Annotated in this window: 41 protein-coding genes; 26 read left to right on the top strand and 15 right to left on the bottom strand. The window is 56.1% G+C overall.

Annotation, left to right across the window (positions count from 1 at the left end; translation table 11 throughout):
• A partial coding sequence (locus ACIQ47_RS03720) for a flagellin (RefSeq protein WP_396436904.1) occupies positions 1–801 on the top strand: 801 nt, incomplete at its 5' end.
• Between the two features lie 189 nt (positions 802–990).
• A complete protein-coding gene (locus ACIQ47_RS03725) occupies positions 991–1,695 on the top strand; it encodes a glycosyltransferase (RefSeq protein WP_396436905.1) in 705 nt (234 codons plus the stop codon).
• Between the two features lie 182 nt (positions 1,696–1,877).
• On the opposite strand, the gene ACIQ47_RS03730 is transcribed toward ACIQ47_RS03725, so the two are convergent.
• The 5 genes from ACIQ47_RS03730 to ACIQ47_RS03750 all read right to left on the bottom strand — a co-directional run bounded on the left by ACIQ47_RS03730 (position 1,878) and on the right by ACIQ47_RS03750 (position 9,195).
• Entirely contained in the window at positions 1,878–3,119 is a 1,242-nt protein-coding gene (locus tag ACIQ47_RS03730) for a class I SAM-dependent methyltransferase (RefSeq protein ID WP_396436906.1), read from the bottom strand.
• On the bottom strand, positions 3,112–4,098 hold the full coding sequence (locus ACIQ47_RS03735) for a GDP-mannose 4,6-dehydratase (RefSeq protein WP_396436907.1): 987 nt from the start codon (positions 4,096–4,098) through the stop codon (positions 3,112–3,114). The genes ACIQ47_RS03730 and ACIQ47_RS03735 overlap by 8 nt, the downstream gene beginning before the upstream one ends.
• Positions 4,099–4,355: 257 nt before the next feature.
• On the bottom strand, positions 4,356–5,441 hold the full coding sequence (gene gmd, locus ACIQ47_RS03740; protein ID WP_396436908.1) for a GDP-mannose 4,6-dehydratase: 1,086 nt from the start codon (positions 5,439–5,441) through the stop codon (positions 4,356–4,358).
• 205 nt (positions 5,442–5,646) lie between these two features.
• Complete coding sequence (locus tag ACIQ47_RS03745) at positions 5,647–7,245, bottom strand: hypothetical protein (RefSeq protein WP_396436909.1); 1,599 nt, start codon at positions 7,243–7,245, stop codon at positions 5,647–5,649.
• A 45-nt stretch (positions 7,246–7,290) separates the two neighbouring features.
• A complete protein-coding gene (locus ACIQ47_RS03750; RefSeq protein ID WP_396436910.1) occupies positions 7,291–9,195 on the bottom strand; it encodes a motility associated factor glycosyltransferase family protein in 1,905 nt (634 codons plus the stop codon).
• 263 nt (positions 9,196–9,458) lie between these two features.
• On the opposite strand from ACIQ47_RS03750, the gene ACIQ47_RS03755 reads away from it, so the two are divergent.
• The 19 genes from ACIQ47_RS03755 to ACIQ47_RS03845 all read left to right on the top strand — a co-directional run bounded on the left by ACIQ47_RS03755 (position 9,459) and on the right by ACIQ47_RS03845 (position 28,569).
• The gene (locus ACIQ47_RS03755) at positions 9,459–9,920 is read left to right on the top strand and encodes a hypothetical protein (RefSeq protein ID WP_396436911.1); all 462 of its coding nucleotides are present in this window, start codon (positions 9,459–9,461) and stop codon (positions 9,918–9,920) included.
• Between the two features lie 40 nt (positions 9,921–9,960).
• Positions 9,961–10,437: a hypothetical protein gene (locus tag ACIQ47_RS03760; protein ID WP_396436912.1), complete on the top strand. Its 477-nt coding sequence runs from the start codon at positions 9,961–9,963 to the stop codon at positions 10,435–10,437.
• 72 nt (positions 10,438–10,509) lie between these two features.
• A complete protein-coding gene (locus ACIQ47_RS03765; protein WP_396436913.1) occupies positions 10,510–10,971 on the top strand; it encodes a hypothetical protein in 462 nt (153 codons plus the stop codon).
• Entirely contained in the window at positions 10,968–11,888 is a 921-nt protein-coding gene (locus ACIQ47_RS03770) for a flagellin (protein WP_396436914.1), read from the top strand. Before ACIQ47_RS03765 ends, ACIQ47_RS03770 begins: the two co-directional genes overlap by 4 nt.
• Before the next feature lie 107 nt (positions 11,889–11,995).
• Positions 11,996–12,943: a flagellin gene (locus ACIQ47_RS03775; protein WP_396436915.1), complete on the top strand. Its 948-nt coding sequence runs from the start codon at positions 11,996–11,998 to the stop codon at positions 12,941–12,943.
• Positions 12,944–13,423: 480 nt separating this feature from the next.
• A complete protein-coding gene (locus tag ACIQ47_RS03780; protein ID WP_396436916.1) occupies positions 13,424–14,908 on the top strand; it encodes a sigma-54 interaction domain-containing protein in 1,485 nt (494 codons plus the stop codon).
• Positions 14,909–14,919: 11 nt separating this feature from the next.
• Entirely contained in the window at positions 14,920–15,267 is a 348-nt protein-coding gene (gene fliE, locus ACIQ47_RS03785) for a flagellar hook-basal body complex protein FliE (protein ID WP_396436917.1), read from the top strand.
• Positions 15,268–15,288: 21 nt separating this feature from the next.
• Positions 15,289–17,148, top strand: coding sequence for a flagellar basal-body MS-ring/collar protein FliF (gene fliF, locus ACIQ47_RS03790; RefSeq protein WP_396436918.1), 1,860 nt, complete (start codon positions 15,289–15,291; stop codon positions 17,146–17,148).
• Positions 17,149–17,167: 19 nt separating this feature from the next.
• Positions 17,168–18,313: a flagellar motor switch protein FliG gene (gene fliG / locus ACIQ47_RS03795; protein WP_396436919.1), complete on the top strand. Its 1,146-nt coding sequence runs from the start codon at positions 17,168–17,170 to the stop codon at positions 18,311–18,313.
• Positions 18,300–19,235: a FliH/SctL family protein gene (locus ACIQ47_RS03800; RefSeq protein ID WP_396436920.1), complete on the top strand. Its 936-nt coding sequence runs from the start codon at positions 18,300–18,302 to the stop codon at positions 19,233–19,235. The genes fliG and ACIQ47_RS03800 overlap by 14 nt, the downstream gene beginning before the upstream one ends.
• Positions 19,232–20,551 carry a FliI/YscN family ATPase gene (locus ACIQ47_RS03805; RefSeq protein WP_396436921.1) on the top strand — a complete coding sequence of 440 codons (1,320 nt, stop codon included), beginning with the start codon at positions 19,232–19,234 and terminating at the stop codon, positions 20,549–20,551. Before ACIQ47_RS03800 ends, ACIQ47_RS03805 begins: the two co-directional genes overlap by 4 nt.
• A 19-nt stretch (positions 20,552–20,570) precedes the next feature.
• Positions 20,571–21,020: a flagellar FliJ family protein gene (locus tag ACIQ47_RS03810; RefSeq protein WP_396436922.1), complete on the top strand. Its 450-nt coding sequence runs from the start codon at positions 20,571–20,573 to the stop codon at positions 21,018–21,020.
• Between the two features lie 74 nt (positions 21,021–21,094).
• Entirely contained in the window at positions 21,095–22,114 is a 1,020-nt protein-coding gene (locus ACIQ47_RS03815) for a hypothetical protein (protein WP_396436923.1), read from the top strand.
• A gap of 97 nt (positions 22,115–22,211) precedes the next feature.
• Entirely contained in the window at positions 22,212–23,039 is an 828-nt protein-coding gene (locus tag ACIQ47_RS03820) for an SDR family oxidoreductase (RefSeq protein WP_396436924.1), read from the top strand.
• Complete coding sequence (locus ACIQ47_RS03825; RefSeq protein WP_396436925.1) at positions 23,036–24,349, top strand: flavin-containing monooxygenase; 1,314 nt, start codon at positions 23,036–23,038, stop codon at positions 24,347–24,349. The genes ACIQ47_RS03820 and ACIQ47_RS03825 overlap by 4 nt, the downstream gene beginning before the upstream one ends.
• Positions 24,350–24,373: 24 nt before the next feature.
• Positions 24,374–25,306: a bile acid:sodium symporter family protein gene (locus ACIQ47_RS03830; RefSeq protein ID WP_396436926.1), complete on the top strand. Its 933-nt coding sequence runs from the start codon at positions 24,374–24,376 to the stop codon at positions 25,304–25,306.
• On the top strand, positions 25,303–26,322 hold the full coding sequence (locus ACIQ47_RS03835) for an SDR family oxidoreductase (protein WP_396436927.1): 1,020 nt from the start codon (positions 25,303–25,305) through the stop codon (positions 26,320–26,322). The genes ACIQ47_RS03830 and ACIQ47_RS03835 overlap by 4 nt, the downstream gene beginning before the upstream one ends.
• 67 nt (positions 26,323–26,389) lie before the next feature.
• Entirely contained in the window at positions 26,390–27,361 is a 972-nt protein-coding gene (locus tag ACIQ47_RS03840; protein WP_396436928.1) for a Bug family tripartite tricarboxylate transporter substrate binding protein, read from the top strand.
• Between the two features lie 14 nt (positions 27,362–27,375).
• Positions 27,376–28,569 (top strand): Rieske 2Fe-2S domain-containing protein, encoded by a 1,194-nt coding sequence (locus ACIQ47_RS03845; RefSeq protein ID WP_396436929.1) that lies wholly within the window; start codon positions 27,376–27,378, stop codon positions 28,567–28,569.
• 1 nt (position 28,570) lies between these two features.
• On the opposite strand, the gene ACIQ47_RS03850 is transcribed toward ACIQ47_RS03845, so the two are convergent.
• On the bottom strand, positions 28,571–29,341 hold the full coding sequence (locus ACIQ47_RS03850) for an IclR family transcriptional regulator C-terminal domain-containing protein (protein WP_396436930.1): 771 nt from the start codon (positions 29,339–29,341) through the stop codon (positions 28,571–28,573).
• A gap of 191 nt (positions 29,342–29,532) precedes the next feature.
• Between ACIQ47_RS03850 and pobA the strand changes: the two genes are divergently transcribed.
• Positions 29,533–30,726: a 4-hydroxybenzoate 3-monooxygenase gene (gene pobA / locus ACIQ47_RS03855; RefSeq protein WP_396436931.1), complete on the top strand. Its 1,194-nt coding sequence runs from the start codon at positions 29,533–29,535 to the stop codon at positions 30,724–30,726.
• An 11-nt stretch (positions 30,727–30,737) separates the two neighbouring features.
• Here the strand turns inward: pobA and ACIQ47_RS03860 are convergent, their stop codons facing one another.
• Complete coding sequence (locus ACIQ47_RS03860) at positions 30,738–31,379, bottom strand: DedA family protein (RefSeq protein ID WP_396436932.1); 642 nt, start codon at positions 31,377–31,379, stop codon at positions 30,738–30,740.
• Between the two features lie 37 nt (positions 31,380–31,416).
• On the opposite strand from ACIQ47_RS03860, the gene mutL reads away from it, so the two are divergent.
• Genes mutL through miaA form a run of 4 tightly spaced genes read left to right on the top strand, consistent with a single transcriptional unit; the run spans position 31,417 to position 35,773 of the window.
• Positions 31,417–33,432 carry a DNA mismatch repair endonuclease MutL gene (gene mutL / locus ACIQ47_RS03865; RefSeq protein WP_396436933.1) on the top strand — a complete coding sequence of 672 codons (2,016 nt, stop codon included), beginning with the start codon at positions 31,417–31,419 and terminating at the stop codon, positions 33,430–33,432.
• Positions 33,432–33,572 (top strand): hypothetical protein, encoded by a 141-nt coding sequence (locus ACIQ47_RS03870; protein WP_396436934.1) that lies wholly within the window; start codon positions 33,432–33,434, stop codon positions 33,570–33,572. Before mutL ends, ACIQ47_RS03870 begins: the two co-directional genes overlap by 1 nt.
• A gap of 5 nt (positions 33,573–33,577) precedes the next feature.
• Positions 33,578–34,792 (top strand): Bcr/CflA family efflux MFS transporter, encoded by a 1,215-nt coding sequence (locus ACIQ47_RS03875; RefSeq protein ID WP_396436935.1) that lies wholly within the window; start codon positions 33,578–33,580, stop codon positions 34,790–34,792.
• Between the two features lie 9 nt (positions 34,793–34,801).
• Entirely contained in the window at positions 34,802–35,773 is a 972-nt protein-coding gene (gene miaA, locus ACIQ47_RS03880) for a tRNA (adenosine(37)-N6)-dimethylallyltransferase MiaA (RefSeq protein WP_396436936.1), read from the top strand.
• Here miaA and arfB read toward each other — a convergent pair.
• The 8 genes from arfB to ACIQ47_RS03920 form a co-directional block, all read right to left on the bottom strand.
• Positions 35,770–36,177 (bottom strand): alternative ribosome rescue aminoacyl-tRNA hydrolase ArfB, encoded by a 408-nt coding sequence (arfB, locus tag ACIQ47_RS03885; protein WP_296292194.1) that lies wholly within the window; start codon positions 36,175–36,177, stop codon positions 35,770–35,772. The genes miaA and arfB overlap by 4 nt on opposite strands.
• Entirely contained in the window at positions 36,174–37,451 is a 1,278-nt protein-coding gene (locus ACIQ47_RS03890) for a type II toxin-antitoxin system HipA family toxin (protein WP_396436937.1), read from the bottom strand. Before ACIQ47_RS03890 ends, arfB begins: the two co-directional genes overlap by 4 nt.
• Positions 37,441–37,779, bottom strand: coding sequence for a helix-turn-helix transcriptional regulator (locus tag ACIQ47_RS03895; RefSeq protein ID WP_296292196.1), 339 nt, complete (start codon positions 37,777–37,779; stop codon positions 37,441–37,443). Before ACIQ47_RS03895 ends, ACIQ47_RS03890 begins: the two co-directional genes overlap by 11 nt.
• 197 nt (positions 37,780–37,976) lie before the next feature.
• On the bottom strand, positions 37,977–38,504 hold the full coding sequence (locus tag ACIQ47_RS03900; protein ID WP_396436938.1) for a DUF1178 family protein: 528 nt from the start codon (positions 38,502–38,504) through the stop codon (positions 37,977–37,979).
• Positions 38,505–38,513: 9 nt separating this feature from the next.
• Positions 38,514–39,098: an NUDIX domain-containing protein gene (locus ACIQ47_RS03905; protein WP_296292198.1), complete on the bottom strand. Its 585-nt coding sequence runs from the start codon at positions 39,096–39,098 to the stop codon at positions 38,514–38,516.
• A gap of 28 nt (positions 39,099–39,126) precedes the next feature.
• The gene (locus ACIQ47_RS03910; protein WP_296292199.1) at positions 39,127–39,429 is read right to left on the bottom strand and encodes a DUF2818 family protein; all 303 of its coding nucleotides are present in this window, start codon (positions 39,427–39,429) and stop codon (positions 39,127–39,129) included.
• A gap of 18 nt (positions 39,430–39,447) precedes the next feature.
• On the bottom strand, positions 39,448–40,935 hold the full coding sequence (gene nuoN, locus ACIQ47_RS03915) for an NADH-quinone oxidoreductase subunit NuoN (RefSeq protein ID WP_296292200.1): 1,488 nt from the start codon (positions 40,933–40,935) through the stop codon (positions 39,448–39,450).
• A 51-nt stretch (positions 40,936–40,986) separates the two neighbouring features.
• Entirely contained in the window at positions 40,987–42,462 is a 1,476-nt protein-coding gene (locus ACIQ47_RS03920) for an NADH-quinone oxidoreductase subunit M (protein WP_396436939.1), read from the bottom strand.
• Positions 42,463–42,661: the final 199 nt, after the last annotated feature.

A 42,661-nucleotide genomic window follows, 5' to 3' on the forward strand; every position in this document is an offset into this window, starting at 1 on the left:
ATCAGAGCACTCATTGCCAGTCAGGCCTTGAAACTGAGCGAAAGAAGTCTCGGTACGGCCATGGAGCGCCTTTCTACTGGCAAGCGCATCAACAGTGCCGCCGACGACGCGGCAGGCTTGGCCATAGGCAACAAAATGGCAACGCAAATTCGCAGCCTGAACCAAGCTGTGCGCAACGCCAACGATGCCATCAGCATGATTCAGACTGCCGACGGTGCCGCCGATGGCATCACGAACTTGCTCATTCGCATGCGTGAGCTTGTTGTTCAAGCCACCAATGGCACCAACTCGACCAGTGACAAAACAGCACTTCAAACTGAGTTTTCCAGCCTTCAAACAGAAATCACCCGAATATCTGACAAAACCACTTGGAACGGTGTGGCCTTGATTGGGGCTGACGCAGGCTCTGTGGCCTACCAGATCGGCATAGACGGGACTACAGACTCTCAGGTCACTGTCACGTTCAAAGATCTCAATTCTGGTACCAGTTTTGCAACGGCTGTTGCCACCACCACGAGTGCCACAGCCACGACCAGCATCACGCACCTTGACGACGCGATATCGGCCCTGGACGCCTTCAGGTCAGACCTGGGCGCCAAGATCAACCGGCTCAACTATGCGGCCGATAACCTGACCAACATTGCGACCAACACGGCGGCATCACGCAGCAGAATTGTGGACACGGACTATGCCCAGACCACCTCAGAGCTGGCCCGAGCGCAGATCATTCGTCAAGCGGGTACGGCCATGCTGGCTCAGGCCAATCAACAACCCGCATTCGTCCTCGCCCTGCTGCGGTAAATTTTGATTCATCTCATCCGCCAAGCCTTTCCAGGGATACGCAACACCGTACTTTGTGTGGCAACTTTTCTCCCCATATCACGATAAAACGGCAAGTTTTGGCCTGAACAACAGTTACTGAGCACGCAAATCCTGATACAAATCTTCGGCACAGTTTTTGCTGCTCTATTGCAACCCATAGGAGCACTCATGAAACTGCAAGTATTTGTTGGTTGGGATCCCCGCGAAGACATCGCATGGGAAGTCTGCCGTCATTCCATTCTGAGCCGCACCAACTCAAGACAGGTTCAGGTCACCCCACTGGTTCAGTCTGACCTGAGGGCGAAAGGCCTCTATACACGACCCGTTGACACACTGGCCGCCACCGAATTCAGTCTGACCCGATTTTTGACACCTCACCTAGCGGGCCATCAAGGTTATGCGGTTTTTGTAGACTGCGACTTTTTGTTTTTGACCGATATTCGGGATGTGCTCAAAGACATTGACCCCAGTCAAGCCATCTCTGTGGTTCAACACGACTATCGCCCACAGCCAGGCATGAAGATGGACGGGGCCATTCAGCATCCCTACCCGCGAAAAAACTGGTCATCCTTCATCGTCTTCAACTGCGCTCACCCTGCAGTGCAAGCCCTGACCCCCGATGTGGTCAATCAAGCCACCCCAGCGTTCTTGCACCGCTTTGAATGGCTGAAAGATCAAGATATTGGCTCACTGGACAAAGGCTGGAATTATCTGGAAGGTTGGTATCAAGCAGAATATGATAATTTAAAAGCTATTCACTTCACATTAGGTGGTCCATGGTTTGAAAACAAGAAAAATTGTGATTTTTCCAAATTATGGATAGAAGAAGAATTTAAATTAAATAATTTTATAAATCTTAAAGCTGCAGCATAATAAATGTCAGCCCTTAAAATCACTGACACAAAAACTATTTATTATTAAAAATATTAAATTCAAATAGATTAACCGAGTAATTTTCTGATAACCAAGTCTTTTTCTAAGGCTGGTTACAATAACTTTTTCCCCGAACCAAATGATCGTATAAATATCAATTAGCCAAGAAATTTAAAGAGTCATCAAATAACTTTGATGACTTCAAGTTCTGGCAACGGAAAAACCAGATTGAAACCAGCAAATTTACTGTTCGAAATAAAAAACTTTCGGAAATGCCATGGAAGTACGATCAAGTAATCCGGTTGCATTGATAAAAGTTTCTGTTCAGCAATGATAGGTATCCAAGTGCCAGGCGTGAAACAGCCGAATTTCTCCTCATTGACCTCACCCATGTATTCGATCTCTTTGGAAGTCAGTCCGCAGTACTGTAAAAGAACATTTCCTTTAGTCGATGCTCCAATTGCTGATATAGTTTTTCCATCTGAATGAGCTTTTTCAATGAATTCTAATAAGTTTTTCCTCGCCTGCAATACACGGCCTGAGAAATCTTTATATGGCTGCAAACTATCCAGACCTTTCGCTCGTTCACCATCCAATATGCTCTGAACCGCAGGAATAGCGCCAATATCACCACGAACTTTTTTGACCATCACTGAAAAACTACCTCCATTGATATCATTGAATTCTACGTCAACGATCTTAAAACCCACACGATCAGTCATCCATTTAATTTGACGAAGTGCGTAAAACTCTATGTGCTCATGGCATACAGTGTCGTAAGAATTCGTATCCAACATGGTTGGCATATAGCTCTGTTCAAAAACCCATATTCCTTCTTCCTCCAGAACATCATATACTTGACGCATAAAATCCATGGGATCTTCTAAATCATAAAACATGGAGAAAGAAGTTACAATTTTCGCCTTCTTCCCTTGAAAGTGCTCGTTCAGGGAAGATGCCGAGAAAAAATCAGGTATCAATTGAATATGTGAAGGGTAGTAACCGTGGAACTTGATCCCAGTCGGATCAAAACCAACCAGCAATGGGCCATTAGATGGAAATGCCTGTAATGTGGTACTGTCGTTACTACCAATATCAACAACCAGATCACCATTTTGCAATTTCACCTTATCCATGATACGGTTTACCTTGGAATTAAGGTGTGTAACCATACTGGCGTTCAGACCAGATCGATAACCATAATTTTCACCGTACATTTCTCTCAAATCGTAGGAGTACTCCATTTGTAATAATCCACAGACATCATCATCGCCAATACACTTTACAAGACGCAAAGGACCCGTTGTAACCTTCGCCCCTTTTTCACTTGGAAATACACCAGTCAGCATCTGCTCTCCCAAATCAAGCACTGGCGCTAAATTTGTATTACCGCAAATCCTGCATTTATTAATAATTTTATTCATTTGACATGCTTTCTAAATTTAATTTCTTCAATTCAAAAAGATCTGAATCTACCATCATTTGCACCAATTGTTGAAAATTTATTTGTGGCTTCCAATTTAACTTAGCATATGCATTTTTAGCAGACCCGATCAAAGTTAATTCATCTCCCGGACGAAATGCCAGAGGATCTTCAAAGACATGGTCGCGATAGTTAAGTCCCAAACGGCTAAAAGCCAACTCACAAACCTCACGAACCGTATGGAGTTCACCCGTTGCCAAAACAAAATCCTCTGCATTTTGTTGCTGCAACATCAACCACATAGCATGCACATAATCACCTGCAAAGCCCCAGTCTCGCCTCGCATCCAAATTACCTAAATGCAGTTTTTTTGATAATCCAAGTTTAATTCGGGCTGCCTCGTGAGTTATCTTTCTTGTAACGAAACCCAAGCCCCGACGAGGACTTTCGTGATTGAAAAGAATGGCTGAACAGGCAAACAACTGATAGTGTTGGCGATAAATCCGCACCATCGAATCAGCATAAGATTTTGCAGCACCGTAGGGACTACGGGGATTAGAAAATGTAGATTCTGTTTGTGGACTTTCAACAGCGGCACCAAAGACCTCGCTACTAGATGCCTGGCAAAATCTAATTTTGCAATCGACTTCCCGAATCGCTTCAAGAATTCGTGTTACAGCTAAACCATTTACTTCAGCCAGACCAACAGGATCAACGAACATGCCCGCACCAGACGAACAAGCTGCTAAGTTGTAGATTTCAGCTGGACGATATTCATCGAGTATTGAAGCGATGTTTCGTTGATCAAACATATCAAAATAAATAAATTCGACTTTGTCTTGCAGCGGATCCATAGAAAGATTTAATGTATGAATCTTCTCTCGAAAGGTGCCAATGACATGATAACCTTTATCAAGAAGTAGTTTGGCAAGATAAAAGCCATCTTGTCCGGTTATACCAGTTACAAGTGCAGTCCTCATTTTTTACTCCCAGGCGATAGATCTATTGGCTGCATGCAAAATGAATAGTTTAAATAGAATAAATATTTGACAAATTCATTCCATGCGAAAAAAATCAAATAAATTGTTTCTTTGAAAATTGCAAATGATTTAAGCATATAAATATTGTATTACAATAAAATATAAAAATTTTATTTAAAATTAAAACAGTCGAATCGTATTTTAAATTTAAAATGCTTTTTTGCGAAATTATATTGACCTATCATGACTCGAATTCATCACTCATGAAAATAGTTCGTTGAATAACCATGACTCTTGACCAGTTCATCTCTTTTGGCAATTTTAAGATCTTCTCTTACCATTTCAATGACCAGTTCAGAAAAGCTGGTTTTCGGCTTCCAACCTAATTTACCCAAGGCCTTTGTAGAATCACCTAACAATGTTTCTACTTCAGTAGGGCGGAAATAACGGGAATCCACTGAAATAATGCAATTGCCATTTTTATCAAAACCCTTTTCATCAATCCCATTACCATCCCAACGAATCTGCATATCCAGCTCAATTGCAGCTGTGTTAACAAAATCACGAACACTATATTGAGTACCAGTTGCAATCACAAAGTCCTCAGGCTTCTGCTGCTGCAACATCAACCACTGTGCTTCGACATAATCGCGCGCATGACCCCAGTCACGTTTTGAATCCAAATTACCAAGATATAAATGCTTTTGAAGGCCAAGCTTAATTCTAGCCAATGCCCGTGTAATTTTTCTTGTGACAAAATTTTCACCACGTATAGGTGACTCATGATTAAACAATATACCATTGCATGCATAGATATCGTAAGCTTCACGATAATTAACAGTGATCCAATATGCATACAACTTCGCAACCGCATAAGGCGAGCGAGGATAAAAGGGTGTGGATTCAGTTTGAGGCATTTCCTGAACTAGCCCATACAACTCTGAAGTTGACGCTTGATAGAAGCGTGTTTTTTTCTGAAGACCAAGAATACGTAATGCTTCCAATATTCTTAGAGTACCCAAAGCATCAGCGTTTGCAGTGTATTCAGGCTGCTCGAACGACACTGCTACGTGACTTTGTGCAGCCAAATTATAAATTTCATCTGGTTGAACTTGCTGAATAATTCTGATCAAATTACTTGAATCAGTGAGATCGCCATGATGCAAAAAGAAACGCACATTATCTTCATGAGGGTCTCGATATAGATGATCTATACGAGCTGTATTGAATGAGGAAGCACGTCGTTTGAGTCCGTGGACTATATAATTTTTGTTAAGAAGGAATTCAGCCAAATATGCACCATCTTGGCCCGTAACACCAGTTATTAAAGCAATTTTTTCCATTTTATTTCCTTTTAAATTGAATATCAACAAACCCTTAAAAGGGAAAATATTGCAAAGCTGAAATTTAATATTACCAAAACTTTAAAAAGTTAATCTGGGCATAATTTTTTGAATTTAAAATAAATTGAATCGTTGAAGAATTTATTTTAATGCCTTATGCAATCCCAATAAGAATCAAAACACACAATACTAACTATCAATCAGTTTATTTTTTCTCTTTCCAATAACTTTCTGTTCTATTCACAACAAAATCAGAAGCATATGATTTACCTGCAGTCTTGCGACCTCCCTTCATATGATCCATATAGCGACCCAAAGGACCATTAATGAATGGATGAGAAGAATTTGGCACATCTTTATTTATATCCCAAAATTTAAGTGCACCATTTTTTGAATATTTTTTCACTAAATAATCAAATACATGGCAATCAGTCCAACCAGGCAATTGATAAATTAAATCTTTACGGTAAATCTCAGCATGTTCAAATATAAAGCTTCGAACAAAGGGGTTTCGCTGTCTATACAATACAAAACTGCATTCAGAATACATGTTTGTCCTAGGCATAAATGCGATATCAAATTCTTTTGGAAAAATTTGATTTAGAAAATCATTCGGAACATCGTCAAATGTAACAATATCAGAATCTATATAAATAAGGATTTCTGAATCACAAATATTTGCAGCAGACTCAACTGCAAACACTTTATGAGACCATTTAACGCTATCGAAAATATAATTGTACTTATCAGCAAAACGACCGTTAGCTCCAGGATTAAATCTATGCCTAGCCTTAAATTCTTTGAGTCCATTTGCAGAATTTTCCAAATCAGTCGTAAAAATTCTTTTAGATATTTTTTCGACTTCGCAATTTTCTGAAAGTGCTAGAAAATCATAATTTTTCGGCCAATGGCGATCAAAACTTTCAATCAATTTGTGCGCGACTTCATCATAAGCTGGTTTTATAAAAGTCGTTACAAAGGCTGCACTTTCATTATTATAAAAATCATTTCCTTTAAATATTTCCATAAAATAATTTTCGTAAGTATTAGTTGTAACATCTAGAAACTCCAATCCTTCAGTATTAAGAAGAATATCACTCAGCTCATCTCCTGTTTTTTTATATTTAGCAACAAAAAGTTTTTGATGTACATCTGGAGATTCTTCTATTAATTTAATATCATCAATAAAACGATCTGGCAAAACAAAGAATATATTTGTACCTGAACTATCGAGTCCCAATGCCTGATAACCATAGCGAATCCATAGTTCCCTCCATGCTGAAGGCGATGCTCCAAAATACAAGCCATAATTAGGTTGCAATTGATATCTCGAGAAATTCTCTTGATACTTTACGATGATTGGATTTTTCCCAAGAAATGAATTTACTTCCAAACAAGCAATTGAAGGACGAAAACCAGCGCGCAACAATGCATCTGCAATATAATAATCATTACCATCTATATCAAGAGAAAATATATCTGGATTACTCCCTTCCATTGATAATATTTCATAAAAATTATCTATGGTCACCTTCATACTTTTTAATTTAATTCTTCCCTCCAGAGCTTTCTCTAAAATGATTTTATCATATCCAATCAATTTACTCCATTCAATATCTATTCCTGTTCCACTCATCCCGATGTTAATTAGATTTCTTGAATTATTTTCCAACCCATCGGAACATCCAATTTCTATGAAATTATTATTATTATTCTTAAGCATTTTAAATAAGTACATAAAAATGCCATCCTCTCCATTTTGAGAGTGAATTTTTTTCTCTTGAGACACAATACTTAACGCCATGGTAATTATCCTTGAATTTATTTTTTGATTGTTTATTGTATTTTTTTATACATTTGCTACCAATTTATTAGATAGATTTTTTGCCTCATCTTTCTTCCATCTGTTAAATCCATAATCATGTAATAACTGAAGATCTAATTTCTCACTTGCAAGGACTTCATCAAGCAAGCGAACCAAATTTCCCAATAAATCTTTACCACCACCGACGCCCTGCAAAGCCGATTTGTAGACTGATTTGTATCCACCATAGACGCCCTTGATGTTGGCACTGACCTCATCATCCAGCAAGACCTTTTGTTCAGTGGCAACAACCGCCGACTGGGCCATCATTTCGACAACGGTCTTGACTTGCCAGCTGCCATCAACCAACAAACGATTGATCTGTTCGATCTGACGAATCACTGTTTTCTTGGGTTTTTTCTTGATGCCGTCGATCAACTTGACACCCTTGTTCAGTTCACTTTCCAGTTGTTCTATCTCGCTGTTCAATCCACGCAAGCGGTCTGCCAGTTGAGCCAAGTAAATAAAATCAGGCGTCCATGGACGTGCGGGGTCTGGTTGCGTCTCACCCAGGTGGCTGGCCTGGATTTCTTGGCAAACGCTTTCGAAGGGCACATGTGCAGCGCCCTCGATGCGCGCACCGCCCTCGGTGGCGTTGACGATCAATCGATCTGGCATCAGGGCAATGCGCTGTTCAAACCAGGTTTTGTAATACAACAACTGCCGCTCCGTGCGCACGGGTTTGCCGTCGTAACCTTCAATTTCAAACCCTTTGGCGTGCCGAGCTTGAAGTTGCTCGCGGCTGTACTGGCTGACATAGCCGTCCGCGTGGTCCTTGCCGTCGGTCCAAGCCAAATCTTGGCCAATCAATATGATCGGATTTGCGCCCATGTGTTGAGCCAGACTAAAGGCGGTAGTCGTCACAGAACCCCCTGTCAACAAATATGAAGGTGCCGCGCCCAGGTCAGTCAGAAGCCTAAAAACGTCTTTGTGGCAGCTTGTCACCAGGTATTTATGGTTGCTGGACCAAGCCACATCGGGGCAACAGCCGACCTCGATGACAAAAGTTGTCGCAGGATCGAGTTCGTTGTGCTTCCAATAAGGGCGCTTTTTGGGGTCAATGGACACCACAAACTGTGGCACCACGCCGTGCTTTTTGAGGATCGGTACGGCAGGATCGGCTGCAATGATGACAAAAAGGTCTTTGTATTTTTCAAGCAACGGCAACTGCTTGTTCAGTGAAGGGCCAGTGGCCACGATCAAGACAGGTTTGTTTTTGTACAGGTCCTTGTATTCCGTCAGCGAATTCAAAGGATTGGCAAATACGGAGTTCACAAGCGCATTGGCCAGGAACAGATGAGAGGAACTGACACGGGTCATGCGGCCGACCGCTTTTTGATTCAGAAAGGTGGTTAACTCGCGGTACACGTGTCTTAAATGATCTACCGCTTGCGGCTCCAGGCTGGGGCCCAGCACCGGCTTCCAGCTGACAAAATTTTCAGTGTCAATCAATTGACTGACCAATTGAGCCTGGACCTTGGGTGTATCCATGGTCACGGTATAGAGCCGCTCATCTGCAATGACTGCTTCTACTGCTCGGGTGTTGTGCAATGCCTGAAAGTCTGGTTGATCATGGCAAAGCAGATTGATGACCCTTGAGCAAGAACTTGCCGCGTGCAGAATTTTTTGCAAATGGTCCATGCGCAAACAGTTGTTCACGAGCCAAATGGTGCGTTTTTTGGTTTTGTCGACCTGCTTCAACAAATGTGTCAACGCCATGTCTTCTTCGATCCCGGGCCCAAGGTCGGGTGGGGCGTGAAATGCCGCAGATCCCATCAACAAAGGTCGGAGTGACTCACCTTCCAGAATATGACCCCCGCAAGGCTCCTGAAAGCCGTTGGGCAGGAAAGCTGCCTCAACCGCCGGTGATTGCGCCTGATGGGTATACATGTAAAGACTCCTGTGGTGTGTCGGTGCAAAGGCAAAGCTTCGCCGTTTGCGTGTCAGTAAGCAAGAGCTATACCAGGATTGAAGCTTTGTTCTGATGTGAAAACTGTCAATACATTGCCACCAGACTGCACAAAAACACAAGCACACCTGGCACGCACTTTGCTTGATGACCTCACCCACCGTCATGCGGCAAATTTCAGCCGGTCGGCCAAGGGCCCGAGTGAATCGGGCGTTTCAAGAAATCTTTCCATAAAGGAATCCGAATGGCAAATACGGCTCAACACCTTGATGCGCAACAGCGCCAGCCCGATCTGGCAATGCTTCCCACCGAGCGCACCTTGGACCCGGAAACCATCTTGGACATGGTTTCCGCTTTGGTTGCTCAAGGACAACTTGCGTTGGCAACCGAGATGACCGACCTGGCCAGAATCATCCACCCAAACAATGAGCCCGTTTTAGCAACAAGTGCTCTGGTCGCAGAGGTTTCGCAAGACTGGTTCAAAGCCCGTGCGTTGCTCACGCGTCTGCGTCATTTGCAAGGTACGTCCATCACGGCGGAAACATACCGGCACGAAATACGGGTTTTACGGTGCTTGGGATCGGTCATTCCAGCAATGAATCTGGCCCAGGTTGCCTTGGAAAAATTTCCATCCGACACCATCTTGCTGCAAGAGTACGAAGAATTGCTGTCCCTATTCAACACCGAGCTCGGCGCTCTTGGTTGAATCCTCACAACCCCGCATTTCCAAACTTTCCGGAGAAAATATGTCACTCGCTCTGAAACAACAAGCACCTGAATTGATGACCCCTTTGTCGGCCCCCCCAGAGTTGACCGTTGGTGAAATTCATCGTCTGTCACCCGCGCAAATTCGTGAAACCGTATCGAGCATGGTCGCGCAAGGAAAGATGCCTTTGGCCATCGCCATTTGTGAAGCGGCTTTGGCTTTGAACCCAACCAGCGAGGATTTGCTCGTCATCAGCTGCCTGCTGGCAGAAGTTTTGCAAGACTGGACACGTGCCGAAGAATTGCTGATTCAACTGGTCGAAGCACAAAGCCCGAACACCACAGCGCAAACTTGGTTGCACTTGGCCCGCGTTGCACGTTGCCAGAACAAGCTGGACGATGCTTGGGTCGTTCTGGATTTTGCGGCCTCCAGGTTTCCTGAAGATCAGATGATTCGGGAAGAGCTGGACTCGGTCAATGCGCTCATTCAGCCTGCAGTTCAAACGCATATGCATTGAGCAGGGGATCAGGCACAGGCCAGCTGTAAATGCATCTGAAAAGCAAAACCTGTGACCATACTCAACACGAATATGTCCTCGCTGGTTGCGCATACCGCCCAGCGTAGCGCGAGCCGATTGCACGCCCAATCAATGATCCGTCTGTCAACAGGCATAAGGATCAATTCAGCCCAAGACGATGCGGCGGGTTTGGCCATCGGTGCTCGTATGACGACGACCATTAATGCTTGTGGTCGATTGATCCAGGACATTTCCAACGGCGTCAGTTTGGCACAGGTGGCCGCTGGCGGATTACAAAGTATTTCAGGCCTTTTGCAGCGCATGCGGGAACTGGCAGTTCAAGCTGCTTCAGGCACATTGGCTGGATCGGATCGCGTAGCGCTAGACCAAGAGTTCCAGGCACTGAATGGCGAGATTGATCGCATCAGCAAACACACTCAGATTTTTGAGCGTACGCCATTGGCGCCACTCAAACCAACGCCGAAGTCGCCCCAGTGCCCATCGGCAACACCTCCCCCATCAACTCGGTCTTGACATCATCCAACCGGAACTTCAGTTCGGGATTGGCATCACTCGGCTATATCCCGAAGGGATTCAGCCATGTCACCATTAACCTGGATTCATTTGGTGCAGACGATGACCTCCAGATTTTCACAAGCGATGGCAAGCATTTGCTCGGAACCCCCATTCTCACGAATACAGACCCGGTTTGGTCGGCCAAGGGCATCACATCAGCTTCAGCAGCCAATAGCCAAATCATGAATGCAGGCAATGCTTTTGCCGCCGGAGCCAGCTACGACGGCAGTTTCTTGCCACCTGCCAATGGTTACGACACCAACGCGCTGCCCATCGTCAACCAGTACAACGGGATGGCGCTCGCTTACAGCGGAGATGGCCATTCGAGCAGCCGATATCTTGAAAAAATCACAATCGACACAGTCACCGAAAATTTGGTCGTCATGGTCATTGGCAATGGCTCTTTCAGCGCCAATGGAACTTGGACAGAGCCTCCCGTGGTGGTCCCGTCAAACGACCCGTTCAGTGAAGACACAGCGATTGTTCTGTCCTCGCCAATTGGGCAGGCGTCTCAAATCTTAACGATGACCGCTACCCCCTCAGACACGGTCACTTTAGGCACGGCAAACAGCCATATCCAAACGACCATCGCAGCCAACACAGCACTGAACGAACTCGATAGCGCGATCAACCTCGTCAATGAATATGCCGTGAAGTACGGCGCTTGGACATCACGTTTTTCCAGCGCAGGAGACAATTTACAAGAGATGGTGACCCAATCGTCTGCATCACGTTCACGCATCATGGATGCAGATTACGCGGTCGAGTCCGCACGCCTTGCGGCTCAAAAAATATTGCAAAAAGCCAGTCATGCCGTGATTGCACAAGCCAATGAATTGCCAAGGTCTGTGCTGAGCTTGCTTGAACAGAAATAAAAAAGAAAAAGCTGGCACAAGGTTTGCTGTGCTCATTGGAATCAATCTGAGACCCAAAAAGGTCGACGGTTTTTCGACAGCGACAACTTCCACCAGGAGCTTTACTCATGACCGTCATCAACACCAACATCAAATCTTTGGTATCGCAAACAGCTCTAAATGCCAACAGCAAATCTGTAGCCGCCGCCATGGAGCAGTTGTCCACAGGCAAAAGAATCAACAGTGCTGCTGACGATGCAGCCGGTTTGGCAATTTCTTCTCGCATGACTGCTCAAGTCCAAGGACTTGACCAAGCAGTGAGAAACGCCAATGATGGTATTTCTCTGCTCCAAACTGCTGAAGGTGCTCTGATTGAAGTCACAAACATGCTTCAACGGATGCGCGAGCTGGCTGTGCAAGCTGCCAACGACACTTACACAAACTCGGACCGTACCTCGCTCAACCTGGAGTACAGCCAGTTGATACAAGAGATCAATCGAGTCTCGCAAAATGCTCAGTGGAACGGAATGACCATTCTGAACAATACAACCGCTGGAGCAGGCGCCATCGGCACAGGTGGCACGGTGGCAGCTCCCGCTACCGCAGGCACGGAGCTGAGAAACGTCAAATTTCAAGTCGGTGCCAACTCAAATCAGACCATCAGTGCTCAATTCAAGGATTTTTCCATTCCCATGACGGCAGATGGAGTCGCTGACACAGCGGCCGCAGATGTGGCCACCAAAGTCTTCAGCGGAGACGCAAAACTTCATGACACCAGCATAACTTCAGCTGCCAATTCAAGCACCGCAATTGCCCGTATCGACGCGGCGATGAACCGCATCAACGATGAACGCGCGACATTTGGTGCTGTGATCAATCGGTTGAACTACGCTGGCGACAACTTGACAAATGTCTCACTCAACACAAGCGAATCTCGCAGCCGAATACTGGATGCCGATTACGCCAAAGCAAGCAGCGAATTGGCCAGAACGCAGATCATTCAACAAGCCGCCACGGCAGTATTGGCCCAAGCCAATATGGATCAACAGTCGGTATTGAAGCTGCTGCAAGCTTGACAGCAAAACCGACGTTGATTGTCCGTTACTTGGCAGATGCTGGCATTCTTCTGAGGCAGTTTGCTGGGACAAAAGACTCTTGATTACTTCACAAAACAACCCCTCTCAGCGCGGCCCCAATTGCTGGCAGTGCAGGCATTTCGCGGTCAGCCACGTCCCTGCTGCGCCTTATGCCTGCCGGTCCATGGGGTTTCAGTCGCGACTGCTGCCTGCGCTGGAGGTCTTGCGTGCGGATGGCCAGTTTTGCAAGCTTTTTCACGCCAAAGAAAAACCTCTCACCCTTTGAATTTTGGCCTGTGCGGGCCATACCCCTTCGACCTTGGTGCTGTCAATCTTCCGTCAAGCACAGTGTCAAATTTCAAAAAAGACAATTTGTCATATTGAACGTAATTTTTTATTTAAATTTATAACTTAAGTAATAATTTACAAACTGGCACAAGGTTTGCTTCATGAGTCTCATCTAAACATGAGACCAACACCGTGAAGTCACAAGCCCATTCCACCCCTTTGGCCCTTTGGCTGGACCCCGAAGCAGCCCTGAGCCCCGAGCACAGCCATGCATTGCAGGTCAGCGGCTGGGCTGTGATGCCCGTGAACACCCTGGACCACTTGCTGGCCCATGCGGCCGATGCGGCCATGGTGGTGTTGCACCTGACTTTGGACGTGACGCGGCTCAAAGCCGTGCAGCAACTCTTGCAAGACGCCAGCCTCAACCTGCCCATGGTCTGCCGCGTCGACCGCCACGAATTGGACCTGGCCGTTGAAGCCACCCAAGCAGGCGCTTTGACCGTACTGGCCGCACAAGATGTTCGCACCGCCTCTTGGCAGCGACTGCAAAACCAGCTCAACCCGACAGCCGCCCGCCAATCGCCACAACCCGTGCGCAATGTGGTGTTTGTCGACCCCGCCAGCCAGCACCTGCTGGCCTTGGCCAAAAAAGTCGCCCACGCCGATGTGACCGCTTTGCTGGTGGGCCCGACAGGCTCGGGCAAAGAGGTTTTGGCCCGGGTGCTGCACGAAGCTTCCGGCCGCGCACAAGGCCCGTTTGTGGCGCTCAATTGCGCAGCCATGCCGGAAAACCTGATCGAAGACATGCTGTTTGGTCACGAAAAAGGGGCTTTCACGGGGGCGCACCGCGAACAAAAAGGTTTGTTCGAGCAAGCCCAAGGCGGCACCTTGTTTCTGGACGAGATTGGCGAAATGCCCATGCACCTGCAAAGCAAGCTGCTGCGCGTGCTGCAAGAGCGCCAACTGACCCGTTTGGGTGGCCAAAGTGTGATCCAGCTGAATGTGCGCATCGTGGCGGCCACCAACAAGGATCTGAAAAAAGCCATCACCGATCGCGAGTTTCGCGAAGACCTGTACTACCGCATCGCCACGTTCCGCATGCGCTTGCTGCCCTTGGCCGAGCGTCCAGGCGACATCATTCCGCTGGCCATGCAGTGCCTGTTGCAACACGAGAAGAAACCTTGGCAACTGCACCCGCAAACCCAAATGCAGCTGCTGCAATACCCCTGGCCCGGCAATGTGCGCGAGCTGGAAAATGTGATGCGCCGCGCCATGGTGCTGTGCTCGGACCATGTGGTCACGCCAGCACACCTCATGTTTGACGACTGGTTAACCGCCAGCGCTGCGGCCTTGGAACCTGTGACTTTGCCTTCAGCACCTGATGGGGGGCTGCCAGAGTCAAATACGGCCTCGCACATGGAACAGTTCATGGCAGCAGCCAAGGACAACCTGGGCTTGGGCTTGCAAGAACAAGACACAGTTGAAAAACCCGAGAGCTTGCCCACCGATCTGCACAGTGCTGCGCGCATGAACGAGCATCAGGTGATCATGGCCACATTGGCCAGCACCCCCAGCAAATCCGAAGCGGCCAAGCGCCTGGGCATCAGCCCACGAACCTTGCGCTACAAGATGGCACAGCTGCGTGAGCATGGCTTGGCCATGGCCGCGGCCTGCTGAAGGAGTTATTCATGATTGACAAAGCGATTTCGCCCGCCAACATCCAGTCGATGCTGCAAACCTTGCGCAGCCACCAGTCGCAGGCAGCCGGTCTGCCGGGCACAGACCCACTCAAGGGGCTGACGCCCGATGTTGGCAAGACCAGCTTTGGTGACTTTGTCTCGGGTGCGCTCAGCCAGGTCAACCAAGTGCAGGTGCAGTCTACTGAAATGCGTGCCGCTTTTGACCGGGGAGAAAACGTGGCCCTGACCGATGTGGTGCTGGGCATGCAGAAATCCTCTTTGGCCTTCGAGGCGACTTTGCAGGTGCGCAACAAGGTGCTCAAAGCCTACGAAGACATTTTGAACATGCCGGTCTGAACGATTTAAAGAGAACACACCATGGCCACAGCGACCGCAACAATGAACAACGGCATGATGACCGTTCCCGATAATTCGGGGGCTGTCTCAGCACCCGCACCCGCGCCCAACGGCAGCATGGCACTGACCACCGCAGCCGGCAACCCAGGCGCTGACGCGCCCGGCACCGGTTTGAGCACTTGGCAAACCCTGGGCATGGCGGACAATTTCAACAAAATGATCAACCAGCCCTCGGTGCGCCGGGTCTTGCCTCTGATCGTCATGTTGGCCGTCATGGTCCTGTTTGGCTTGACGTATGCCTGGATGTCGACCACGCCTTACCGCCCCGTCATGCCTGGCCTGCAAGAAGCCGACCAACAAGCCGCTTTCGAATCGCTCAAAACATCAGACTTCAAACCCAAGATCGATCCAGCCACCGGCCAGCTGACCGTGCCCAGTGACCGTTTCCACGAAGCGCGTATTTTTCTGGCCGCGCAAGGTTTGCCCAAAGCGGGCGCCACGGGCCTGGATGGGCTGAAAGACCAGTCCTCCATGACCACCAGCCAGTTCATGGAGCAGGTCAAGGTGAACGCCGCCATGGAGCAAGAACTGGCACGCAGCATCATGCAAATTGGCAGTGTGCAAGGTGCCCGCGTGCACTTGGCCACGCCCAAACAAAGCGTGTTCGTGCGTGACCGCACGCCCCCTAAGGCTTCGGTGGTGCTGGCCCCCTACCCCGGCCGCGCTGTGTCTGCATCACAGGTTCAGGCCATCGTTCACTTGGTCTCGTCCAGCGTGCCTTACCTCACACCCGACCACGTCACGGTGGTCGACAACGTGGGCAAGCTGATGACCGAATCGGCCACCGAACAAAAATTGGGCCTGACTTCGGCTCAGGAGCAGCACAAGCAACAAATGGAAGAGGTCTTGCGCAACCGAATCATGCAGATCCTCACGCCCATGGTGGGCGAAGCCAATGTGCGCTCGCAGGTGAACCTGTCGCTGGACTTTACCCAGACCGAAAGCACCACCGAAGACTTTGACAACCGCGACAAAGGTCCCCGCACCCGCTCGGAAGTGCTGGCCGAAGACCGTGCCGCCGTGCGCGCTGCCGAGGGCATACCGGGCTCATTGGCCAACACGCCCCCTCCAACCCCCAACACCACCACCAACACCCAGGTGGACCCGACCAAGGGCCAGTCCGAATCGAACAGCACACTGAGCAGCCGATCCACACGCAATTTCGAGCTTGACCGAACCGTGCGTCACGTACGCGGCGCCAGCGGCGGCATCAGGAAAGTCAGCGTGGCCGTGATCGTGAACGAGCGCCCTGCCCCGCCGCCCGCCGATGGCGCAGCCGCAGAACCCAATGCGCCCAAGAGCGTGCCCTTTACCCCACAAGAACTTGAGCAAATGCAACAGGTGGTCCGTGGTGTGGTGGGTTTTGACCCAGCACGCGGCGACAACGTGTCGGTGGTGCCGGCCCGCTTTGAAGCGCCTGCACCCCTTGAGACCATCCCTTGGTACATCGAAAACAAGGTGCAATCGGGCCTGACCAGCGCCCTGATCGCCATCAGCTTCATCGTGTTCATGCTGATCGTGGTGCGCCCGATCATGCGCAACATCACGACGGCCAAGGCCATGGCCGAAGAGGAAAAAGCCAAAGCCGCGATGGCCGATGGCGAGCTGAGCGCCGAAGACATGCGCATGATCCAGATCGGCGAGTGCGAAAGCCTGGAAGAGATCAAGGCCAAGCTCAAGCCCAAGAAGTCGAGCATCAGCATCGACATGCTGGACACGGCCAACACCTACGACGACAAAGTGGCCCTCATCCGCATGCTGGTGGCCGAAGATTCAGGCCGTGTGGCCAACGTGCTCAAGGGCATGATCAAGGTTTCCTGAGAGACACAAGGACAGAACTATGGCCACGAAAAAAGACAACGACAAAGATGCCAAAGGCAAGGACGCCAAAGGCAAAGATGCCAAAGGAAAGGACGGCAAAGAAGTCAAGCAGGTTGAATCGGCTTTGGGCGATGCACCGATCGTGATGATCGAAGAGCTGCAGCAAGAGCTGGACGCCCTGACCGGCGCACAGCGGGCTGCGGTGCTGATGCTTTTATTGGGCGAGCAACAAGCGGCCGAAATCATCCGGTTTTTGAACCCCAAAGAGGTTCAGTCGCTGGGTGGCGCCATGGTGTCCGTGGCCGATTTGTCGCAAGAGGCGGTCAACGTTGTGCTCGACGAATTTGTGGCCACACTCAAAAAGCAGACCAGCTTGGGCTTGGGCACGGGCGACTATGTCGAGAAAGTCTTGAAGCGCGCTTTGGGTGACGACAAAGCGTCTTCGGTGCTCAGCCGCATCATGCCAGGCCAAGGCAGCAAAGGGCTTGAGATCCTCAAATGGATGGATGCCCGCTCCATTGCAGAAATGATCCGGGGTGAACACCCGCAGGTGGTGGCCATCATCTTGTCGGTACTGGAACACACTGTGGCCGCTGACGTGCTGAACTTCCTGCCCGCAGAAGCGCGCCCCGAAATCATTCAACGGATTGCCAGCCTGGACACGGTGCAGCCTTCGGCCATGGAAGAGTTAGAGCAAATCATGATGAAGCAGTTCGCGTCCAACTCTTCGTCCAAATCGTCCAGCTTTGGCGGCATCAAAGCCGCGGCTCAGATCATGAACTCGGTCAAGGTGGAACTCGAATCGGCCATCATGTCGGGCTTGTCGGTGATTGATGCTGATTTGATGCAAAAAATCCAGGACAACATGTTCACCTTTGAAAACTTGGTGGGTGTGGACAACCGGGGCATCCAGGCCATCATGCGCACGGCCGAGCCGGACTTGTTGATGGTGGCGCTCAAAGGTGCGCCAGACTACGTCAAGGACAAGTTCCTCGACAACATGTCCGCCCGTGCTCGCGTCATGTTTGTGGACGACATGGAAAGCAAAGGGCCATTGCGCATCACCGAAGTGGAAGAAGCACAAAAGAACGTCATGCGTCTGGCACGCAAGCTGTCCGATGCGGGCGAGCTGGTGTTGGCAGGAGGCGGCGATGGCTTTGTCTGACCTGAATGCCCAAGCTGCCCCTTGGAGCACCAATCCGTTGCTCAACGGCAAAAGTCAGACCCCCAGTTTTCTGCGCACGCAATGGGACGAAGCCAAAGCGCACGCCTTTGGCCCTTGGCGTGTGGCCGATCGCAGCGAGCCCACCGACGCCCTGACCTTGCCTTCACCTCTGAATGCAAGCGAGTTCGTCGACGACACTCAGACGCCGCAGCACGAGGCCACTGAAACTGCGGCCTTGACTGCGCCAGAGTCAGAAAACACCCAAGTCTCGGAATCGGCACTGGCTGCGATGTTGGACGAGGCCTTCCAGCGTGGCATCCAGGAAGGCCAAGCGAATTTACACGCCCAACTGGACGCCGAGCGCGACAAAGAGCGCGAACTCATCCGCCATTTGGGCATTGAGCTGCGCAGCATCAGCCAAGACCCCCAGCGCTTTTTCGAACCCCTCAAGCGCTTGTCCTTGCACCTGGCAGAACAACTGGTGCGCGCCGAGCTGCAAATTTCTGGACAAGCCATTCAGGGCCTGGTTCAGTCGTGCATTCAGCAACTGGACCACCCGGCGCAACCCGTCAAAGTCAGCCTGAACCCGCAAGACATGAAGCGCCTGCAAGCCATGGGCGAAGCCGTGACGGCCCACCTGGAGCTGGAGGCCGACCCCCAATTGCGCCCAGGCAGTGTGCGCGTTCGCGTGCAAGACAGCGTGGTGCAAGACCTGATCGAGCACCGCCTGGAGTCGTTGGCGCGTCGCTTGCTGCCCCAACCCGAGGCCTGGATGCAAACGTCCAGCCTGGTGCAAGACAAAGTCGACGCCATGCCCGAAAACACCCCCAAACGAGACTGGGACCGTCAAGTGATTGACGTACAGGACACCGACCTCAAATCCACAGGCGCTGACGCACCCGACGAGGACATGCCCGCATGAACTTTGAGCAAGAAGTCAACCAGCTGATCGGCGGGCTGCATGCCCCCGAGCCCCAGCGCAGCGGCACCTTGGTACGGTTGGTCGGCATGCGCTTGGAAACACGCGGCCTGATGGCGCCGTTGGGCGCATGCTGTGAAGTGATGGGGCAGATGGGCCACCGGGTCGAGGCCGAGGTGGTGGGCTTCAACGACGAAACGCTTTTTTTATTGCCGTTCACTGAGCCCCAAGGCATTGGCCCGGGTGCGCAGGTGCGCGTGCTCAGCCACACCTCGCAAGTGTGCCTGGGCCCCGATTTGCTGGGCCGCATCATCGATGGGCGCGGCCAGCCACTGGACGGCAAACCGCCACCCGAGTGCCGCGATGTGCTGAGCCTGCAAGGCCGTCCCATCAACCCCATGGAGCGTGGCCCCATCAAGGAAGTGCTGGACGTGGGTGTCAAAGCCATCAACGGCATGCTCACCATTGGCCGGGGCCAGCGCCTGGGGCTGGTGGCGGGCTCTGGCGTCGGCAAGAGCGTGCTGCTGGGCATGATGACCCGCTTCACCGAAGCCGACGTGGTGGTGATCGGCCTGATCGGCGAGCGCGGCCGTGAGGTGCAGGCTTTTATTGAAGAGTCTTTGGGCCCGGTGGGCTTGGCCAAGTCGGTGCTGGTGGCCGCGCCGGCCAACGAGTCGCCCGTGCTGCGCCTCAAAGCCACGCACCTGACGCATGTGATCGCCGAATACTTTCGCGATCAAGGCAAAAACGTCTTGATGCTGGTGGACAGCTTGACGCGTGTGGCCCATGCGCAGCGCGAGATTGGTCTGGCGGTTGGCGAGCCCCCCACCGCCAAAGGCTACCCACCCTCGGTGTTTGCGCTGCTGCCCAATTTGATCGAACGTGCCGGTGTCGGGCGACATGGCTTTGGCTCGATCACCGCCATCTACACCGTGCTGGCCGAGGGCGACGACGCCAACGACCCGATCGTGGACATTGCCCGCGCCTCGCTCGATGGCCAGGTGATGCTCTCGCGCAAGCTTGCCGATGCGGCGCATTACCCCGCCATTGACCTCACCGGTTCGGTCTCGCGGGTGATGCAAAACCTGCTCTCGCCCGAAGACCAAAAGCTGGCCAACCGGTTCAGGCGTTTGTGGACGCTGTACCAACAAAACCAGGACCTGATCCAGGTCGGCGCTTACGAGGCGGGCAGCAACCCGGACCTAGACCATGCCATTCGCCTGCGGACGGCGATGGAACATTTTTTACAACAAGACATGCACACCAGCCAGGACGCCGAGACCACGCGCCGCGAAGTCCAGGCTTTGATGTCCACCTGACACCCCCAAGGAGAAGACCATGCGAGAAGCCCGAAAATGTTGGCCCGTGCTGGTGCACAAAGCCCAAGATGCGGTGAACGATGCGCAAAACGACATCGTGCAGGCCCTGGCCCGGGTCGATCAGCTCCAAGCCAGCCACCAGCGCCTGTGCAAGCTGTATGACGAATACCGCCTGCAGGAGCAAACCAGCCAAGCGCCCGTGATGGGCATGCAAGCGAGCATGAACCACCGCCAATTCATGGCCCAACTGTTGAACCTGCAGCAGCGCGTGGTGCTTGACCTGAGCAAAGCCCAGGCCACGCTGACCCAGATGCGCCAAAAAAAGCTGCAAGCCGAAATCGAATTGCACAAGATGACGTCGCTGGCCGAGCAAGACGCGAAAGCGGTGGCACAAGACGCCAAACGCCATGAACAAAGACAAATGGACGAGCTGGGCGTGCGCCAGTTCATCCTGGGGATGGGGACCTGAGCAGAAACCTTTGAGCTGAAACCTTTGCGCTGATTCATTGCGCTATGTCAAGGCAATGACTTGGGCTTGTAACTATGCTGGCGCGGATGATGCGCTATGTGGGTCTGTTTTTTTGTGGCACGGTTTTGGGCGGACAGGCTTTGGCCGATCCATCTCAAAACGCTGCGCATGTGGCCCTGTGGCCGACCATCCCCTTTGTGCGCGGCCAAGATCTGTGTCAATACCAAGATGCCTATGGCCGCACCCGCGCTCAACAGGCCAGCGACATGGCCCGTTTGTTGGGCGACTTGATCCGCGCTGGTGCAGAGCCCAAACAAGCACCTGAATTGCTGCAAACCTTGGACAGCCTGATCGACCAAGGGCGGCAGCGGGCCACGGGCGGATTTGGCATGGACGTCTTGCTCGAAGGCAGTTTCAAGGCCGCGCTCGACCGGGTGTATGAAATGCACCATCCCCAAGTGCGCAAGGTCAGTTTCTTCAACCCCACGGCCCTGAGCGAGTTGGTGCGCGTGCTGCGCGCCCAGCAAAGACAGGGCAGCCTAGAAGCCAAACAGCTCCAGGGTTTGACCGGCATGGCCTGGGGCACTTATTCCTTCAGCCCGGGTTGCAAAGGCGATGTGCTGGTGACCCTGCACCTTCAAACCCAGCCCGGACACAGCTTCAATTACCAGGCCCGGGGCATGCCGGATTTGGTGATGGGACAAATCGCCTACCAAGTCTTCAGCCAGTTTCAAAAAACGCACTTTCCAAGCCAGGTCACTTACCTGGGAAAAACCTTGGAATTGTTGGGTGCGCCGGGCAATGTGCTGGGCACCACCAACTCGCCGCGCAAAGCCCAATTCGCCTGTGAATGCATACAAGCCAGATTGCCCACCGTGGGTGAGTACGTTTACCTGAGTGAATTGGGCGACTGGAACGGCGGCGTGAACAGCAGCAAAGGCTTGTGGGCCCTGTCCCAAGAACGGGTGATGGCCCCAGAAATGCCCAACCCGTCCATGGTGCGATCGATCAAGGAATTCCAGTCGCCCGACATCCGTTACTTCTGCGTGCGGCAGGCGATCGGGAAAAATATCGCCAGCCAGTGCACCCCCTGAGCTGGCCTTTCGCAAGGGTCTTCACTGAGGCCCAAGGGAGATTGAACGTGCCAAAATTGCCAACGATTCCACTCACCCGCACATCCGTCACAACGCCATGCCCTCGTTCCAACGCGCCGTCATCACAGGAGCCTGCGGGGGCTTGGGGCAAAGCTTGGCGCGGCAGTTGCTGGGCTCGGGTGCGCAGGTCGCGCTGGTCGGCCTGAACCACGATGCATTGAATGCCTTGCAGGCACTGGCCCCCGAGCGCTGCCGCATTTACACCCCCGACGTATCCAACGCCCAGGCCATGCAGGCCATGGCGACCGACTGCTTGCAGCACTGGGGCGCGCCCGATCTGGTGGTCGCCAATGCCGGTGTGGCCGGTGGGTTTGAAACCAGCGACCCGGCCGATCTGGCCGTGATGCGCCGCATGCTGGAGATCAACCTCTTGGGCGTGGCCACCACGTTTCAACCCTTCCTGCAGGCCATGCTGGACAGCCAGCGCCCCGGTGCGCTGGTGGGCGTGGCCAGCGTGGCGGGCTGGCGCGGCATGCCGGGCAATGGGGCTTACTGCGCCAGCAAAGCCGGGTTGATCGCTTATCTGCAAAGCCTGCGGGCCGAGTTGCGCCCCACACAGCTGACGGTGCACACCATCAGCCCGGGCTATTTGCGCACAGCGCTCACGGCGGGCAACACCTTTGCCATGCCCGGCCTGCTGGAGCCCGATGAAGCGGCCCGCGACTTGCTGCACGGTGTGGCGCAGGGCCGCGAACACATTGTTTTGCCGCGCCGCATCGGCTGGCTGTCGCAAGCCCTGTCGCTGTTGCCCGCCCGCTGGCACGACCGCATCTTGCTGGCCCAGCCCCGCAAACCACGCGCCCACCAAGCCGGGGCCACACCGATCCCCGGCCTTTCTGACACCCCTCGCCAACGCACGTCATGAGCATTGCCACACACCAACAATTCGCCTTGATTGGCGCAGGCCCCGCCGGTCTGGCCGGGGCACGGGCCCTGAGCAAACACGGCATCGCATTTCAGGGCTTTGAAGCCCACACCGACGTCGGCGGTTTGTGGAACATCGGCAATGAACGCTCGACCGTGTACGAGTCGGCCCACCTGATCTCCAGCAAACGCACCACCGAGTTCAAGGAATTCCCCATGCCAGGCGGCACGGCCGATTACCCCAGCCACCGCGAGCTGCTCGCTTACTTCCAAGCCTATGCCCAGCACTTTGACCTGAAGCGCCATTTCCGCTTTGGCGTGCGGGTCAAGCAGGTCGAACCCGTGAGCGATGCGCCCGACACGCTGTGGCGCGTGACCCTGGATGTCGGCAAGGGGCAACAGGAAACACACGAGTACAAAGGCGTGGTGATCGCCAACGGCATCTTGGCAGAACCCAACATGCCCAAATGGCCAGGCCAGTTCAGCGGGCAGGTGCTGCACACCTCGGCCTACAAAAAGGCCGAACACTTCAAAGGCCAGCGCGTGCTGATTGTGGGCGCGGGCAACTCGGGCTGCGACATCGCGGTGGACGCGGTGCACCACGCGCAAAGCGTGGACATCTCGGTGCGCCGGGGCTATTACTTCGTGCCCAAATATGTCTTTGGCCTGCCCGCCGACACCGTGGGGGGCAAAACCAAACTGCCGCGCTGGCTCAAACAAAAAGTCGACAGCACTCTGCTCAAGTGGTTCACCGGCGACCCGGTGCGCTTTGGGTTTCCGAAGCCCGACTACAAAATGTACGAGTCGCACCCCATCGTGAACTCGCTCATCCTGCACCACATTGGCCATGGCGACGTGAAGGTGCGGCCCGACGTGGATCGGCTCGATGGCCACACCGTGCACTTCAAAGACGGCAGCCAAGCCGACTACGACCTGGTCATGGCGGCCACCGGCTACAAACTGCACTACCCCTTCATCAACAACGCCCTGCTCAACTGGCAAGGCCTGTCGCCCCAGCTGTACCTGAACATTTTTGCGCCGCGCTTTGAGCGTCTGGCCGTGCTGGGCATGGTCGAGGCCGCTGGCCTGGGCTGGGAAGGCCGCGCCGAGCAGGCCGAAGTGATGGCGCTTTACTTCAAAGGCCTGGACGCGGGCCAGGACAAGGCGCTGGCGTTTTCCAAAGCGCGCCAAGGCCCCTCGCCCGACTTGTCGGGCGGGTACCGCTACCTGAAGGTCGAACGCATGGCCTGCTACGTCAACAAGGACGTTTACCGCGACACCATGCGCCAAACCGCGGCCGAACTGGCCTGAGCCCCATTCCCAACGAAAGCCCCCATGCTGCCTGTTGACGAGATCCGTCTGAACTTCAACCCCGCCTCGCTGGCCCTGCTCAACGGCGTGCTGGCTTTTTTGATGTTCGGCATCGCATTGGACACCCGGGCCGACGACTTTCGCCGCTTGCTGCGCATGCCCATGGCCTTTGCCGTGGGCATTGGGGCGCAGTTTCTGCTCTTGCCTGCCATCACCTATGGGCTGACCCTGGTGCTGCAGCCCTCGCCCAGCATCGCTTTGGGCATGATCCTGATCGCTTGCTGCCCGCCGGGCAATGTGAGCAACATCCTCACGCACCGGGCCAAGGGCAACGTGGCGCTGAGCGTGTCGATGACGGCTGTGTCCAATGCCATCGCGGTGGTGGCCATGCCGCTGAACTTTGCATTTTGGGGTGGCTTGCACCCCACGGGCTCCAAGTTGTTGACCAGCATCGCCTTGGACCCGGTGCAAATGTTTGCGCACATCCTGCTCATCATCGGCATACCTTTCGTGCTGGGCCTGCTGTGCATACGCTATGTGCCGGTCTGGACCGAGCGCTTCAAAAAGCCGCTGCGCATCATCAGCTTCATGGCCCTGATCGGTTTCATCGTCGCCGCCATTGCGGGCAACTGGCGCTACTTTCTGGACTATGTGGGTCTGGTGCTGGTGGCTGTCATCTTGCACGACACACTGGCCTTTGGCACGGGCTGGGCTGCGGCCAAAGCGGCCCGCTTGTCCGATTACGACAGCCGCGCCCTGTCGATCGAAGTCGGCATTCGCAACGCAGGTCTGGGCCTGGTGTTGATCTTCAGCTTCTTTGACGGCTTGGGCGGCATGGCCGTGGTGGCGGGTGTCTGGGGCTTTTGGGACATCATCGCCGGACTGCTGCTGGCGGGCTGGTGGGCACGCAGGCCGCTGGACGGCGCTGCCGCGCAGCGGCCCGGCACCGCCGAATGATCGGGCCATGCGCTCAGCGTGCGCGGCGGGTTTTGGTCACGGGCGCAGCGGGCTTTCTGGGCCAAGGGCTGATCAGCCAGCTGGGCCGGCAAGCTGACTGCGAGGCCGTGTTCGCGGTGGATGTGCGCGAAGTGCCTGCTGGGCAGCGCCTGCCTGGCATCACCTACCTCACCCAAGACGTGCGCGACTCGGCCCTGGCCAGCACCGTGGCGTCGCACCGCATCGACACCCTGGTGCACTTGGCGGCCATCGTCACACCCGGCAAAGACGCCAACCGCGCGTTTGAATACTCGGTCGATGTGCAAGGCACGCGCAACGTGTTGCAAGCGTGCGTGGCGCATGGCGTGCAGCACATCGTGGTCTCGTCCAGCGGCGCGGCCTATGGTTACCACGCCGACAACCCCGCATGGATCACCGAAGACATGCCGCTGCGCGGCAACGAAAGCTTTGCCTACAGCCACCACAAACGCCTGGTCGAAGAGATGCTGGCGCAATACCGCCAAACCCACCCCGAGCTGCAGCAAACCGTGCTGCGCATCGGCACCATCTTGGGCGAACGCGTCAACAACCAGATCACCGCGCTGTTTGAAAAACCTCGCCTGCTGGCCATCCAGGGCTCGGACAGCCCCTTCGTCTTCATCTGGGACGAAGACGTGACCGGGGCCATCGTGCACGCCCTGAGCGGCCAGGCCCCCAGTGGCTGTTTCAACCTGGCGGGTGACGGGGCTTTGACGATTTTTGACATTGCAGAGCGGTTGAACAAACGCCCGCGCGTGCTGCCCGCATGGTTCTTGAAAACCGCTTTGTTCATCGGCCACCGACTGGGCATCGGCCGCTATGGCCCGGAACAACTCGACTTTTTGCGCTACCGGCCTGTGCTGCTGAACACGGCACTCAAAATCCGGTTTGGCTACACACCGCAAAAAACCAGTGCGCAAGCTTTGGAGGCCTTGATCAGCGCACGCGAAACGCTGCGTCCGATCCGCAAACCCTTAAAGCCCGGGATTGGGCGCTGAATTCCATGATGCATTCAGACAAAGCTTGACCGAAGATACTGGCTTATCTTCACAACCAGAGACAAGCATGCACATCAACCGCCGCCAGATGCTGACCGCCACCACCGCACTGCTCAGTGCGCAGGTATGGGCGCAGTCCAGTCCTTTCCCCAACCGTCCGATTCGCATCGTGCCCTTTGGCACGGCGGGCGGACCCATCGACGCACTGGCCAGAGCCTACGGCGAAAAACTGCAACAACGTTGGGGGCAATCGATCATCGTTGACGCCAAGCCCGGTGCCAGCGGCATCATTGCGGCCGATTTTGTGGCCAAGTCCGCACCCGACGGCCACACAGTGATGATGACGCTGCCGCTGACCCATGTGAACAACGCCATTTTGCAAGCGAAGCTGCCCTACGACCCGGTCAAGGATTTCACCCCTTTGTCCATGTTGGCCACAGGCGGCCCCATGCTGGTGGCGCGGGCCAATGCACCGTTCAACAACCTCAACGAATTCGTAGAATTTGCCAAGAAAAAAGGCGCGATGTCTTTTGGCACCTGGGGCAACGGCTCCAGCGCCCACCTGTTTGGCGAGTTGCTCAAACGGCAAGCTGGCCTGAACCTGGTGCATGCGGCCTACAAATCCGAGGCCGCTGCGCACAACGACTTGTTCGGTGATTTGCTCGATTTCGCCTGGGCCAACCCGTCCACAGCCAAGGCGCAAAGCCAGGGTGGCCGAATGAAAGTCATCGGTATTGCAGGCACTCGCCGCGTCTCGACCATGCCTCAAGTGCCCACCTTCAAGGAGCAAGGCTTCCAAGGCTTTGATGTGGACAGCTGGATTGGCATGTACGCCCCGGCCGGTTTGAGCGCCGACATTCAAAACACCTGGGTCACAGCCCTGCGGGAAATCACCCAGATGCCCGACATTCAGGCCCGCCTGAGCGCCTTTGGTTTTGAGCCATTGGGCAACACGCCCGCGCAATTCATGGAGGTCTTCAAAGCCGATTACCCCCGGGTCTCCGAACTGATCAAAGCCGCAGGCGTGACCCCCAACTGAAGCCCCCACACCCCATGAGCAAGATCATCCCCTTGGTGCCTGCAGACACCGGCACGGCTTACGACCGCCCCACCCCCAGCCATTTGAAAAACATGACCGAAGTGGGGCCCGGCACCCCGATGGGCGAGTTGTTGAGGCGTTATTGGCACCCCATCGGCCTGTGCGGCGACGCCACAGCCACCCCCAAAAAAGTCCGCGTGCTGGGCGAAGACCTGATCTTGTTTCGCAACCTGTCGGGGCAGCCGGGCTTGCTTTACCCGCATTGCATGCACAGGGGCACATCCCTGTTTTACGGCAAAGTCGACGCAACCGGCATTCGCTGCTGCTACCACGGCTGGAAATTCGATGCCACCGGCCATTGCCTGGACCAGCCGTGTGAGCCCGATGGCGGTCGCTTCAAAGACAAAGTGCGCCAACCCTGGTATCCGCTGCAAGAGCACTACGGCCTGATTTGGGCCTACATGGGGCCACCCGACAAAAAGCCCGTGTTGCCCACCTATGAATGCCTTGACCAGCTGGACGAAGACGAGTTTTTAGAGGCCGACGACAGCAGCATTGGCGGTGGTGGCCCCCGAGTCATTCCCTGCAACTGGATGCAGCATTACGAAAACCTGGTTGACCCGTTTCACGTCGTCATCTTGCATTCGTCCTTCAGTGGCACCCAGTTCGTGGAAGAAATGGCCGTGATGCCCGAGGTCAACTGGGAAAACACCGCATCGGGTGTGCGGACCATTTCCATGCGCCATCTGCCAGATGGCCGGTCTTTCAAACGGATCAGCGAAGCGGGGCTGCCCACACTGCGCGTGATCCCCAGCCCCAAAGTTGGCCGCATGGGCCGGGTTGAGTCCATCGGCTGGATCCTGCCGATCGACGACCACAGTTTCCGGATTTTTGTGGTCGGGCGGGTGCGGGAACAAGGTGAGTTGTCACGCATGCGCACCCGCATGAACGGCAAGCTGTGGGAAGAGATGAGCGATGAGGAACACCAGATGTTTCCCAACGACGTGGAAGCCATGGTCAGCCAGGGCGTGATCGCTCACCATTCCGACGAGCATCTGGCCACCAGCGACCGAGGCATCGTGATGCTGCGCCGAATGCTGCTGCAACAGTTGGATGTCGTCGCTGCCGGCGGTGACCCAGCGGGTGTGCACTTCGATGCCCATGCGCCTGCTGTGCACTTCACGTCCGGCAATTTTCTGCTGGACTGATTCACAACAAAGGGCGCAACTCCCGCGCAGCTTGCAGCAGCAGTGGCAACCACTGGCGCTGCACCGCGGCGTCGCTCAATTGCTCGGCCGTGCCCACCACGTTCAGTGCCGCCAAGGTCTGGCCCTGCATGTTGCGCAGCGGCACGGCCAGCGCGTGAATGCCCAGTTCGTGGCCATCGCGGGCCAGGCAGTGGTCAGACTGCCGAACCTGCGCGATCAGGGCCTTGAACTGGGTCGCGTTCACCTCGGTTTGCGGCGTGATGCGGGCCAGCTCGCGCCCTTTGAGCCAGGCGGCGAAATCGGCCTTGGGCAGGGTGGCCAACAAAACCCGCCCAGTGGAGGTGGCGTGAGCGGGCAAACGTGCGCCCAAATGCAGGCCATAGGCCAGGTGCCGCACCGGCTCGGCGGCGCCTGCGCTGCGGGCCACGATGACACATTCATCACCATCGCGCACCACCGCGCTGAAGGCCGCCTGTGTTTGCGCGGCCAATCGGTTGAGCGTAGGCTGCAGGGTGCGTGGCAAGCGCGAAGTGGCCATGTAGCTGCCCGCAAAGCGAAGCACACGCGCCGACAACCAATAGTGGCTGCCGTCGGTTTCCAAATATCCCAGCTCGGCCAGCGTGAGCAAATGCCGCCGCGCCGCCGCCCGCGTGATGCCCGTGCGCTGCGCGGCCAGCGTGGCGTTCAGGCGCTGGCGCTCGGTGTCAAAAGCCTCCAGCACGGCCAGGCCTTTGGCCAGGCCTTCGATGTAATCTGCTTTGGCGATGGTCATGGGATGCCTCAAAAACACAAGTCGGACCTGAAGACGCCGACCTGGGAAATCATTTTGACGTCCGTCATTTTGCGCGATCATCGCACAAAATAACTTTTAATCGCACAAACTTCGTCACCACCATTCTCGAAAAATAGCCCCACCTCTTAAGCTTGCCTGCATTGGATTGAACAATTTCAGGAGACACCCCCATGAGCACCACCCGCACCCAAGTGGCCATCGTTGGCGCAGGCCCTTCAGGTTTGTTGCTGGGCCAATTGCTGTTCAAGGCGGGCATCGACGCCGTCATCGTGGAGCGGCAAAGCGGCGACTACGTGCTTTCGCGCATCAGAGCGGGCGTGCTGGAGCAAGTGAGCATGGATCTGCTGGATGAGGCCGGTGTGGGCCAGCGCATGCACAAGGAGGGCCTGGTCCACGGCGGTTTTGATTTGTTGTTCAAGGGGGCACGTCACCGCATCAACATGAACCAACTCACCGGCGGTAAAAACGTCATGGTGTATGGCCAAACCGAAGTCACGCGCGACCTGATGGACGCACGCCAAGCCGCGGGCCTGCCCACGGTGTACGAGGCCGAGAACGTGCAGGTGCACGACTTTGACAGCCAAAAGCCCCGGGTGACTTACGAAAAAAATGGCCAACTGCACACCATCGAATGCGATTTCATCGCCGGTTGCGACGGCTTTCACGGCGTGTGCCGCACCAGCGCGCCCAAAGACAAAATCCGCGAATACGAAAAGGTCTACCCCTTCGGCTGGCTGGGTGTGTTGTCAGACACCCCCCCCGTGCACCACGAACTGATCTACGCCAACAGCACGCGCGGCTTTGCGTTGTGCTCGCAGCGCAGCGCCACGCGCAGCCGCTACTACCTGCAGGTGCCCTTGACCGACAAAGTTGAACAATGGTCTGACGAAGCCTTTTGGGAAGAACTTCGCCAACGCCTGGACCCCGAAGCCCGCGAGCATTTGGTCACCGGCCCCAGCATCGAAAAAAGCATCGCACCGCTGCGCAGCTTTGTGACCGAGCCCATGCGCTTTGGCCGCATGTTTCTGGCGGGTGACGCCGCTCACATCGTGCCGCCCACAGGCGCCAAGGGCCTGAACCTGGCGGCCACCGATGTGAAGTACCTGTCCACCGCGCTCATTGAGTACTACCGAGAGAACACGGAGGCAGGCATCGACAGCTACTCCGAGCGCTGCCTGCGCCGCATCTGGCGGGCTGAGCGTTTCAGCTGGTGGTTCACCAGCCTGATGCACCATTTCCCCGAAAACGGCGACATCGGCCAGAAGTTCCAAGACGCCGAACTGGACTACCTGGTCCACAGCGAAGCGGGCTCACGCACCATGGCCGAAAACTATGTGGGCTTGCCGCTGAATTTTGGCGAGTGAGCCGCCTGGGCTCAGACACCGGCGCGGCTCGCCTTCCACGCCCCGAACATGGCGATCAGGCCCGGCACAATGATCAAGGCCCAGATGATCTTGCTCAGGTGCTGCTGCACGATTGGCAGGTTGCCAAACAGATAACCCACCGACAGCAGGCCCACCACCCAAATCACCGCGCCCACCACATTGAAGAGGGTGAATTTGCTGCGCGTCATCTCGGCCACGCCCGCCACAAAGGGCACAAAGGTGCGCACAAACGGCATGAAGCGCGCCAAGATGATGGTGATGCCGCCGTATTTCTCGTAAAACGCGTGGGCTTGGTCAAAGCCCCGGCGGCTGAAAAACCGCGATTCTTCCCACTGGAACACCCGGGGCCCGAAGTAGCGCCCGATGGTGTAATTGGTCTGGTCTCCCAAAATGGCCGCCACGAGCAGCAGGCCCATGACCAAGGGCAAGCTCATCAAGCCTGCACCGCACATGGCCCCCACGATGAAAAGCAGCGAGTCGCCCGGCAAGAACGGCATGACCACCACACCGGTTTCCACAAAGATGATGAGGAACAGGAGGGCATAGACCCAAGCCCCATATTGAGCGACAAAGGTCTCCAAATATCGGTCGACGTGGAGAATGAAATCAACAAGTTGCAAAAGAATGTCCATGTGCCGATTATCCCCGTCCAAGCCCTAAAATCAGTCAGTGAGCTCACAACAAACCCCGGCTTCCGCGCGCCGCCCCATCCGCGAACTCCCCGATGAACTGATCAGCCAGATCGCCGCAGGCGAGGTGGTCGAGCGCCCTGCCTCGGTGGTGCGCGAGTTGGTGGACAACGCCATGGACGCCGGGGCGCAAAGCATCACGCTGCGCCTGATGGGTGGTGGCACGCGGCTGATTTCGGTGGAAGACGACGGCGGCGGCATCGCCCCGGACGAGCTGGCCACCGCCCTGAAACGCCACGCCACCAGCAAGATCGGTAACCTGGACGACCTCGAATCGGTCATGACCCTGGGCTTTCGGGGCGAAGCCTTAGCAGCCATCAATTCGGTGTCCGAGTTCACGCTGCTCTCGCGCATGGACGGCCAGCCCACCGCCTTTGCACTGGACGGCCGCACGGGCGAGATCCGCCCAGCCGCTCGCGCTGTGGGCACCACGGTGGAGGTGAAGGAGTTGTTTTTTTCGACCCCGGCGCGCCGCAAATTTTTGAAAAGCGACAGCACCGAGCTGGCGCATTGCATTGAAGCGGTGCGCCGCCACGCCCTGGCCCGCCCAGATGTGGGCTTTGCCATCTGGCACGAGGGCAAGCTGGTGGAGCAGTGGCGGGTGCACCCTGGCGCGGCAGGCCTGGCGCAGCGCCTGGCCGATGTGCTGGGCGAAGAGTTTGTGGCCCAGTCCATCCCCATTGAATACCACGCCGGGCCGCTCAAAGTGATGGGCCGCGCCGGTTTGCCCGACGCCGCGCGCTCACGCCCCGACCACCAGTTTGCTTATGTGAACGGCCGTTTTGTGCGCGACAAAGTGGTCATGCACGGTGCCCGCAGCGCCTACGAAGACGTGCTGCACGGCCACAAACAACCGGCTTACGCGCTGTTCATGCAAATCGACCCCACCCTGGTGGACGTGAACGTGCACCCGACCAAGATTGAGGTGCGCTTTCGCGACAGCCGCGCGGTGCACCAGGCCGTGCGGCATGCGCTTGAAAACGCGCTGGCCGCACCGCGCTCGCATAACCTGAGCGATGCGCCTGCCCTACCTGCCAGCGACTTCGACCTGAAGGCCCCCGCCGCCAAAGCCCTGCCCGAATCGGCCGCCTGGCAGCAAGGCGGCATGGCTTTCGAGCGCCCTGGCCCTTCGACTTTTTCGGGCCCCGGCTACAAACCGGCGGACTTTGTGCGCCCCCGTGTGGATGGCGAACAAGCCATGTCCGACCTGAAGGCGCTGTGGAACCCACCTGAGCGCAGCGAGGACCCGAGCGATCAAAGGCGCAACGAAGACCTGAGCGTTCAAGAACGCAACGCGCCCAATTGGCTTCAGGCGGCCCCCAAAGAAACAGCGCCCGGCACGGCGGGTGCAATGCCCCGCCCCACAAGCCCCTTGGCCGCCCCCGCCCCCCTGCCCGATGGCGACTGGCCGCTGGGCCGCGCCATCGCGCAACTGCAAGGCGTCTACATCCTGGCCGAAAACAAGCAAGGCCTGGTGGTGGTGGACATGCACGCGGCGCACGAGCGCATCGTGTACGAACGCCTCAAAAACCAACTCAACACCACGGAAGCCTCGCGCATCACCAGCCAGCCTCTCTTGATCCCCGCCACCTTTGCTGCCACCCCCAACGAAGTGGCCACCGCCGAAGCCTGCGCCGAGGTACTGGACCAGTTGGGGCTGGAAATCTCACCCCTGTCGGCCAAAACCCTGGCCGTGCGCGCCGTGCCCACCAGCTTGGCGCAAGGCGACGCGGTGGAACTGGCGCGCAGCGTGTTGGCCGAGTTGGCCCAGCACGACGCCAGCACCGTGGTGCAACGCGCCCAAAATGAAATTTTGGCCACCATGGCCTGCCACGGCGCGGTGCGTGCCAACCGCCGCCTGACGCTCGATGAAATGAACGGCTTGCTGCGCCAGATGGAAGACACCGAACGCTCTGACCAATGCAACCACGGCCGCCCCACTTGGCGGCAGATGCCGATGCGCGATCTGGATGCGTTGTTCTTGCGGGGCCGCTAATGGAACGCCTCACTTTGAACGACCACAAAGCAATGGGCGAGTTCGGTGTGTGGACTGCCCGATTTGGCGAGCGAAGCGAGTATGAGGGCAGCCGCGCACTGGCCTCGCCCATTGCGCTTCACGAAGAAACCACCGCATAAGCAGCATGTCGCAAAAACTCATCGTCCTGCTCCTGGCCCTGCTGCTCGGCCTGCAACCCGTCACCACCGACCTGTATTTACCCGCCCTGCCCGCCATCACCGAAGGCTTTGGGGCCGGCATGGGCCAGGCCCAACTCACCCTCACCGCCTTGCTGCTCGCCTTTGGTCTCTCGCAACTGGTGTGGGGGCCCCTGTCGGACCGCTATGGCCGCAAACCCATCTTGCTGTGGGGCATGGCCGCTTACGTGCTCGCATCGGTTGCCTGTGCGTTCGCGCCCAACATGGCCTGGCTGGTGGTCGGCCGCGCCCTGCAAGGCGTAGCGATGGGCGCGGGCGTCATGGCCGCACGGGCCGTGGTTCGCGACCTCTATGCCCCAGCCCGAGGGGCCATCGTCATGTCGCAAGCCCTCACGGGCCTGGGCATCATCGCCTGCGTGTGTGCGCCCATTGGCGGCATCCTGACCGACGCTTTGGGCTGGCGCGTGGCCCTGCTGGCGTTGGCTGTGTTTGGGGCCATCACCTTTGGCCTGCTGCTGTGGCGCTTTGAGGAAACCCTGGCCCGACCCAACCCCCAGGCACTGCACCTGCGCAGCCTTTTGCGGGCCAACGGACAGATCTTGCAGCACCCCACTTTCCGCGCTTGGAGCGCACTGTCCACTGGCGCCTACATGGGCTTGTTCACCTTTTTGGCCTGTTCGGCCTTTGTCTTCACCCGCAGCATGGGTTACAGCAAAACCGCTTACGGGTTTTTCATGCTCAGCATGTCGTTGTCCTACATCTTGGGCACCTTCTGGTGCCGCTGGATGCTGCGCCGCACCAGCGTGCACCGCGCGGTGGCCGTGGCCGCCATCCTGACCCTGTCGGGCGGCATCAGCATGGCCGCGCTGGCCTATGCGGGCCAAGGCCAAGACTGGTATGGCGCGGCCAGCGTCATGGGGCCGATTTACCTGTTCATGCTGGGCCACGGTGTGCACCAGTCCTGCGGACAAAGCGGGGCCGTGGCGCCTTTCCCCGAGCGCGCAGGGACAGCCTCGGCGCTCAACGGATTTTTGATGATGTTGGGGGCTTTTTTCATGGGCAGCTGGCTGGGCACGCAAATGGAAGAGCCCGTCTTTGCCCTGGCCCACGGCCTGCTGTTGTGGAGCGTATTCGTGACCCTGGTGGCCTGGACGCTGGTGCAGCGCCACGGCCGCTCGGCCCCTCTGCCCGCCCGCTCCTGAGTCACCCCCATGAACACCCCTGCCAACACACCTGCGGATAAACCGGTCGATGCCATCGCCCTGGTCGGCCCCACCGCCAGCGGTAAAACCGCAGTGGCACTGGCCTTGACCCAAGCCCTGCAGCCCCAAGGCGGCGCAGAAATCATCAGCGTCGACTCGGCCCTGGTTTACCGGGGCATGGACATCGGCACCGCCAAACCCAGCCGCGAAGAACTGGCCGCCGTGCCACACCACCTGATCGACACACTGGACCCGCTGCACAGCTACAGCGCGGCCGAGTTCGCAAAAGACGCCACCCGACTGATCCGCGACATCCGTGCACGCGGCAAAACCCCGCTCTTGGTGGGCGGCACCATGCTGTATTTGAAGGCATTGCTGGAAGGCCTGAACGACATCCCTGCAGCAGACCCACAGGTGCGCGCCCAAATTCACCAACAAGCCGAGCAGTTGGGCTGGCCCGCCCTGCACGCGCAACTGGCCCAGGTGGACCCGCAGACGGCCGCGCGCCTGGCGCCAGGCGACAGCCAACGCATTGGCCGCGCCTTGGAAGTCTGGACTGCCACAGGCCAAAGCCTCACCTCGTTCCACCAAAGCACCAAGGCCAACGTCCCCGACTGGCACATCCCCGTCATCAGCCTGGAGCCGCTGGACCGCGCTTGGCTGCACCAGCGCATCGCTTTGCGCTTTGAACACATGATGGCTGCCGGCTTCATGGACGAAGTGCGGCAACTCAAGGCACGCGGCGACCTGCACCCTGACCTGCCCTCGATGCGCTGCGTGGGTTATCGCCAGGCCTGGGAAGGGCTGGACGCGGGCTGGACAGAAGCCGAGATCCTGGAGCGCAGCATCTTCGCGACCCGCCAACTGGCCAAGCGGCAAATCACCTGGCTGCGCAGCATGCCGCAGCGGCGGGTGGTGCAGGCCGATGCACCGGATGCACTGGCGCAAGTGCTGCGGCGCGTTGAGACAGCCCCGTCTTAATCATGGGCGTCTTTACGCCGACCGCTTTTGATTTTGGACTGAATCGATTTGCCTTCCAGCCGTCTTTGCACCGAGCCATATGTGGGTTTCGTCGCCTTGCGGTCTTTGGGGGGCTTGGCGTACAGGTCCAGCGTTTCATACAGCCGTGCCCAGGCGTCCACCCGGTTGGCCTCTTGTGTGCGGTGTCGCTGGGCCTTGAGGATGAACACGCCCTCCAAAGTCAGACGGCTGTCGCCCGACTGCAACCAGCGCTGTTTGACGTCGTCCGGCAAGGACGAGCCCGCCACGTCAAATCGCAGCTGGATGGCGCTGGAGACCTTGTTGACGTTTTGCCCACCCGGGCCTTGCGCCCGGATGGCGCTCAGCTCGACCTCGGCGTCGTCGATGTGAAGGGCGTGCTTCATGGCACACGCACTCCGCCGGGCGCCTGTTGAAAGGCAAACGGGTTGAGGAATTGGCGACGCCAGAACAGCTGGCGATCCACTTCGCTCAAGCCCGCCTCATCGCAAGTGGCTTCCCATTCGCGCTCGATCACCGTCACCTGTTGGTTGACAATGGCAATGGCGTCTTCGCGCCCCAGCAAAAAAACTGGCGCGGCTGCGATGCAGCTGGCCACTTGGCTGGCGCGGTCAGCACCTTGGATCAACATGGCTTGTGAGGCTTGCTGGCCCGAACGCGATTGAGGGCAGATGTCATAGGCGGGCGTTAGCGTTAGTTGGCGACCGTCCCAAAAGGCCGCGTGGTTGCGAGCGTGGTCGTCGGTGTTGCCACATAAAACATTGAAGACGATGCGCGAAAACAGTTCGCGCAAAGTGGCTTTGGCATGGGTGAATCGGTGGCGAATGATCTCGGCCAGTTTTTCGTAGCTGGCATAAGCAGCCATCATTTCATCCAGCTCAAACAGCGTGAGCGCAGACACCATGGCACGGCGACGCCATTGCCCCTGGTGCCGAATTCGGTCAAAGCGCTCGATCAAAAGCACGTCTTTCCCCAGCGCTTGGCGCAGCTGTACCGGGGCCACGTTCAAGCCCACCTTGTGGGCCAATCGCATGGCGATGAACTCGGCCTTGACCACGCTGTAGAGGTCATTGCTGGCCGAAAATTTGGCGATGAATTTGCGCTCCCCATCAGCCATCAACACCTTTGGCCGAGCGCCACCTAGGGATGTGCCGTGCAGCAAGGCTTGGTCCAAACCGGGAGCCAGTGGCAGGCCTCGGTCGACTTTTTCTGCCGCAGTTTGCAAGGCTGCCAAAGAAGCCTCTTGGGCTTGCCGCGCCACATAGCGCAGCGGCGAGACCTGAAAATCCATGGCCCCCACCCTGTCCGAGCCAGATACGAGCAAATACGTCAACTCGTCCAACTCGAATCCGTCTGACCCTGGCCCTTTGACGCCCAACTGCTGGTTGGTCAACACACGGCGGCCCCAGGCATCGGGTGAGGCATCGCGGATGCAACTGGGCATGGTCAAGCCCGGCAGCAAGGGCAAGGGTCCGGCACGCAAAGGCAACTCGGGTGCATACAGTGCCATGGCATCTGGGCGGTCCAAGTAACTGCGGCCGTAATTGAAAACAAAGCGCGCCCCTTGCCGCGTCAACACACCGGCCACCACGGGCTCGCTGGCCTCGGGCAACCAGACCCAAACATAGGCCTCGGTGGACAAGGTGGGCTCAGAAGTCATCGTTCACCACCTGCTTGCCAGACCGGATGGCCTTGGGCATCAAGGCCATTTTTTCCTGTTGCCTGCCCAATTGCTGGGTCAGCAAACGGGCGTCCGACTCGAACAAAGGCACGCCACAGATCGTGGCCACTTCAAACACGGCTCCGATGGAGCAGCCCGGGTCACCACGCTCAATGCGTTGCAGCAAGCTGCGGGAGATACCTGCGCGCGCCGCTAAATCGGTGGTGGTGAGGTCCCTGCTCAGGCGCGCTTCGCGCACAAGTTGCCCCAACAGCGACAGGGCATCCAGGCTGTACTGCGAACAAGGGCGGGTGATGGGCTTGGCCATGGCGGGTGTCGTGAAGAACCGTTTTAGAGCGGTCTAAAAGCGCATTGTTTCAAGTGCGCCGCACAAAGTCAAATTTTATTTGATTCATAAATGAGTCACATAGCCTTTTATGTATCATCAATGAGCCAATACATGGCGCGAACCCAGATGGGGCATCAGTCCAGCGCTCGGCGCTCAGACCAATGATGCAGCGGCCTTTATTGCAGCGGCCCCTTGAGGTTTTCCGGCAAGGCCATGACCTCGATGCCTTCGTCAATCAGGGCCTCGGTTTCTTCGCGCGTGGCTTGGCCGCGGATGTTACGCACATCGCGCTCGCCGTAATGGATCTTGCGGGCTTCTTCGGCAAATTTCGTTCCCACATCTTCGGTGTTGGCCATGACGTGGCGCACCATGTTCATCATGGCCGACTGCATCTGCTGCAAGGCATCGGGCAGCATGTCAGGCAGGGCTGGTGCAGCAGGTGGGGCGTCGGCAGCGGAGGATTGCGAGCCACCCGCAGCGCTGCCCGCGCCCGCAGGCTCAGCGTCCTGGCCCAGCGCCACTTTGGGGGCTGTGCCGTGGCCCAGATTCAAGCGCGGTGCCGACAGCATTTTGGTGATCTCGCTGTCGTTGCACACGGGGCAGGTCACCAGGCCCCGTTCGCGCTGAGCGTCGTAGTCGTCTTGAGAGCCAAACCAGCCTTCAAAGCTGTGGCCCAAGCGGCATTGCAGGTCAAGGACTTTCATGGCGTCGATTCAGGCGACGGTTTGCCAATGCAAGGGCCACTGGCCCGATTGCACGTTTTGCAACCACAGTAAGCCCGTCAAAGTCTTGGCATCGGTCAAGCGGCCTTGCTGGCAAGCGGCCATCAGCTCGGCGGGGCTGGCAGTGAACACATCCAAGAATTCGTCTGTGTCCAGTCGGCGCTCTCCCAAGCTCAGCTCTTTGGCAAACCAGATCTCGATCACCTCGGTTGAATAGGCGATGACCGGGTGCAACACCCCGGCACGTGCCCACTGGTGCGCGGTGTAGCCGGTTTCTTCTTGCAGCTCACGTTGGGCGCACAACCAGGGGTCTTCGCCGGGGTCGAGCTTGCCAGCCGGAAACTCGGTCATGACCTGCCCCACAGGGTAACGAAATTGCCGCTCCATCACCAAGCGCAGACCGTCGGGCGTGTCGAGCATGGGAATCACCATGACGGCGCCGGGGTGCACCACGTATTCACGGGTTGACAGGTTCTGATTGGGCAAGCGCACAGTGTCGCGAAAAGCGTGCAGGAAACGCCCGCGCAAGAGCTCTTCTTGGAGGACCCGGTGCTCGATCAGGTGGTCGTCAGACATTCAAACCAGTGTGAGGGCAGTGCCGCGCTCAGTGTTTGCGGTGCAACAGGTAGCGGTAAACAAAACCCGGAAACGCCAGCGTGGTGAACATGGTGCCGGTCACCGCATAAAACTCCCAGCCCTGCGGCGCGATTTGCCCGGCATGGTTTTCCAGGGCCAGGCCCACACCACCCACCACAAAGTACAAAACCACCAGCTCCATCAAGCGCCAGAGCAAAGGCTTGGACAGGCGCTGAGGGCCCATCAGCAGGATGCGCTGGTTGAAAAACGGCACGTTGGCGGCAAGCATTGCCAGCAGGATCAACAAACCAATTTGGGTGGACGTGCTCATGGTGCAGTGTTCAAAGCATCAGACCGTGAGCATACGCACAATTGAATCGGCGCACAAAGCCATGAGTGCACCGGGGAAAATGCCCAACAACAAGACCAGCAGGCCATTGGTGGACAAGACCAGGCGCACGTCGAGGGTGGCCGAGACGGTGGTGGCGGTGACGGGTTCGTCAAAGTACATGACCTTGACCACGCGCAGGTAATAGAAAGCACCGATCAGCGACATGATGACCGCGAAGATGGCCAAGCCCATGTAGAAAGCCTGACCGGAGGCCACCAGCGACTGCAGCACCGACAGCTTGGCATAAAAGCCCACCATCGGCGGAATGCCCGCCATCGAGAACAAGCCAATCGCCATGACACCCGCGTACAAGGGGCTGCGCTGGTTCAGGCCTGCCAGGTCGGTGATCTCTTCGCTCTCAAAGCCCTGGCGGGCCAGCAACATGATCACGCCGAACGCGGCCAAGGTGGTCAACACATAAGAGACCATGTAGAACATGGCCGAGCTGTAGGCGTTGGCCGCCAAGGTGGTCTCGCCATTGATCACGCCCGCCACAAATCCCAGCAGCACAAAACCCATTTGCGAGATGGTCGAATAGGCCAGCATGCGTTTGAGGTTGGTCTGGGCGATGGCCGCCAAGTTACCAATGAGCAAGGAGCCAATGGCCAGCAGCGACAGCATTTGCTGCCAGTCAAACGCCAGCGGCAGCATGCCTTCCACCAGCAAGCGCACCAAAATGGCAAACGCGGCCAGCTTGGGCGCGCCACCGATCATCAAGGTCGCCGCAGTTGGGGCACCTTGGTACACGTCGGGAATCCACATGTGGAAAGGCACGGCGCCGATCTTGAACGCCAGACCCGCCACAATGAAGACCAGGCCAAACACCAGCACCTGGTGGTTCACCTGACCCGAAGCAATGGCTTTGAGCACCGCAGACAGATCCAGGCTGCCGGTGGCGCCATACATCATGGACATGCCGTACAGCAAGAAGCCCGAAGCCATGGCCCCGAGCACGAAGTACTTCATGGCCGCTTCACTCGCTTGCGCGTGGTCGCGGCGCAGGGCCACGAGCGCATAGCTCGACAGGGTCAGCAGCTCCAAGCCCAAATAGATCACGATGAAGTTCTGGCCCGAGATCATCATGCTCATGCCCAGCAAGGCAAACAGGCTGAGGCTGAAAATCTCCCCGCCGCGCAGCATGTCGCGGTCAGCGGCATAGGGGCGCGAGTACACCAAAGTCACCATCACCGCGATGGTGGCAAAGCACTTGAGCCAGTGGCCCATCGGGTCGCTGACCACCATGCGGCCAAAGCCGTAAAGCGTCTGCCCGGCATCGGCGTAGATGGCGTGCAACAAGGCCACGCCGCCCAGAGACGCCAGCGTCAGCACATAGGTGGCCGTGCGCTTGGGGCTTTTCACGTAGAGGTCGGCCAGCGTCACCACGCAGGCCATGACCAGCAACACGATCTCCGGATACATCGTCATCCAGCTGGAGTTGTCCATCATCTGTGTTCTCTCAATTGTTCTATTCAGGCGAAACGTTCAGGTCCTGGCCGCTCACGGCAGCTTGGACACGGCCACGTGCTTGAGCAAGTCCATCACCGAAGCATCCATCACATCGGTGAACGGTTTGGGGTAAATGCCCATGTAGAGCACGGCCACGGCCAGCAGGCTCAGCATCAGGAATTCACGGGCGTTGATGTCGGCCAGACCTTTGACGTCGTCATTGGTCACAGGGCCCAGGTACACGCGCTTGAACATCCACAAGGTGTAAGCCGCGCCAAAGATCAGGGCCGAGGCGGCCAGCAAGCCGATCCAGAAGTTGAATTTGACGGCACCCAAAATGACCATCCACTCGCCCACAAAGCCAGCGGTGCCAGGCAAACCGGCATTGGCCATGGCAAACAGCAAAGCAAAGGCGGCAAATTTGGGCATGGTATTGACCACGCCGCCGTAGCTGGCAATCTCACGCGAGTGCACCCGGTCGTACAAGACTCCGATGCACAAGAACATGGCGGCCGACACGAAGCCGTGCGCGATCATCTGCACAATGCCGCCAGACACGCCCAGCGGGTTGAAGATGAAAAAGCCCAAAGTGACAAAACCCATGTGCGCCACCGACGAATAAGCCACCAGCTTTTTCATGTCTTGTTGCACCATGGCCACCAGGCCCACATAGACCACAGCCACCAGCGACAAAACAATGATCAACAGGCCCCACTCGCGGGCGGCATCGGGTGCGATCGGCATGGAAAAGCGCAAGAAACCATAAGCGCCCAGCTTGAGCATGATGGCCGCCAGCACGGCAGACCCGCCGGTGGGCGCTTCAACGTGTACATCGGGCAGCCAGGTGTGCACCGGCCACATGGGCACCTTGACGGCAAAGGCCGCAAAGAAAGCAAAGAACAGCAAGGTCTGCACGCCGCCCGCCAAGGGCAGTTTGTGCCAAGTCAGGATATCGAAGCTGCCGCCGGATGTGATGTACAGATAGATCAAGGCAATCAGCATCAGCAAAGAGCCGAGCAAGGTGTACAAGAAGAACTTGAAGGCCGCGTAAATCTTGTTCGGGCCACCCCAGATGCCGATGATCAGGTACATCGGGATCAAGGTGGCTTCAAAGAAGACGTAGAACAAGATGCCATCCAGCGCACTGAACACGCCAATCATCAAGCCCGAGAGGATCAGGAAGGCGGCCATGTACTGGTTGACTTTGCGGGTGATGACTTCCCAGCCTGCAATAACCACCACCACGTTGATGAAGGCCGTCAGTGGAATCAGCCACAGCGAGATGCCGTCCACGCCCAGGTGGTAGTGCACATTGAAGCGCTCAATCCACGAGGCTTTTTCGACAAACTGCATCTCGGATGTGCCGAGTTGAAAGCCCGAAATCAAAGGCAGTGTGACCAGCAAACTGGCGATCGCGCCGACCAGCGCCAGCCAGCGCACAGCACCCGCTTGGCTGTCGCGACCGAAGGCCAGCAAGACGACACCGAACGCAATCGGCATCCAGATGGCAAGGCTTAACAATCCCATTTTTATTTTGTCCTCAAAACCGTTAAGCGAGCCAGACGAAATACGTCATCAGCACGAACACGCCCAAAATCATGACCAGGGCGTAGTGATACAGAAAACCCGACTGGAACCAGCGGACCACGCCAGAGATCAGTCCCACAAGTTTCCAAGATCCGTTGACAAAGAAGCCGTCGATGATGGCGCGGTCGCCCACCTTCCA

Source organism: Limnohabitans sp., assembly GCF_044373035.1.
Taxonomy (GTDB): Bacteria; Pseudomonadota; Gammaproteobacteria; order Burkholderiales; family Burkholderiaceae_C; genus Limnohabitans_A.

Coding starts and splice junctions, on each gene's coding strand:
- ACIQ47_RS03765 (WP_396436913.1), top strand. CDS start 10,510: ATGTCCTCGCTGGTTGCGCATACCGCCCAGCGTAGCGCGAGCCGATTG.
- ACIQ47_RS03755 (WP_396436911.1), top strand. CDS start 9,459: ATGGCAAATACGGCTCAACACCTTGATGCGCAACAGCGCCAGCCCGAT.
- gmd (WP_396436908.1), bottom strand. CDS start 5,441: ATGGAAAAAATTGCTTTAATAACTGGTGTTACGGGCCAAGATGGTGCA.
- ACIQ47_RS03750 (WP_396436910.1), bottom strand. CDS start 9,195: ATGTATACCCATCAGGCGCAATCACCGGCGGTTGAGGCAGCTTTCCTG.
- ACIQ47_RS03820 (WP_396436924.1), top strand. CDS start 22,212: ATGCCCTCGTTCCAACGCGCCGTCATCACAGGAGCCTGCGGGGGCTTG.
- ACIQ47_RS03775 (WP_396436915.1), top strand. CDS start 11,996: ATGACCGTCATCAACACCAACATCAAATCTTTGGTATCGCAAACAGCT.
- nuoN (WP_296292200.1), bottom strand. CDS start 40,935: ATGATGGACAACTCCAGCTGGATGACGATGTATCCGGAGATCGTGTTG.
- miaA (WP_396436936.1), top strand. CDS start 34,802: ATGAACACCCCTGCCAACACACCTGCGGATAAACCGGTCGATGCCATC.
- ACIQ47_RS03920 (WP_396436939.1), bottom strand. CDS start 42,462: ATGGGATTGTTAAGCCTTGCCATCTGGATGCCGATTGCGTTCGGTGTC.
- ACIQ47_RS03800 (WP_396436920.1), top strand. CDS start 18,300: ATGGCTTTGTCTGACCTGAATGCCCAAGCTGCCCCTTGGAGCACCAAT.
- ACIQ47_RS03850 (WP_396436930.1), bottom strand. CDS start 29,341: ATGACCATCGCCAAAGCAGATTACATCGAAGGCCTGGCCAAAGGCCTG.
- pobA (WP_396436931.1), top strand. CDS start 29,533: ATGAGCACCACCCGCACCCAAGTGGCCATCGTTGGCGCAGGCCCTTCA.
- ACIQ47_RS03810 (WP_396436922.1), top strand. CDS start 20,571: ATGCGAGAAGCCCGAAAATGTTGGCCCGTGCTGGTGCACAAAGCCCAA.
- ACIQ47_RS03805 (WP_396436921.1), top strand. CDS start 19,232: ATGAACTTTGAGCAAGAAGTCAACCAGCTGATCGGCGGGCTGCATGCC.
- fliE (WP_396436917.1), top strand. CDS start 14,920: ATGATTGACAAAGCGATTTCGCCCGCCAACATCCAGTCGATGCTGCAA.
- ACIQ47_RS03910 (WP_296292199.1), bottom strand. CDS start 39,429: ATGAGCACGTCCACCCAAATTGGTTTGTTGATCCTGCTGGCAATGCTT.
- ACIQ47_RS03905 (WP_296292198.1), bottom strand. CDS start 39,098: ATGTCTGACGACCACCTGATCGAGCACCGGGTCCTCCAAGAAGAGCTC.
- ACIQ47_RS03860 (WP_396436932.1), bottom strand. CDS start 31,379: ATGGACATTCTTTTGCAACTTGTTGATTTCATTCTCCACGTCGACCGA.
- ACIQ47_RS03845 (WP_396436929.1), top strand. CDS start 27,376: ATGAGCAAGATCATCCCCTTGGTGCCTGCAGACACCGGCACGGCTTAC.
- arfB (WP_296292194.1), bottom strand. CDS start 36,177: ATGAAGCACGCCCTTCACATCGACGACGCCGAGGTCGAGCTGAGCGCC.
- fliF (WP_396436918.1), top strand. CDS start 15,289: ATGGCCACAGCGACCGCAACAATGAACAACGGCATGATGACCGTTCCC.
- fliG (WP_396436919.1), top strand. CDS start 17,168: ATGGCCACGAAAAAAGACAACGACAAAGATGCCAAAGGCAAGGACGCC.
- ACIQ47_RS03875 (WP_396436935.1), top strand. CDS start 33,578: ATGTCGCAAAAACTCATCGTCCTGCTCCTGGCCCTGCTGCTCGGCCTG.
- ACIQ47_RS03900 (WP_396436938.1), bottom strand. CDS start 38,504: ATGAAAGTCCTTGACCTGCAATGCCGCTTGGGCCACAGCTTTGAAGGC.
- ACIQ47_RS03890 (WP_396436937.1), bottom strand. CDS start 37,451: ATGACTTCTGAGCCCACCTTGTCCACCGAGGCCTATGTTTGGGTCTGG.
- ACIQ47_RS03735 (WP_396436907.1), bottom strand. CDS start 4,098: ATGAGGACTGCACTTGTAACTGGTATAACCGGACAAGATGGCTTTTAT.
- ACIQ47_RS03725 (WP_396436905.1), top strand. CDS start 991: ATGAAACTGCAAGTATTTGTTGGTTGGGATCCCCGCGAAGACATCGCA.
- ACIQ47_RS03895 (WP_296292196.1), bottom strand. CDS start 37,779: ATGGCCAAGCCCATCACCCGCCCTTGTTCGCAGTACAGCCTGGATGCC.
- ACIQ47_RS03825 (WP_396436925.1), top strand. CDS start 23,036: ATGAGCATTGCCACACACCAACAATTCGCCTTGATTGGCGCAGGCCCC.
- ACIQ47_RS03760 (WP_396436912.1), top strand. CDS start 9,961: ATGTCACTCGCTCTGAAACAACAAGCACCTGAATTGATGACCCCTTTG.
- ACIQ47_RS03870 (WP_396436934.1), top strand. CDS start 33,432: ATGGAACGCCTCACTTTGAACGACCACAAAGCAATGGGCGAGTTCGGT.
- ACIQ47_RS03730 (WP_396436906.1), bottom strand. CDS start 3,119: ATGAATAAAATTATTAATAAATGCAGGATTTGCGGTAATACAAATTTA.
- ACIQ47_RS03840 (WP_396436928.1), top strand. CDS start 26,390: ATGCACATCAACCGCCGCCAGATGCTGACCGCCACCACCGCACTGCTC.
- ACIQ47_RS03835 (WP_396436927.1), top strand. CDS start 25,303: ATGATCGGGCCATGCGCTCAGCGTGCGCGGCGGGTTTTGGTCACGGGC.
- ACIQ47_RS03815 (WP_396436923.1), top strand. CDS start 21,095: ATGCTGGCGCGGATGATGCGCTATGTGGGTCTGTTTTTTTGTGGCACG.
- ACIQ47_RS03745 (WP_396436909.1), bottom strand. CDS start 7,245: ATGGCGTTAAGTATTGTGTCTCAAGAGAAAAAAATTCACTCTCAAAAT.
- ACIQ47_RS03830 (WP_396436926.1), top strand. CDS start 24,374: ATGCTGCCTGTTGACGAGATCCGTCTGAACTTCAACCCCGCCTCGCTG.